51 protein-coding genes and 2 tRNA genes (2 of these 53 cut by a window edge) are annotated in these 57,671 nt (G+C 45.0%); 38 read left to right on the top strand and 15 right to left on the bottom strand.

Features of this window, described 5'->3' with window-relative positions; all coding sequences use genetic code 11:
* From mrcB to EAE30_RS16065, 6 genes are all read left to right on the top strand, one after another.
* Window positions 1-861: the 3' end of a penicillin-binding protein 1B gene (gene mrcB, locus EAE30_RS16090; RefSeq protein ID WP_123016823.1), read on the top strand. Its footprint begins 1,470 nt before the window's first position; the window shows 861 of its 2,331 coding nt (coding positions 1,471-2,331); its start codon lies beyond the left edge, outside the window; its stop codon occupies window positions 859-861.
* A gap of 45 nt (window positions 862-906) precedes the next feature.
* Window positions 907-3,198 (top strand): patatin-like phospholipase family protein, encoded by a 2,292-nt coding sequence (locus EAE30_RS16085; protein WP_123016822.1) that lies wholly within the window; start codon window positions 907-909, stop codon window positions 3,196-3,198.
* A gap of 246 nt (window positions 3,199-3,444) precedes the next feature.
* Window positions 3,445-6,042: a bifunctional aconitate hydratase 2/2-methylisocitrate dehydratase gene (acnB, locus tag EAE30_RS16080; RefSeq protein ID WP_123016821.1), complete on the top strand. Its 2,598-nt coding sequence runs from the start codon at window positions 3,445-3,447 to the stop codon at window positions 6,040-6,042.
* A gap of 130 nt (window positions 6,043-6,172) precedes the next feature.
* The gene (locus tag EAE30_RS16075; RefSeq protein ID WP_123016820.1) at window positions 6,173-6,544 is read left to right on the top strand and encodes a YacL family protein; all 372 of its coding nucleotides are present in this window, start codon (window positions 6,173-6,175) and stop codon (window positions 6,542-6,544) included.
* 203 nt (window positions 6,545-6,747) lie between these two features.
* A complete protein-coding gene (gene glnK, locus EAE30_RS16070) occupies window positions 6,748-7,086 on the top strand; it encodes a P-II family nitrogen regulator (protein ID WP_123016819.1) in 339 nt (112 codons plus the stop codon).
* 31 nt (window positions 7,087-7,117) lie between these two features.
* Complete coding sequence (locus EAE30_RS16065) at window positions 7,118-8,347, top strand: ammonium transporter (protein ID WP_123016818.1); 1,230 nt, start codon at window positions 7,118-7,120, stop codon at window positions 8,345-8,347.
* An 86-nt stretch (window positions 8,348-8,433) separates the two neighbouring features.
* Here the strand turns inward: EAE30_RS16065 and rsmC are convergent, their stop codons facing one another.
* From rsmC to hemL, 3 genes are all read right to left on the bottom strand, one after another.
* A complete protein-coding gene (gene rsmC, locus EAE30_RS16060; RefSeq protein ID WP_123016817.1) occupies window positions 8,434-9,462 on the bottom strand; it encodes a 16S rRNA (guanine(1207)-N(2))-methyltransferase RsmC in 1,029 nt (342 codons plus the stop codon).
* Between the two features lie 99 nt (window positions 9,463-9,561).
* The gene (locus EAE30_RS16055) at window positions 9,562-10,653 is read right to left on the bottom strand and encodes an AI-2E family transporter (protein WP_123016816.1); all 1,092 of its coding nucleotides are present in this window, start codon (window positions 10,651-10,653) and stop codon (window positions 9,562-9,564) included.
* A gap of 263 nt (window positions 10,654-10,916) precedes the next feature.
* Entirely contained in the window at window positions 10,917-12,206 is a 1,290-nt protein-coding gene (hemL, locus tag EAE30_RS16050; RefSeq protein ID WP_123016815.1) for a glutamate-1-semialdehyde 2,1-aminomutase, read from the bottom strand.
* Window positions 12,207-12,523: 317 nt separating this feature from the next.
* Between hemL and erpA the strand changes: the two genes are divergently transcribed.
* The gene (erpA, locus tag EAE30_RS16045) at window positions 12,524-12,865 is read left to right on the top strand and encodes an iron-sulfur cluster insertion protein ErpA (protein ID WP_123017404.1); all 342 of its coding nucleotides are present in this window, start codon (window positions 12,524-12,526) and stop codon (window positions 12,863-12,865) included.
* Between the two features lie 68 nt (window positions 12,866-12,933).
* Here the strand turns inward: erpA and EAE30_RS16040 are convergent, their stop codons facing one another.
* A complete protein-coding gene (locus tag EAE30_RS16040; protein WP_123016814.1) occupies window positions 12,934-14,232 on the bottom strand; it encodes a peptidoglycan DD-endopeptidase ShyC in 1,299 nt (432 codons plus the stop codon).
* Window positions 14,233-14,361: 129 nt separating this feature from the next.
* Here EAE30_RS16040 and tyrS point away from each other — a divergent pair, with 129 nt between their 5' ends.
* Window positions 14,362-15,549: a tyrosine--tRNA ligase gene (gene tyrS, locus EAE30_RS16035; protein WP_123016813.1), complete on the top strand. Its 1,188-nt coding sequence runs from the start codon at window positions 14,362-14,364 to the stop codon at window positions 15,547-15,549.
* Window positions 15,550-15,636: 87 nt separating this feature from the next.
* On the opposite strand, the gene dacB is transcribed toward tyrS, so the two are convergent.
* Entirely contained in the window at window positions 15,637-17,058 is a 1,422-nt protein-coding gene (dacB, locus tag EAE30_RS16030) for a serine-type D-Ala-D-Ala carboxypeptidase (protein ID WP_123016812.1), read from the bottom strand.
* Between the two features lie 103 nt (window positions 17,059-17,161).
* On the bottom strand, window positions 17,162-18,226 hold the full coding sequence (locus EAE30_RS16025) for a porin (RefSeq protein ID WP_164711880.1): 1,065 nt from the start codon (window positions 18,224-18,226) through the stop codon (window positions 17,162-17,164).
* A gap of 539 nt (window positions 18,227-18,765) precedes the next feature.
* Here EAE30_RS16025 and greA point away from each other — a divergent pair.
* On the top strand, window positions 18,766-19,239 hold the full coding sequence (gene greA / locus EAE30_RS16020; RefSeq protein ID WP_123016810.1) for a transcription elongation factor GreA: 474 nt from the start codon (window positions 18,766-18,768) through the stop codon (window positions 19,237-19,239).
* A gap of 56 nt (window positions 19,240-19,295) precedes the next feature.
* On the opposite strand, the gene yhbY is transcribed toward greA, so the two are convergent.
* Window positions 19,296-19,592: a ribosome assembly RNA-binding protein YhbY gene (gene yhbY, locus EAE30_RS16015; protein WP_123017403.1), complete on the bottom strand. Its 297-nt coding sequence runs from the start codon at window positions 19,590-19,592 to the stop codon at window positions 19,296-19,298.
* Window positions 19,593-19,710: 118 nt separating this feature from the next.
* Between yhbY and rlmE the strand changes: the two genes are divergently transcribed.
* The 15 genes from rlmE to nlpI all read left to right on the top strand — a co-directional run bounded on the left by rlmE (window position 19,711) and on the right by nlpI (window position 35,774).
* Complete coding sequence (gene rlmE / locus EAE30_RS16010) at window positions 19,711-20,340, top strand: 23S rRNA (uridine(2552)-2'-O)-methyltransferase RlmE (protein ID WP_123016809.1); 630 nt, start codon at window positions 19,711-19,713, stop codon at window positions 20,338-20,340.
* Between the two features lie 98 nt (window positions 20,341-20,438).
* Window positions 20,439-22,451, top strand: a complete 2,013-nt coding sequence (ftsH, locus tag EAE30_RS16005; RefSeq protein WP_123016808.1) for an ATP-dependent zinc metalloprotease FtsH — start codon at window positions 20,439-20,441, stop codon at window positions 22,449-22,451.
* Window positions 22,452-22,522: 71 nt separating this feature from the next.
* Window positions 22,523-23,356 (top strand): dihydropteroate synthase, encoded by an 834-nt coding sequence (folP, locus tag EAE30_RS16000; RefSeq protein ID WP_123017402.1) that lies wholly within the window; start codon window positions 22,523-22,525, stop codon window positions 23,354-23,356.
* Between the two features lie 24 nt (window positions 23,357-23,380).
* On the top strand, window positions 23,381-24,721 hold the full coding sequence (gene glmM, locus EAE30_RS15995; RefSeq protein ID WP_123016807.1) for a phosphoglucosamine mutase: 1,341 nt from the start codon (window positions 23,381-23,383) through the stop codon (window positions 24,719-24,721).
* Window positions 24,722-24,961: 240 nt separating this feature from the next.
* The gene (gene secG, locus EAE30_RS15990) at window positions 24,962-25,321 is read left to right on the top strand and encodes a preprotein translocase subunit SecG (RefSeq protein ID WP_123016806.1); all 360 of its coding nucleotides are present in this window, start codon (window positions 24,962-24,964) and stop codon (window positions 25,319-25,321) included.
* Window positions 25,322-25,347: 26 nt separating this feature from the next.
* Window positions 25,348-25,430: transfer RNA gene (locus EAE30_RS15985), tRNA-Leu, on the top strand.
* A 54-nt stretch (window positions 25,431-25,484) separates the two neighbouring features.
* Window positions 25,485-25,561: transfer RNA gene (locus EAE30_RS15980), tRNA-Met, on the top strand.
* A gap of 202 nt (window positions 25,562-25,763) precedes the next feature.
* Entirely contained in the window at window positions 25,764-26,219 is a 456-nt protein-coding gene (rimP, locus tag EAE30_RS15975) for a ribosome maturation factor RimP (protein ID WP_123016805.1), read from the top strand.
* An 18-nt stretch (window positions 26,220-26,237) separates the two neighbouring features.
* Window positions 26,238-27,725: a transcription termination factor NusA gene (gene nusA, locus EAE30_RS15970; RefSeq protein WP_123016804.1), complete on the top strand. Its 1,488-nt coding sequence runs from the start codon at window positions 26,238-26,240 to the stop codon at window positions 27,723-27,725.
* 23 nt (window positions 27,726-27,748) lie between these two features.
* Window positions 27,749-30,460 carry a translation initiation factor IF-2 gene (gene infB / locus EAE30_RS15965; RefSeq protein WP_123016803.1) on the top strand — a complete coding sequence of 904 codons (2,712 nt, stop codon included), beginning with the start codon at window positions 27,749-27,751 and terminating at the stop codon, window positions 30,458-30,460.
* A gap of 99 nt (window positions 30,461-30,559) precedes the next feature.
* Entirely contained in the window at window positions 30,560-30,958 is a 399-nt protein-coding gene (gene rbfA, locus EAE30_RS15960) for a 30S ribosome-binding factor RbfA (protein WP_123016802.1), read from the top strand.
* Entirely contained in the window at window positions 30,958-31,905 is a 948-nt protein-coding gene (gene truB, locus EAE30_RS15955; RefSeq protein WP_123016801.1) for a tRNA pseudouridine(55) synthase TruB, read from the top strand. The genes rbfA and truB overlap by 1 nt, the downstream gene beginning before the upstream one ends.
* Window positions 31,906-32,034: 129 nt before the next feature.
* Window positions 32,035-32,304 (top strand): 30S ribosomal protein S15, encoded by a 270-nt coding sequence (gene rpsO / locus EAE30_RS15950; RefSeq protein ID WP_123016800.1) that lies wholly within the window; start codon window positions 32,035-32,037, stop codon window positions 32,302-32,304.
* A gap of 285 nt (window positions 32,305-32,589) precedes the next feature.
* Window positions 32,590-34,725: a polyribonucleotide nucleotidyltransferase gene (gene pnp, locus EAE30_RS15945; protein ID WP_123016799.1), complete on the top strand. Its 2,136-nt coding sequence runs from the start codon at window positions 32,590-32,592 to the stop codon at window positions 34,723-34,725.
* 167 nt (window positions 34,726-34,892) lie between these two features.
* Window positions 34,893-35,774 (top strand): lipoprotein NlpI, encoded by an 882-nt coding sequence (gene nlpI / locus EAE30_RS15940; protein ID WP_123016798.1) that lies wholly within the window; start codon window positions 34,893-34,895, stop codon window positions 35,772-35,774.
* Between the two features lie 248 nt (window positions 35,775-36,022).
* Here nlpI and EAE30_RS15935 read toward each other — a convergent pair whose 3' ends face one another.
* Entirely contained in the window at window positions 36,023-38,092 is a 2,070-nt protein-coding gene (locus EAE30_RS15935) for a sensor domain-containing protein (protein ID WP_123016797.1), read from the bottom strand.
* Window positions 38,093-38,690: 598 nt separating this feature from the next.
* Here EAE30_RS15935 and EAE30_RS15930 point away from each other — a divergent pair.
* From EAE30_RS15930 to rimI, 3 genes are all read left to right on the top strand, one after another.
* On the top strand, window positions 38,691-39,182 hold the full coding sequence (locus EAE30_RS15930) for a GNAT family N-acetyltransferase (protein ID WP_123016796.1): 492 nt from the start codon (window positions 38,691-38,693) through the stop codon (window positions 39,180-39,182).
* 75 nt (window positions 39,183-39,257) lie between these two features.
* A complete protein-coding gene (locus tag EAE30_RS15925) occupies window positions 39,258-39,665 on the top strand; it encodes a DNA polymerase III subunit psi (protein ID WP_123016795.1) in 408 nt (135 codons plus the stop codon).
* A complete protein-coding gene (rimI, locus tag EAE30_RS15920) occupies window positions 39,662-40,129 on the top strand; it encodes a ribosomal protein S18-alanine N-acetyltransferase (RefSeq protein WP_241967687.1) in 468 nt (155 codons plus the stop codon). Before EAE30_RS15925 ends, rimI begins: the two co-directional genes overlap by 4 nt.
* On the opposite strand, the gene EAE30_RS15915 is transcribed toward rimI, so the two are convergent.
* The gene (locus tag EAE30_RS15915; RefSeq protein WP_123016793.1) at window positions 40,117-42,135 is read right to left on the bottom strand and encodes a bifunctional diguanylate cyclase/phosphodiesterase; all 2,019 of its coding nucleotides are present in this window, start codon (window positions 42,133-42,135) and stop codon (window positions 40,117-40,119) included. The two genes, rimI and EAE30_RS15915, sit on opposite strands and share 13 nt — an antisense overlap.
* Before the next feature lie 196 nt (window positions 42,136-42,331).
* On the opposite strand from EAE30_RS15915, the gene EAE30_RS15910 reads away from it, so the two are divergent.
* From EAE30_RS15910 to EAE30_RS15895, 4 genes are all read left to right on the top strand, one after another.
* A complete protein-coding gene (locus EAE30_RS15910; RefSeq protein WP_123016792.1) occupies window positions 42,332-42,424 on the top strand; it encodes a peptide chain release factor 3 in 93 nt (30 codons plus the stop codon).
* Between the two features lie 766 nt (window positions 42,425-43,190).
* Window positions 43,191-43,511, top strand: a complete 321-nt coding sequence (locus EAE30_RS15905; RefSeq protein ID WP_086597896.1) for a helix-turn-helix domain-containing protein — start codon at window positions 43,191-43,193, stop codon at window positions 43,509-43,511.
* On the top strand, window positions 43,504-44,718 hold the full coding sequence (locus EAE30_RS15900) for a type II toxin-antitoxin system HipA family toxin (protein ID WP_123016791.1): 1,215 nt from the start codon (window positions 43,504-43,506) through the stop codon (window positions 44,716-44,718). The genes EAE30_RS15905 and EAE30_RS15900 overlap by 8 nt, the downstream gene beginning before the upstream one ends.
* Before the next feature lie 216 nt (window positions 44,719-44,934).
* Entirely contained in the window at window positions 44,935-45,129 is a 195-nt protein-coding gene (locus EAE30_RS15895; RefSeq protein ID WP_000127614.1) for a helix-turn-helix transcriptional regulator, read from the top strand.
* A gap of 16 nt (window positions 45,130-45,145) precedes the next feature.
* Here the strand turns inward: EAE30_RS15895 and EAE30_RS15890 are convergent, their stop codons facing one another.
* From EAE30_RS15890 to EAE30_RS15880, 3 genes are read right to left on the bottom strand one after another with little or no spacing between them, the layout of a single operon-like run.
* Entirely contained in the window at window positions 45,146-46,387 is a 1,242-nt protein-coding gene (locus EAE30_RS15890) for a tyrosine-type recombinase/integrase (protein WP_123016790.1), read from the bottom strand.
* A 1-nt stretch (window position 46,388) separates the two neighbouring features.
* Entirely contained in the window at window positions 46,389-46,658 is a 270-nt protein-coding gene (locus EAE30_RS15885; protein ID WP_123016789.1) for a hypothetical protein, read from the bottom strand.
* Between the two features lie 2 nt (window positions 46,659-46,660).
* Window positions 46,661-47,635 carry a ParM/StbA family protein gene (locus EAE30_RS15880; protein WP_123016788.1) on the bottom strand — a complete coding sequence of 325 codons (975 nt, stop codon included), beginning with the start codon at window positions 47,633-47,635 and terminating at the stop codon, window positions 46,661-46,663.
* Between the two features lie 465 nt (window positions 47,636-48,100).
* Between EAE30_RS15880 and mobI the strand changes: the two genes are divergently transcribed.
* Window positions 48,101-48,544 carry a conjugative transfer protein MobI(A/C) gene (gene mobI / locus EAE30_RS15875; protein WP_123016787.1) on the top strand — a complete coding sequence of 148 codons (444 nt, stop codon included), beginning with the start codon at window positions 48,101-48,103 and terminating at the stop codon, window positions 48,542-48,544.
* Between the two features lie 42 nt (window positions 48,545-48,586).
* Here the strand turns inward: mobI and EAE30_RS15870 are convergent, their stop codons facing one another.
* The 3 genes from EAE30_RS15870 to umuD all read right to left on the bottom strand — a co-directional run bounded on the left by EAE30_RS15870 (window position 48,587) and on the right by umuD (window position 51,257).
* Window positions 48,587-49,261 (bottom strand): hypothetical protein, encoded by a 675-nt coding sequence (locus EAE30_RS15870; RefSeq protein WP_123016786.1) that lies wholly within the window; start codon window positions 49,259-49,261, stop codon window positions 48,587-48,589.
* A 270-nt stretch (window positions 49,262-49,531) separates the two neighbouring features.
* A complete protein-coding gene (umuC, locus tag EAE30_RS15865) occupies window positions 49,532-50,839 on the bottom strand; it encodes a translesion error-prone DNA polymerase V subunit UmuC (protein ID WP_277871345.1) in 1,308 nt (435 codons plus the stop codon).
* Entirely contained in the window at window positions 50,808-51,257 is a 450-nt protein-coding gene (gene umuD, locus EAE30_RS15860; RefSeq protein WP_123016784.1) for a translesion error-prone DNA polymerase V autoproteolytic subunit, read from the bottom strand. The genes umuC and umuD overlap by 32 nt, the downstream gene beginning before the upstream one ends.
* A 640-nt stretch (window positions 51,258-51,897) precedes the next feature.
* On the opposite strand from umuD, the gene EAE30_RS15855 reads away from it, so the two are divergent.
* From EAE30_RS15855 to EAE30_RS15830, 6 genes are all read left to right on the top strand, one after another.
* Entirely contained in the window at window positions 51,898-52,803 is a 906-nt protein-coding gene (locus EAE30_RS15855; RefSeq protein ID WP_123016783.1) for a 3'-5' exonuclease, read from the top strand.
* A 237-nt stretch (window positions 52,804-53,040) separates the two neighbouring features.
* Window positions 53,041-54,432: an RNA-guided endonuclease InsQ/TnpB family protein gene (locus tag EAE30_RS15850; RefSeq protein WP_241967685.1), complete on the top strand. Its 1,392-nt coding sequence runs from the start codon at window positions 53,041-53,043 to the stop codon at window positions 54,430-54,432.
* Between the two features lie 29 nt (window positions 54,433-54,461).
* Window positions 54,462-54,752, top strand: coding sequence for a hypothetical protein (locus tag EAE30_RS15845; protein WP_123016782.1), 291 nt, complete (start codon window positions 54,462-54,464; stop codon window positions 54,750-54,752).
* Between the two features lie 317 nt (window positions 54,753-55,069).
* Complete coding sequence (locus EAE30_RS15840) at window positions 55,070-56,023, top strand: WYL domain-containing protein (protein WP_123016781.1); 954 nt, start codon at window positions 55,070-55,072, stop codon at window positions 56,021-56,023.
* Window positions 56,024-56,092: 69 nt separating this feature from the next.
* Entirely contained in the window at window positions 56,093-57,667 is a 1,575-nt protein-coding gene (locus tag EAE30_RS15835) for a type I restriction-modification system subunit M (RefSeq protein WP_123016780.1), read from the top strand.
* Window positions 57,664-57,671, top strand: partial view of a restriction endonuclease subunit S gene (locus EAE30_RS15830; protein WP_123016779.1) — the 5' end (the start) only. The gene runs 1,177 nt beyond the window's last position; 8 of the gene's 1,185 nt are visible here — the first part of the coding sequence; its start codon is at window positions 57,664-57,666; its stop codon lies off the right edge, out of view. The genes EAE30_RS15835 and EAE30_RS15830 overlap by 4 nt, the downstream gene beginning before the upstream one ends.

Below are 57,671 nucleotides of genomic sequence, written 5' to 3'. Positions count from 1 at the left end.
AAGTACAATCTTGCGACCACTTTGGAAGACAAACCGATCACCTTAAAAGGTGATGAGGGCAGTGTATGGAGTCCACGTAATTTTGAACGCAGTTATCGTGGCAATGTACCGTTATATCTGGCATTGGCAAAATCGTTGAATGTGCCGACCGTCGCGCTGGGGATGCAGTTAGGCATTGATAATGTGGTGAATACCTTGGTGAAGCTTGGTGTACCTCATAAAGAAATTCGCCCGGTCCCTTCGATGTTTTTAGGATCGTTTACATTGACGCCATTCCAAGTCGCGCAAATGTATCAAACCATCACTAATTCAGGCCGAAAAGCGAAACTGTCGGCGTTACGTTCGGTGTTGGATTTGAAGGGGAATGTACTTTACGAGTCGATACCTAAAGTGTCTCAAGCCGTTCCGCAGCAAGCGGCATGGCTAACGACCTACGCGATGAAGCGTGGTGTTCTAGAAGGCACGGGACGCTATTTGCAACATCAATTTTCATGGGCGGCTTTAGCTGGAAAAACTGGCACCAGCAGTAATACCCGTGATAGCTGGTTTGTTGGTGTGGATGGGCGAGAGGTCACGACAGTCTGGGTAGGACGTGATGATAACCACTCAACCTATTTGACCGGCGCCAGTGGCGCGTTGCGTGTGTATGCCGACTACCTTGGGCGTCGTATTCCACAGAAATTGATTTTACCTTGGCCTGAGGGGATTCGTACCGTAGGCTTTGAACGTTCCAGTGATGGTGAATTGGTCGTCGATTGTGATAGTCAGTTTAAATTGCCGATATGGGATGAGCAGGATCAGTGGCAATCAAAATGTGATCATGACTCAACGGGTTGGCTGAAAAAGCTGTTCAGTTGGTAAGACATTTATCCATGAATAATAAAAATAAGAGACAGTGAGGAACGAGTGACTCAATGGTATAAACTATGGTCAATACTGCTTGTTATTGCGCCAACGTTCGCAGCGAATGCGGTAACAACGGTCACTATCGAGAAAAATCGACCTAAAATTGCATTGGTTCTTGCCGGAGGCGGCGCTAAAGGTGCCGCACACATCGGGGTGTTGAAAGCGCTTGAAGATCTGCATGTGCCCGTGGACATTGTGACCGGAACCAGCATGGGCGCGTATGTCGCAGGCTTGTATGCGACGGGAATGAGCGCGGGTCAAATTGAGGGGCTGGTCAATCGCATTGACTGGTACAAAGGCTATCGCGATCGTGTTAGCCGTGCGGAACGTCGTGTTCGTGACAAAGAGTATGAAGATCGATACCAGTTGACGACCGATTTAGGGGTAAGCTGGAACGACATTCGTGCTCCCAAAGGCGTCGTCCAAGGGCAAAATATGCTGCGTATATTGCGGCAAAGTACCCATAATCTACTGCCATTTAAATCCTTTGATCAGTTGGTCATTCCGTATCGCGCAGTGGCCACCGATATTATTAAGCTCAAACCCTATATTTTAGATCATGGCTATTTAGTGGATGCCATGATGGCAAGTATGTCGGTACCTGGCGCTTTACCTCCGTATGAACTCGATGGACATTGGTTGGTGGATGGTGGCGTCACCAATAATATGCCTGTGGATGTGGCGCGTTCGATGGGCGCCGATCGAATTATTGCTGTGGATATTAGTACTGATTACATGAAGCAAGATTCTTTCACTGGTTTTCTCTCCGTCGCAGATCAATTGTCGAATTATTTAGTGCGCCGCAGTACGCAGCAACAAACGGAAAAGCTGACCGATAAAGATATTCTTTTACAACCCGCGGTTGGCGACATGGAAACGACCGCCTTTAAAAAAATTCCGGAAGCCTTCAAAAAAGGCTATGAAGCGGTCATGGCGCATAAAGAGCAGTTTGCACCGTTTGAGTTAACGACTGAACAATATCGTGAGTATTTACAAAACAAGGCGCGTAAACGCAGTCAGTTGAAATATGGTGATGCGCATCAGGTCGACCGTATTACCTTAAATAACCAATCGCATTACAGTGATAAATTACTACGAAACCGTTTGGACTTGCATGCCGGTCAGGTGATTCCAACACAAACAATAGAAGATAGTGTCGAAAGCCTTTACGCGTTAGACCGGTTCGAGAGAGTGAGCTATCACTTTGATAATTCGAAAGGGGATAACAATCTCGTTATTAAAGTGAAGGAAAAGTCTTGGGGACCTAATTACGCCAACTTCCGCGTATTCATTGAAGACGACTTTGATACCGATAGCCAGTATTCACTCGGTATGTCGATGAACTTTACTGATATGAATGATCAGGGCGCTGAATTAACGTTGAACTTGAATATGGGGACCGACAAGTTACTGGAAGCCCAATATTATTCCCCGTTGTTTGAAGGGCAAAAACTGTTCTATACCGCGTCAGCTCAATACAGTATCGATAAGCGCAGCGCGCCTTTGAGGGGGTTTGATGATACCTCGTTGGAAGCGACTAAGAATTATCGATCATTGAAGTATTCAGAATGGCAAGAAGAGTTAGCTTTGGGGTATCAACATGAACTATGGCGCGAGTTCAAATTAGGTCTGCGCTTTAACCAAGGTAAGACTGAGTATTCCACATTACCGTTATATGGCAGTGCTCAATATCGACGTTCGGGCGCGTTCTTAAACTACCGTTTAGATTCGTTGGATAACTATGCGTTGCCGAGCCAAGGGGCGTATCTGAATTTGGAATACTTGCTATCGAAAGATGACATATACAATGCTGAGCGTGGCTTTATTCAGAACAGCTCAGATACGGTGAGTGAATTGTCGGCTAAACTCATTCTCGCGCAAAGTTTTGATCGCCATACCATAGTGGCGAATGTCGATTATGGGGAAGTAAAGAGTAAGAACACGTCTACTCCTATCGCACCCAAAACGCTGGGGGGATTTTTAAATTTATCTGGCATCCCTAGAAATAGTCTTATCGGCCAGAATAAAGCGTTTACCAGTTTAACCTATCGTTATCGTTGGTTTGATAATGATTTTGGTTTGTTTACATCGCCAGTTTATTTGGGCGCATCGCTTGAATATGGTGGTGTATGGTCTAATCCGGATGAAGATGTGAGTTCGGCTCCGTTATATGCAGCAGGGTCTGTGTTTGCCGGTGTTGATTCCCCCATCGGACCGATAATATTTGGTTATGGACGAACAGAAGATAATCTAGATTCTATATATCTCATCATAGGATCGAGCATTAAGTAAGCGATCCTCGAGATGAGAGGCCATGATGACACGATATTTTGTGAGAACTTGATATGTTGATCAAATTGGTTAGATTTTAATATGTCGTTAAATTTGCTAGTCTGTATCCACAGTTTGGCCTCTCTAAGGCACTGTTTCTCAGTCGATTGAATTGAAAACATGGGCAAATAGAGAGCCAAGTTTCCAAGGATGTCTTCGCTGTGTCTCTCAAATGAGAAGCGTTGACCGTAATGAGAGGAAAATGTCGTGCTTGAAGCCTATCGTAAACACGTCGAAGAGCGTGCTGCTGAAGGAATTGTCCCTAAACCTTTAGATGCTGAACAAGTCGCAGCACTTGTTGATCTACTAAAGACCCCACCCGAAGGTGAAGAAGACTTCATCTTAGATTTGTTTGAAAACCGCATTCCACCGGGTGTTGATGAAGCCGCTTATGTCAAAGCGGGTTTTCTTTCTGCATTAACGACAGGAGAAGTCTCATCACCACTGATTAGCCCAGAAAAAGCAGCGAAGCTATTGGGTACGATGCAAGGTGGCTATAACATTCAACCGCTAATCGCTTTATTGGACGACGATAAGCTGGCTCCAATTGCGGTTGAAGCATTATCACATACGCTACTGATGTTTGATGCGTTCTATGACGTTGAAGAAAAAGCCAAAGCAGGAAATGAGCACGCCAAAGCCATTATTCAATCTTGGGCCGACGCGGAGTGGTTTCTGAAAAAGAAAAAACTCGACGAAAAGATTACGCTCACAGTATTTAAAGTCCCGGGTGAGACGAATACCGATGACTTATCTCCAGCGCCGGATGCTTGGTCTCGTCCTGATATTCCATTGCATGCCCTTGCTATGCTAAAGAATGCTCGCGACGGTATTACCCCAGATGATGAAGGCAATATTGGTCCTATTTCCACAATCAACAAGTTGAAAGAGAAAGGCTATCCGCTCGCGTACGTGGGGGATGTGGTGGGGACCGGGTCTTCACGTAAATCTGCGACCAACTCTGTGTTGTGGCATATGGGCCATGACATTCCTAATGTCCCTAACAAACGTGCTGGTGGTTTTGTTCTTGGCGGAAAAATCGCGCCTATCTATTTCAATACCATGGAAGATGCGGGGGCATTACCTGTTGAGTTGGATGTGTCTAAACTCAACATGGGGGATGTGATCGATATTTATCCTTATGAAGGAAAAGTGTGTGATCACGAAAGTGGCGAGGTGCTGTCGACTTTTACCCTGAAAACCTCTGTCATTCTTGACGAAGTTCGCGCTGGTGGCCGTATTCCACTGATCATTGGTCGCGGTTTAACGGAAAAAGCGCGTGAGTCATTAGGGTTAGAAACCTCCGATGTGTTTGCATTGCCACTCCCTGTCGCTGATAGCGACAAAGGGTTTACTCTGGCGCAAAAAATGGTCGGTAAAGCGTGTGGTGTCGAAGGCGTGCGTCCAGGCACATATTGCGAACCGAAAATGACCACAGTCGGCTCACAAGATACTACTGGCCCAATGACGCGTGATGAGCTTAAAGATTTAGCGTGTTTAGGCTTCTCGGCGGATTTGGTCATGCAGTCCTTCTGTCATACGTCGGCTTATCCAAAACCTGTGGATGTGCAAACTCACCACACATTACCCGATTTTATCATGAACCGTGGTGGCGTCTCTTTGCGTCCTGGGGATGGTATCATTCACTCATGGCTAAACCGTATGTTGCTACCGGATACGGTAGGGACAGGTGGTGACTCTCATACTCGTTTCCCATTAGGCATTTCATTCCCCGCCGGCTCTGGCTTGGTTGCGTTTGCGGCAGCGACAGGTGTGATGCCATTAGATATGCCTGAATCCGTCTTGGTGCGCTTTAAAGGTAAAATGCAACCAGGCATTACGTTACGAGATTTGGTTCATGCCATTCCTTATTTCGGTATTAAAGAAGGTCTACTGACTGTTGAAAAGTCAGGTAAAGTCAATGAGTTCTCTGGACGCGTACTGGAAATTGAAGGTTTAGAGCATTTAACCGTTGAGCAAGCGTTTGAATTATCGGATGCGTCAGCAGAACGTTCGGCGGCGGGATGTACTGTGAAGTTATCGCAAGCGTCGATTGAAGAATATCTGCAATCCAATATTGTGATGCTGAAATGGATGATTTCGGAAGGTTATGGTAACCGTCGTACTATCGAGCGTCGTATTAAATCGATGCAAGAATGGCTCGATAACCCAAGCATGATGGAAGCGGATGAAAACGCGGACTACAAACATGTTTTAGAAATCGATATGGATCAAATCCATGAGCCTATCTTATGTGCACCGAATGATCCTGATGATGCTCGTACGTTGTCTGATGTGGCGAATACCGATATTGATGAAGTCTTTATCGGCTCATGTATGACCAACATTGGTCACTTCCGCGCAACCGGTAAGCTGCTTGAACACTTTAAAGGTCAGTTGAATACGCGTTTATGGGTGGCGCCTCCAACAAAAATGGATAAAGACCAGCTTGTTGAGGAAGGCTACTACGGTATCTTTGGCCGCTCTGGGGTACGTATTGAAACTCCAGGGTGTTCATTGTGTATGGGTAACCAAGCACGTGTCGCTGACAAGGCGACAGTGATGTCTACCTCGACACGTAACTTCCCGAACCGACTGGGAAGTGGCGCCAATGTCTTTTTGGCGTCTGCTGAGCTATCTGCTGTTGGTGCCATTTTGGGGCATATCCCTACCGCGGAAGAATACGCGGAATATGCCAAGAAGATCGATGCGACAGCGGCGGATACTTATCGCTATCTGAACTTCCACAGAATGGGGCAGTATACGGATAAAGCGGATACCGTGATTTTCCAAGAGCCCGCTTAACCATTCCATCCAACGTATGTCAAAACCGATTGTGTTCACACAGTCGGTTTTTTTATGGCTGAAAAAGCCAGAAAACGGTATGCTCCTCTCTTGTTAGAAGAGCCATTAGTTAGCATAGAGAGCGCATGGTATGGAGTTTGAGTTCACTAAAAATACATTGTTGGGTGAATATTTTGTTCGTAGCTCGATGGAGCATCAGATCATTGCGCGTTGGCTGCAAGAAAACATGGCGCAAGATTGCACAAAAATCGATCACATACTTGAGTTAATTGCTCAGGCGCACCAATACCCAGCAAAAGAATGGGTATGGACAGGCGAGGAGCGCATGGTGTCTATGAGCAATTATGAAGTGACCGTACAAGACAATACGAATTTTTCTGGCTGTGATATAGAGTTAGATGCAAACTTGAGTCTGTACGAAAGTGAAAGCATGGCGCAATGTGGTTTAGAAGATTTTGAGTCAGCGATTATTCAGTGGCGTGAATTTATTCAGCGCTATTAGTCGCGTGATTCATTAGGGTGCAAATAGCGCCCTTATCGAGCCCGAGCGCGTTAATTTAGGGAAAGCCTGCACTAAAAAAGTGCAGGCTTTTCTTTTTTTGGAACGTTTTAAATTAAAAGTAAATTAAATTCAATTACTTATAAAGTTGGCACGTACCTTGGATTACTTCTCTTGTCGATGGATCACTGTGTTGGAGAAGAAAGATGAAAATCATTAATGCGATCATCAAACCCTTTAAGCTTGATGATGTGCGCGAAGCACTAGCAGATGTGGGTATTGAAGGTATGACTGTTGCCGAGGTGAAAGGATTTGGCCGTCAAAAAGGACATACTGAGCTTTACCGTGGCGCAGAATATCAAGTGGATTTCTTGCCTAAGGTAAAAATTGAAATCGCGACTCAAGCTGAAAATGTCGACCAAGTGGTTGAGGCAATTATAAAAGCAGCACATACCGGTAAAATTGGAGACGGTAAAATTTTTGTGTATGACTTAAGTCATGCTGTGCGTATTCGAACCGGTGAAACGGATTCCGAAGCACTTTAATTTGTATTTTTCTAGGACGGAGAAGCTTATTATGGAACTATCAGTAACAGTAACGGAGCTACGTTACGCACTGGATACCTTCTTTCTTTTGATTTCTGGCGCCTTGGTTATGTGGATGGCTGCTGGTTTTGCAATGCTTGAAGCAGGTCTAGTTCGCTCTAAAAACACCACCGAAATTTTAGCCAAAAACTTTGTTTTGTACGCGATCGCTTGCACCATGTATCTGATTGTTGGATACAACATTATGTACGTTGATAATAGCAGCGGTGGTTGGCTTCCTTCCTTAGGCACGTTAATTGGGACGCAAGCCGATGGTGCGGGTCACTCGCTTGAGGCTGACTTCTTCTTCCAAGTGGTCTTTGTTGCCACCGCGATGTCGGTAGTCTCTGGTGCGGTCGCTGAACGCATGAAATTATGGGCATTTTTGGTCTTTTCTGTGGTTCTTACCGGATTCATTTACCCATTAGAAGGGTACTGGACTTGGGGCGGTGGTTTCTTATCTGCCGCTGGTTTCAGTGATTTTGCTGGTTCAGGTATTGTGCATTTAGCGGGTGCCGCCGCCGCGCTAGCTGGCGTGTTATTGCTGGGCGCACGTAAAGGCAAATATGGGAAAAATGGTGAAATCTTCCCGATTCCTGGTTCCAACATGCCATTAGCAACATTAGGGACATTTATCCTATGGCTTGGCTGGTTTGGATTTAACGGTGGCTCTCAGTTAGCGTTATCAAGTTTTGATGATGCCACGTCCGTCGGCCAAGTGTTCTTGAATACCAATGCCGCCGCCGCCGCCGGTGCTATTGCTGCGATGATTGTATGTAAAATTACTTGGGGTAAAGCGGATTTAACCATGATCCTCAATGGAGCGCTAGCGGGGCTAGTTGCCATTACTGCTGATCCACTATCTCCCTCACCAATGATGTCGGTATTCATTGGCGCTGCTGCTGGTGTGATTGTTATCTTCAGTATCTTAATGTTTGATAAAGTGAAGATTGATGATCCTGTTGGTGCGCTTTCTGTTCACGGTGTGTGTGGTGTCTTTGGATTGCTTGTTGTACCACTAAGTAATGCGGATGCGACCTTCGGAGCACAAATTCTGGGTGCGGTTGTGATTTTTGCTTGGGTATTTGTGGCAAGCCTGATTGTTTGGGCCATTTTGAAAGCGACCATGGGTATCCGTGTGACAGCTGATGAAGAAATGGAAGGTATGGATGTCCATGACTGTGGCGTCGAAGCGTATCCAGAGTTTGTCAGTGGCAAATAATGAAGAGTAAAACATCGCTGATGAAAAAGCCTGCTTGATGAGCAGGCTTTTTTTATGGCGGTTGTCAGCAAAAGCACAACGTGTATTTAGCGACGTTTCATCGCATGATGAATCACAAATTTCTTGGTTTTTGCTAAGGTATCGCAAGCGCCAAAACTTCGCTCAATGATGGGAGAATATTTCAAGAAGCTGTTGGCAACGACATACAACTCGCCGCGTTTGACTAAGGATTGAGGCGCTCTTGCCAGTAACGTCTCAGTGGTATCATAGCTGGTCTCTAGGCCCGAGTGGAATGGGGGATTGGTGACGATGAATTGATATTCATCGTTGATGTCTGAATAAATATCCGATGCAAAGACGTGTGCCGTGAGCCCATTGGCCGCTAACGTTTCTTGCGATGAACGAATCGCTAACGCACTAATATCACATAAGTTGAGTTCTATGTTGGGATTGAGTGTCAACATGACGGTGCCAATGACACCAGCACCACAGCCGAAATCTAACACTTTCCCTGTTAAGTTAGGCAGTGCATCAATCAGTAGGCGGCTACCGATATCCAATTCGCCATGACTAAATACTCCAGGTAGACTGCGGATGGTGATTTGCTTGCCCTGATACTCAACGGTATACGATTTAAACCAATCGTTAATATCAAACGGTGTTGGTACGTTTTCACATTGGCCCCAATAGAAAGAACATCGACGGGCCGAATCGTATTTCTGTACGCTCCCGTATTCTTTAAAGAGCTTTTCGATGCTTTTTACGCCAGAGCGATTTTCACCCACGACGACAATTTCTGTTCCGACTCCCAATTTACTCATCAGCATGGCCAATAAGTAAGTGGCTTCTTTTTTTGATTTAGGCCAGTAAAGTAACACGAGGTCAGCAGTGACATCGTCACTGAGCTCTTCACTAAAATGGCATTGAATATTGTCAGAATTATCCCACTGACGAGAATAGCGATAGTCCGTAGTAAAAATAGTAACAGAAGCGCTGTGCTGGAGCAGTTGTTGTGGGAAGTGATCTTCAGCTTCACCCGCCACTAAAACGTGTTTATCAGCAAAGTAGTCGATTTGACGTTCTGCGATTTGGCTAGGAGCAGTGTAGTTCGCCATAGTATGTCTCATTCAGTTGATAGGCGGCTGATTCTCGCACAAACCCGCGTCCGCTTGAAGACACGAATGCGGGTTTATGACGAAATGACGGCAACAAGATCAGTTTTTATCTTGCCAGCTGAGAAAGTCTCGAAATTCTTCATCATAGAGGTGGAATAACACAACGGTAACGGCAAAAATCAGAGGCCCATAGATTAAACCAATCAGACCAAAGAATTGGATACCGCCCAACAGAGCAAAGAAGATCATGAGAGTGCTCATCCCACCACTGCCTTGCATCAGTAAAGGACGCAGTAGGTTATCGATAGAGCCGACAATTACAATGCACCAAATGGCGAGAAAAATAGCCCATGAGGTATCGCCAGTGGCAAACAAATATAACGTGGCGGGTACCCAGATTAAGGCGGTACCGATGACAGGGATAAAGGAGGTAAAGCCAATCATTGTGCCCCAAAATAGCCCAGGAAAACCCGCTAACCACATCCCTAATCCGCCGGCAACACCTTGCGCGATTGCCGTCAGAAATGATCCCATCACTGCAGATTTAGATACACTCTCGACCTCGTTGAGAAGGCGGTCTTCTTGGCTGCGCGACAGGGGAATGATGTGTCTGAGACCACCGATGATCTTTTGATGATCACGTAGTAGGAAGAACAGCACAAAAATCATCAAGAAAAAATTCAGAATAAATCCGGTTGCATCCCCGAGCACTTTGGCACTCGCTCCGACAAGTTCTGAACCAAAACTGGTCGAAAATTTGGCCACTCGCTCGCCCAGTTTTTCGGGGGTTAGGGTATCAAAGGGAAGGTAGTGATTGGAGAAATTCAGTGCTCGTTCGACGAATGGATGATTTAAAAAGGCTTCAAACCCGCCATGGGTAACCCATTGATAGACATTTTGCGAAAATTTTGCCCCTTGTTGAGCGATGGCGGCGAAAAATGCCAATAAAGGAATGACGACGATAATGGTGAGCACAAAACAGGAAATCATTGCGCTAATATTTGGGTAGCTTGGCATTTTACCGTGAATTCGACTATGAATCGGAAACATCAGCAATGAAATGATGAAAGCGATGATGATCGAGTTGATATAAGGAGCAATAAGTAAATAGCAAGCTGTCGCCGCCGCGAGTAAAGCGAAGATCAATACCCAATGGCTCGAATTGATTCTTACTTTTTGGTGTTCAGTCATATCGGTCTCAATAGAAAAGTGGTATGTCTGTATAATGACGAATAATTAAAAATGACGCAATCAGCGAGGGGAAATATGGGGTGTTGTGATAAAAAATGCGACTGTTCTGCAAAGAAAAGTGGACATCTACGCCGCGTACCTTGGACGGCTTGGGTGTTAGGCGTGTTATTCATCCTCGTTGTGTGGAATTGGCATTAAAGGCGATTGAGAGAATAAAAAAGGCTACGCATCTGCGCAGCCTTGTTACTCAATACTCGTAAATATTATGCTTGGTTCATGGCTTCAAAGCTGCGTTCTGCCGCTTCAATGGTCGCATCGATATCAGCGGTGCTATGGGCGAGCGAGATAAAGCCAGCTTCAAAAGCCGAAGGGGCCAAATACACGCCGTAGTTAAGCATGTGATTAAAGAATTGTTTAAATTTCTCACTATCACATTTGGCCACGTCTTCATAACAGGTCACGCGTTCTTGATCCGTAAAGAAGAAACCGAACATGCCGCCTACTTGATGTACGAGTAACGGAATGTTGTGTTTATCCGCGACGGCTTTGATGCCTTTTGCAAGAGCGGATGCTTTTTGGTCTAATCGGCGCTCACTGTCTTCTTGTTGCAAGAGAGATAAACATGCATAGCCTGCGGCCATTGCAATAGGGTTACCTGATAGGGTGCCAGCTTGATAAACTGGCCCTGTCGGTGCGATGTATTGCATGATTTCTTTTTTCCCACCAAAGGCACCTACAGGCATACCGCCACCGATGACTTTACCTAACGTGGTTAAATCAGGAGTGACGTTGTAGTACGCTTGAGCGCCACCCAGTGCCACACGAAAGCCGGTCATGACTTCATCGAAAATCAGTAAAGCCCCTTCTTGATCACACAGCGCTCGTAAGCCACTTAAAAAACCATCGACAGGCGGTACACAGTTCATATTGCCCGCTACAGGTTCAACGATAATGCAGGCAATGTCACCGGGATTGGCTTTGAAGACTTCTTTGACCGACTCTAAGTCGTTATAGCGGGCGGTCAACGTATGTTTGGCAAAATCAGCAGGCACACCAGGGGAGCTTGGTTGGCCAAGGGTTAATGCGCCTGAACCGGCTTTCACCAACAGTCCATCTGAGTGGCCATGGTAGCAGCCTTCAAATTTGATGATTTTATCGCGGCCTGTATAGCCACGAGCGAGACGAATGGCGCTCATGGTCGCTTCTGTACCAGAGTTGACCATGCGGATTTGTTCCATGGAAGGGACTAATTCTGAGACCAAGCTCGCCATATCCGTTTCTTTGGCAGTGGGTGCTCCAAAGCTCAGCCCTTTTTGTGCAGCATCAATCACGGCTTCGCGAATGGCCACATGGTTATGACCTAAAATCATCGGTCCCCACGAGCCGACATAATCGATATAGGCTTTACCGTCAGCGTCAAACAGAAACGCACCATCGGCTCGGTCGATAAAAATAGGTGTGCCGCCTACACCATTGAATGCGCGGACAGGAGAGTTAACGCCGCCAGGAATTTTTTCTTGGGCAAGCTGATAGAGATCGGCTGATTTGGTCATGGAAATTTCCTCTTCTTTATTTCGGGACCGATATGGCGAGCATTGTACGCTTCTATTGATGCAGACGAAATATTTTCCCTGCTTTTCTCTTTACACTTCCCTATGGGGAGCACTCTGTATAAAGTGGTCGTAACGATAAGCTGGCATAAGAGGCAAGACTCAGCCATAGTGCAGAGCTATTGGTCCGATATGAGCTAATACTTGATTGAAGCAGTCAGGTATTAGATAATGAGCCGTTATATAAGAATGCTCATCACTGGTCACTCATTCCCTAAGGTGAATCGACTCATGTGGTGACACAAATGGGAGAGAGCGTTGTGAGTGAAAATAATATCCCTTTGTCATTTTCAGAAGCTGCGGCAAAACGAGTCAAAGTTCTGATTGAGGAAGAAGAAAATCCAGCACTGAAGTTACGAGTGTACATTACCGGTGGTGGCTGTAGTGGCTTTCAATATGGTTTCACTTTTGATGAAAGTGTCAACGATGGTGATACGACCATCGATAAGGAAGGCGTTACATTGGTCATTGACCCAATGAGCTTACAGTATTTGATCGGTGGAGAGGTCGATTATACGGAAGGTCTAGAAGGCGCTCGCTTTTTCGTCAATAACCCCAATGCCACGACTACGTGTGGCTGTGGTGCTTCTTTCAGCGTGTAACCTTTTTTGGATAAGCCGAATCGTAAAAAGCAGAATGCCCAGGCATTCTGCTTTTTTATTGGCTGGTGTTATTGGGAAGGAACAAAGAGAAAATGGCTATAGCGCTCAAGCTGATGTAAGCGTTCTTTAGCTACGCTTAAAAATTGCTGTTTGGCTTGGCCTTTGAGAGAGCGTGACAACGGTAAATCTACGGTTCTCGGGTTTTTATGTACCCCATGCACGAGAAATTCATAGTGCAAATGTGCGCCTGTCACCCTACCAGTACTGCCGAGCGTACCAATGGTTTGCCCTTGTTTAATACGTTGACCAGTTTTTACAAAACGTCGCTTGAGATGCAAGTATTTGGTGGTGTAGGTATTGCTGTGACGTATAAAAACATAGTTACCGTTGTATTGATTATAGCCTGCTTTTTTTACCACTCCATCCCCAGCCGCCCAAATCGGGGTGCCAACGGGGGCGACATAATCGGTCCCTCGATGCGGACGGACACGTCCAGTTACCGGGTGTAAGCGGCGCGGGTTAAAATTAGACGATACTCGGCGAAAGTCCAGCGGTGAGCGTAAAAACGCTTTTTTCATTGCGCGGCCGTTTTCGTCATAGTAGTTACCTGTCGCATCGTCACGAATGGCGGTAAAGGTTTTCCCTCGGTTAGTAAACCTTGCGGCAATAATATCGCCTCGTTCCGTGACTTGACCTTCGACGACTTTCTCTTGATACAGTAGCTCAAAGTGGTCACCGGCACGAATATCCAGTGCAAAATCGACATCCCAGCCAAAAATACTCGCGATTTGCATTATTTGGTTTGGCGTGATTCCCGCGTTGCTCGCCGCTTTCCAAAAATTGGAATGGATGGTTGCATTCGCATAGTTGTATTGGAAATAGACATCTTTGGTGTCGACGGTTGAGGTGTAATGATCGCCACTTTTCTTGACAACAAACGTTTCATAGGAATTGATCCTACGACGTAACTGAAGTAGCTCATGTTGATCATTTAAGCCGAAATACAGTTCATCACCAGGACGTAGGTGAGTTAAATGATGATGAATATCAGCGTTGCTTGACGTTAAGGCATAGAGCACACGAGAAGACAATCCTACTCGTTGGAAAAGCACAGCGCTGCTTTCTCCCGATTTTACGGTGTGTTTCTCCCAGATTAATGGCGTATGCTGGGAAAGGCGATCTTCTTGTTCGCTGAGTCGTTCATGATTTAATGGAAGGGGGTATGGCTGACCTATCTTTAGCCCTTCTTGCTGATTAATGAGTTTGTCTGGATCGGGGAGAAAAAATGCTGCACCGACAATCAAGGCAGAACACATGACAATGGAAAGTTTGTGTAGCCAGGTTAAACGGGAAATAATGGTCATGATAATGGGCTTGGTTTGAGAAATATTAAATTAATTCGCTGCTTGTTAGTCTAACTGGTTTCAAAAGTAGTCGCTATTCAAGTAATATGTCGAATTATTACATTTTGCCAAATCTGTGGGAGTGAACAAAGAATGGCGAGTATTGAAGCCGCTTTAGCTGAACTTAAGCGTGGTGTAGCAGAGCTTATCCCGGAAGATGAGCTGATTGCTAAATTAAAAGAAAACCGACCGTTGCGAATCAAGCTAGGTGCGGATCCAACGGCACCAGATATTCATTTAGGTCATACTGTAATTCTTAATAAGTTGCGTGCCTTTCAAGAGCTTGGTCATGAAGTGACATTCCTGATTGGTGATTTTACCGGCATGGTGGGTGACCCAACGGGGAAAAATACAACGAGACCGCCGCTGACCCGTGAAGATGTTATGCGCAATGCGGAAACCTATAAAACCCAAGTATTTAAGATTTTAGATCCAGAAAAGACAACCATTCAATTTAACTCTGAATGGTTATCGAAGTTGGGTGCCGAAGGCATGATCCGTCTTGGCTCTCACCAAACGGTTGCCCGTATGTTAGAGCGTGATGATTTCAAAAAGCGCTATGCTAGCGGCCAAGCCATTGCAATTCATGAATTTATGTACCCGTTGCTTCAAGGCTACGACTCGGTGGCAATGGAGACCGATGTGGAATTGGGCGGAACGGATCAGCGCTTTAACTTGCTGATGGGACGAGAGCTGCAAAAAGCCAACGGCCAAACTCCGCAAGTTGTCATGATGTTGCCATTACTGGTCGGGCTAGACGGTGAGAAAAAAATGTCTAAGTCCGCCAATAACTATATTGGTATTGATGACGCTCCGAGTGATATGTTCGGTAAAATCATGTCGATTTCCGATGTTTTGATGTGGGATTACTACGAACTGTTGTCTTTCCGTCCATTGGAGGAAGTGGAGCAGTTTAAGGCCGATATTGAAGCGGGTAAAAACCCTCGTGATATTAAGATTCTATTAGCGAAGGAAATCATTGCGCGTTTCCACTCTGAAGCGGATGCCGATGCAGCTGAACAAGAGTTCATCAATCGATTCCAGAAAGGCGCTATGCCCGATGAAATGCCTGAGTTTGAGTTGGCCGAAGGCATGGCAATTGCCAACGTTTTAAAAGAAGCGGGCTTAGTGAACTCAACTTCTGATGCGATGCGTATGGTTCGCCAAGGTGCAGTAAAGTGCGACGGCGAAAAAGTGGCCGACACCAAGTGGGTACCGGAAACTGGCACCGCAGTCTATCAAGTTGGTAAGCGTAAATTCGCTCGTATTACGATTAAGTAATCCGCCAATTGAACAGAGAAAAAGCGCCTTAAGGCGCTTTTTTTATACCTGAATGTGAGTCGTAAAGAACGCCGCTATCTGTGGGGGCTAGCGTGTCTGCTTAATGATTTGGCGATAGAAATCTTGCTCAATACGGGTGAGAGGCGTGGGGCGGACATTGTGCTCGGATTGACTTGGGAAGTAGTCCGTAATGTATTGCACAAAAACGCTACTGGGGCGTCCTGACGCATCATACACAAAGCCCACCAAGTTATGCGTACCATATAAGGTCCCACTTTTGGCTGATAACGCGCCTTTGACTGGGGCTGCCATCAAACTCCGACGATATTTTAATGTGCCCGATAATCCAGAACGAGGTAGCAAAGCCAAGAGACCGAGTTGTTCATCATGCTTGCCAATATATTGCAAGATAGAGAGCATGGTTGAGGCCGCGATACGATTATCTCGAGATAGACCTGACCCATCGACAAGTTGAGCCTCGTCCAATGCAATACCAGTATGATTTTCAATAATGTTCTTTATGGCAGCGGTGCCATTTCGATAGCTTCCCGGTTGATGGAATACGACGCTTCCCAAGGTTTTCGTTATGCTATCGGCGTAAAGGTTGTCCGATTTTCTCAGCATAGTGGACAGTAACTGCGAAAGAGCGGCGGAATAATGCGTCGCTATTGTTTTTGTGTGTTGTGATGATTTGGGAGAGCCAATGCGCACGCGCCCCTCAATGGATATATGTAATTGATTCAGTAGCCGATAGACAATACGCTGTGTGTATTGTCCCGTATTTTGCACCGCAAACTTGAGAGGCAAAGGTTGTTTCTGCTTAACGAGGCAGCCACTGATGATATAGCGGTTATCGTGTCTAGCTTGCAAGTCTAAATCACAGTGGCGATTTTGCTTACCGCTTGGGCTCACACTGATCACTTGGTTCTCGATATGTATGGGATATTGCTCTGGGACATACACCCGAGTTTTGCCATTTTTGAGGCTATATATTGAGGCCGGTATGCAATTATGATCCACATTGATCGCACTGGCTGGCGCGCTATAGCAGACGCCCAGTGCATCCCATGGCCAGCCAGTTGCTTTTTCAAAGCCAGTGAACGCCGAGTTATCCAACCATAAATCGCCTTGTATGTGTGTCACCCCATGCTGTTTCAAGGTTTCGAGCAATGTTCGAATATCTTGAGTCGTTAAGGAAGGATCACCGGAAAAGGCGATACTGTAATCGTGAGTAGACTGACGAAGCTGAGTAGAAAAACGGAATTCTTTGCCAAGTTCTATTGTCGCGGCAAGCGCGGTTAACACTTTTAGGGTGCTGGCAGGAGGAAAGTAATCACTATTTTCATAGTGAGTTAAGATTTGGTTGGTATCCAGTGACTTCGCAACGAGATGGTAACGCGCATTGGGAGAAAGAGTGGTCAGTTGTGTGTTGATATTGTTTTGTGCAACCGCCCATGGCGAAAGCAACCCACAAGACACGGCCAATAAATAAATAAAAATCGAACGCATAATGTCACTTTAGTTGAAAGCATTGAGGGGCTTAGTATAGCGACATAAAAAAACACCCGCTATAAGGCGGGTGTTGTTACTGGATAAAACTTACGTCAAATGTTTAGAAACGGTATTGCAAGCCCGCCATTGCTTGGTCTTGTTTGTTAACATTGTGTAACATTCCATCATCACTGGTGAGTGATTTTTTATCACTGTCATCAAGTAGGTTCCATTTATAACCCACATAGCCGAAGAACGTTGGCGTAAAGAAGTAATTCACTTCTGCTGCTAGAGCATCAACAGTGTCGTCTTTACGCTCACCTTTGTTATACGTTGCGACAAGTTTTGTCTTATCAATGGTGTACGCCGCAGCGAACTCATAACCTTTGTAGTTATGTACTTGATTATCATCGTAGTCAATGTGAGTGTATAACGCAGCTAGGTACAATGCATCATAAGTGAATGCTGTTGTTACCATGGCTTGCTCGTTATCATTTTGCTCAGAATAACCACCACCGACAACGACACCTGTATCGGCAATACCATAGGTAAGCGCTAGTGCATAGCCATCTTGACCGTTATCGACACGGCTGTTGTTATCGGCACTGTCTTGGCCATCAGCAAAGCGATAGCCAGCGCTGACGCCTAATGAATCAAATTGTGCATTGTAAGCTAGGTAGTTATCGGTACGGCCTGCTAGAGAGTTATATTCATCAGGTGTCGACTGATCAGCATTAGGGCCACCATCAACAATGTTACCAGAATAATCAACAGAAGCGGCTTTACCCCATGTTGACATGATATCGGTGAAGTTGGTCAAATGAACCAAAGCGCCATCTTGTTGACCGTAAGTAATTTCACCTGCATCCATACCAAGACCTGCGTATAGGTAACGCGTTTTAATCTCTGTACTGTTAGAATCAAGTTGACCGTTATGTTCTTCTTTGGCCCATTCTGTTTCAAATTTGGCTAGACCGTAAAGTTTGTCATTAACTTGGTGTGTGCCTTCAAAGTTAAGACGAGCTCGTGTGCGATCGTTGGCGTCACTATCTTGTAATTGAAGACGCGCTTCTACGCGACCACCAATAGAAAGAGAGGTTCCGTCTGCGTTATAAACTTCAGCTGCGTTAGCACCTGTTGTAAGGGCAGCTGCTGCCACAGCTACTGCGATGATAGTCTTTTTCATCTCATTAAGTCCTAAAAAGTAGTGTCCACAAAAACGTTGGTTGAGACGTTTTATCGATCCTGATAAATCTCGTCTTAACATCAGTTAGGTGCGTTCCTGCACCTGACGTAAACTGACGTTACAACATCAAGCATTTACGTATTCAATTTTGGTCATATAGTTCCCGATGGGTTAGTAAAATGATATAAAATCGATAAAAGAACAGTGTTTTATTATAATGTAAAAAATATCAAAGAATTGTTTTTAAAGGATTTTTTATTAATATCAAGAGCTTATTAATGGCTAGTGAAATATTATTTTTTTATATTTTTTGATTATTTTTTCATCTTTTATAAGATTTTTCTTGTGCACCAGATCACAATGAATTTTTACATGCAACCCTTTGACGCAAATTTAAAAAGTTAAATATGGATTTTGGATGATTTCGTTTTAAACTTTGTTTAAACTGGTGAACATTATTTCAATCGGCGCTACCTAACCTTTATATGGGTTGGGTGGTATTGTTTTGTCCAAAGATCGCTTTGGCATAGAGGTATAATATGGAAAAAGTTCCTATGACTGTACGCGGCGAAGAAATGCTGCGTAAAGAACTTGATAAACTTCTCAAGCTACGTCCACAAATCTCTGCCGCTATCGCAGAAGCTCGCGAACTAGGTGATTTGAAAGAGAATGCCGAATACCACGCTGCGCGCGAAGAGCAAGGCATTTGCGAGGCACAAATTCGTGATATTGAATATAAACTGTCTGTTGCGCAGGTTATTGATGTCACAAAAATTGATAATTCTGGTAAGGTCATTTTCGGCTCTACGGTTACCGTGGTTGACGTGGATAGTGACGAGGAAAAAACCTATCAAATCGTCGGGAATGACGAGGCTGACATTAAACTTGGCCGTATTTCGATCAGTTCTCCAATTGCGCGAGGTTTGATTGGTAAAGAAGAAGGTGATGAAGTCGTTATCACTACCCCAGGAGGGGATAAAGTATTTGAAATTGATCGTGTCGAATACATCTAACGCTCAATAAAAAGGTCGCCAATGGCGACCTTTTCTTATTGGAGTCGCAATCTTGTCTACTTACGAGGTAGTTCAATTTTGCGTTGTTCTGAAGGGCGATACAATACCAGTACTTTCCCGATAACTTGAACTTTTTCAGCACCAGTTTCGCGTACGATAGCATCAACGATGAGTTGTTTTGTTTCACGATCTTCAGAAACAACCTTCACTTTAATCAGTTCATGGAAGTCTAGAGCGATCTCAATTTCCGCTAAAACAGCTTCAGTTAATCCGTTGGCACCCATAAGCACAACAGGCTTTAGGTTGTGTGCGAGTGCTTTGAGGTGCTGTTTTTGTTTATTGCTTAGGTTCATTACGCGACCAAATTTATTTAATATTAGGGTTGAAAACCCACATTTTAGCGCCATCTATCATTGAAGACTATATTTTCTACCATACTTTCTCTGATAGACGCATTTATTTAGGAATGGAATGAGTAAACAAAAGCATTCAGCGAGCTCGGGCCGCTGGTTGAAAGAACACTTTGACGATAAATACGTAAACGAAGCAAAAAAGAAAGGCTATCGTTCTCGTGCTATCTTCAAAATTGAAGAAATACAGAAAAAAGATGCGCTTATTAAATCCGGGATGACGGTAGTCGATTTAGGCGCAGCTCCGGGAGGCTGGTCACAATATGCTGCAGGCATCGTTGGTGATAGTGGTCAAGTGATTGCTTGTGACATATTGTCGATGGATTCGATCGCGGGCGTGTCATTCTTACAAGGGGATTTTCGGGAAGAAGCCGTACTCAACGCATTGTTAGAACGTATTCAACCCGCGATGGTCGATGTGGTTATGTCGGACATGGCTCCGAATATGGCTGGTAATCAGTCGGTCGATCAGCCTAGAGCTATGTATCTTGTTGAACTGGCGTTAGATATGTGCCGAGAAGTTTTAGCAAAAAATGGCAGTTTTGTGGTCAAAGTCTTTCAAGGAGAAGGATTCGATGAGTATATTAAAAATATCAGAGCGATGTTTAAGACGGTGAAAATCCGTAAACCTGATTCTTCACGAGCTCGTTCTCGAGAAGTTTATGTTGTAGCTACTGGTTACAAAGGGTAACCTTTTATCAGTAATCATGACATTGAACCCTATAGCTACGGCCTGAAAACTGTAGTACCCTACCTTTAATTACAACTAGTTATCGCGAGGCTGACACCTTGAGTGACATGGCAAAAAATTTAATTCTTTGGTTGGTAATTGCGGTTGTTCTTATGTCTGTTTTTCAGAGCTTTGGCCCTGGTGACAGTAATGGGAAAACAGTAGATTATACAACATTTGTACAGGAAGTTGGCCAAGGCCAAATACAGGAAGCAAAGTTCAACAATAGTGAAATTACCTTCACTCGAAATGGTGGTAGTTCACACTATGTCACTTATATGCCTGTGTACGATCAAAAGCTTCTTGATGATTTGATTAACCAGAACGTTAAAGTTCAGGGTACACCACCAGAGAAACAAAGTTTGTTAGGAACAATCTTTATTTCGTGGTTCCCTATGATTCTGTTGATCGGAGTCTGGATTTTCTTCATGCGTCAAATGCAAGGCGGCGGTGGCAAAGGTGCTATGTCGTTTGGTAAGAGTAAAGCGCGCATGATGAGCGAAGAGCAGATCAAAACGACATTCGTGGATGTTGCTGGCTGTGATGAAGCAAAAGAAGACGTAAAGGAGTTGGTGGATTATCTACGTGATCCAAGTCGATTCCAAAAGTTGGGTGGTAAAATTCCAACTGGTGTTCTGATGGTCGGTCCTCCTGGTACAGGTAAGACCCTCCTTGCTAAAGCAATCGCAGGCGAAGCGAAGGTGCCGTTCTTTACCATTTCAGGCTCGGATTTTGTTGAAATGTTTGTTGGTGTTGGTGCTTCTCGTGTGCGTGACATGTTTGAGCAAGCGAAAAAATCATCACCTTGCATTATCTTTATTGATGAAATCGATGCGGTTGGCCGTCAACGTGGCGCAGGTGTTGGTGGTGGTCACGATGAACGTGAGCAAACCTTGAACCAGATGCTGGTAGAGATGGATGGTTTTGAAGGTAACGAAGGTATTATTGTTATCGCTGCCACTAACCGACCTGATGTATTGGATCCTGCTTTATTACGTCCTGGTCGTTTCGACCGCCAAGTGGTTGTTGGTCTCCCGGATGTGCGCGGCCGTGAACAGATCCTTAAAGTTCACATGCGTAAGGTGCCGCTAGGGAATGATGTTGAACCATCGTTGATCGCGCGTGGTACCCCTGGCTTTTCCGGTGCGGATTTAGCGAACTTAGTCAATGAGGCGGCGCTATTTGCAGCGCGTGGTAATAAACGTAATGTCTCGATGGTTGAGTTTGAGCTGGCGAAAGACAAGATCATGATGGGGGCTGAACGCCGCTCTATGGTCATGTCGGAAGAAACCAAAGCCTCCACCGCTTACCATGAAGCCGGTCATGCGATTGTCGGTCGTCTGGTTCCAGAACACGATCCTGTTTATAAAGTATCGATCATTCCTCGCGGTCGCGCGCTGGGTGTCACGATGTACTTGCCTGAACAAGATCGCGTGAGTATGTCAAAACAGCATCTCGAGTCGATGGTGTCCAGTCTGTATGGTGGTCGTTTAGCTGAAGAGTTGATCTACGGTGTTGAAAAAGTATCAACCGGAGCATCGAATGATATCGAGCGTGCGACAGATATTGCACGTAAGATGGTCACTCAATGGGGCTTTTCCGAAAAATTAGGCCCAATGCTTTACTCTGAAGAAGAAGGCGAAGTGTTCCTTGGACGCAGCGCGAATCAGAGTAAGCATATGTCGGATGATACGGCGAAACTCATCGATGATGAAACTCGTAAAATCATTGATCGCAACTATGAGCGAGCTCGTCAGCTACTCATCGACAATATGGATATCTTGCATTCAATGAAAGATGCATTGATGAAGTATGAAACTATCGATGCTGGGCAGATTGATGACCTCATGGCTCGTAAAGACGTCATTCGTGACCCTGCGGGATGGTCTGATCGTCTGGAAAAAGCCAGTGAAGCGGAAGCTTCTGACTCGGCTGACCAGTCTGATGATTCAGTCGACAAGACCGAGAACGCTGAAGAGCACAAGTCTCAAGCAACAGATTCCAATGCTGTAGACAGCTCTTCGGATGATAGCGAAGCGCAAAAAGAAGAAAAGAAAAAAGACACTGAGTAGTTATCACTAAGTGTATAAAAACCCCGATTCGTCGGGGTTTTTTTTATGATACAAGGAACGAATAAATCATGATGAAGCTGCAAACCCCCAAAAAACAATTGTTATTAGAAAGTCCACTAGTGATGGGAATTCTTAACACAACACCGGATTCTTTTTCCGACGGCGGGCGTTATAATCAAGTGGAAAACGCATTACGACGAGCGTTACAAATGCGTGACGCAGGTGTCGCCATCATTGATATTGGCGGAGAGTCAACACGCCCTGGGGCTCCTGAAGTGTCATTAGAAGAGGAGCTTGAGCGTGTTATCCCAGTTGTTAAGGCGATCCGCGAGCATGATCAAGAGATCTGGATTTCTATTGACACCAGTAAAGCGGAAGTTATGCGGCAAGCGATAGCGGCAGGGGCGGATTTGATTAATGATGTGCGCTCGCTGAGCGAAGACGGAGCGTTGCAGGTGGTTGCTCAGGCTCAGGTTCCTGTGTGCATTATGCATATGCAAGGGCAACCGAAAACGATGCAGGATGCCCCTACTTATCAAGATGTGGTTACGGATGTTGACGACTTCTTACAGCAGCGAATTCGCGCATGTGAGCAAGCCGGGATTTTACGCAGTAACATTATTATTGACCCTGGCTTTGGCTTCGGTAAAACGGTTGCACACAACTATCAGTTATTAGGGCATCTTGAACAATTTCATCAATATCAATTGCCTGTTTTAGCAGGCATGTCACGCAAATCGATGATTTTTAAACCATTGAATAAAAAGCCGGCGGAGTGCATGGTCGGTAGTGTGGCCTGTGCTACACTGGCCGCAGCAAAAGGGGCGCACATTATTCGTGTGCACGACTTTGAAGAAACAATAGAAGCGATGAAAATCGTCGAATTAATGAAAAAAAGTATTTGAGATTAAATAAGTTAAGGGCTAGATATGTCACAAGAAAGACGTTATTTCGGTACAGATGGGGTACGAGGTAAAGTAGGTCAGTATCCAATTACTCCAGACTTTGTTTTAAAGCTCGGTTGGGCGGCAGGGCGTGTCCTAGCACAGCAAGGCACGAAAAAAGTGATCATTGGTAAAGATACTCGGATCTCTGGTTATATGCTTGAATCGGCACTTGAAGCTGGTCTTGCCGCGGCGGGTCTTAATGCCGTTTTAACTGGCCCAATGCCGACGCCCGCCGTGGCTTACTTAACACAAACATTCCGCGCAGAAGCCGGTATTGTTATCTCTGCATCACATAATCCTTATTATGATAATGGCATTAAGTTTTTTTCCGCTCATGGCACCAAATTACCGGACGATGTCGAATTAGCGATTGAAGCGCAATTAGATCAAGAGATTGATTGTGTCGAATCTGGCTTGCTAGGCAAGGCATCGCGTTTAATCGATGCGGCTGGGCGATATATCGAATTTTGTAAAAGCACCTTCCCTCACAGTCTCAGTTTAGAAGGACTCAAGCTAGTTATCGATTGTGCGCATGGAGCAACGTACCATATTGCGCCTAGTGTGTTCCGTGAATTGGGAGCCGATGTTATTGCGATTGGGGTTGAGCCTAATGGTACTAACATCAATGATGAAGTCGGAGCGACAGATGTTCGCGCACTGCAAGCACGAGTCGTGGTGGAACAGGCAGATCTGGGCTTGGCTTTCGATGGGGATGGCGATCGTTTGATCATGGTCGATGCTCAAGGCAATAAAGTCGATGGCGATCAGATTGCCTACGTGATTGCACGTAATGAGCAACGTCGTGGTACCTTGCAAGGTGGTGTTGTGGGAACTTTGATGACCAACCTAGGTATGGAAAATGGGCTTAAAGAACTTGGTATTCCATTTCAACGGGCTGCGGTTGGCGATCGTTATGTGATGGAAGCGCTCGTCGAAAATAACTGGTCAATCGGTGCTGAAAACTCTGGCCATATTATTCTTTTAGATAGTGTCACCACTGGGGATGCGATTGTTGCCGCTTTACGTATGCTAACGGCGATTGCAGAGAATCATCAACCCCTGCATGAACTCACTGCGGGAATGACACTTTACCCTCAGGTCCTTGAAAATGTCCGTTTCAGTGGTGAAACTAACCCGCTAGAACATGAAAAAGTGCTAGCAGCCGTTGCAACGGTTGAAGGCAAGTTAGCGGATAAAGGACGTGTGCTGTTACGTAAGTCAGGTACCGAACCATTAATCCGTGTCATGGTGGAAGGGGAAGATGCAGAGCTGGTACAGCAATCGGCTCTTGATATCGCACAAGTGGTCAAAGACAACTGTTAACGTGCTTTGCGCTGTATGGAAATTAGGCTAATAACTTGAATTTTATTAAAGAGTTTGTGTTTTTGGCCTTTTTTTGAGCGTTTAAATTCATTATTCACTTTTTTTTATAAAATCCTCTTGTCAGTTGAGTGAGCATTGGTTAGTATTGCCTCCGCCTTCTGAGAGGAAGGTCGCTAGCCTTGTTCAAGTCCTATGATAAGAACGGCGCTGGCTCAACAAATTGGAACATAGGTGGACGACATGTATACAGCTCTACTTGTGATTTACCTGTTGGCTGCGGTTGGTATCATTGGCTTAGTGCTGATACAGCAAGGTAAAGGCGCAGATATGGGAGCCTCATTCGGTGCTGGTGCCTCAAATACAGTTTTTGGTTCGAGTGGCTCAGGAAATTTCCTAACCCGAATGACTGCAATTTTTGCACTGATTTTTTTAGTTACTAGCTTAGTTTTGGGTAATTATTCTACTCATAAAACAGATTCTAAATGGGTTGACCCAACACAAGGTCAAACGCAATTAGACAATAAAGCGAGTGATAATGCAGCTCCGGCTGCGAGTGACGAATCAACAGATACAAAATCTGATAGTAACGTCCCTCAATAACTTATCTTAGGATAAGTCAGGTTTATGCCGAGATGGTGAAATTGGTAGACACACTAGCATGAGGTGCTAGCGCTTCGGTGTGAGGGTTCGAGTCCCTCTCTCGGCACCATATTTACAAACTTGTAAATCTTTGTTTAATGCGTATAATGCATTACAAGTCGGACGCGGGGTGGAGCAGTTTGGTAGCTCGTCGGGCTCATAACCCGAAGGTCGTTGGTTCAAATCCGGCCCCCGCAACCAACCTTTTAGGTTTGGATGCAAGTTTGGCAGTGTTAACCTCACTGCAATTGAGAAGTAATTCTCAATTTATCAGGGTCCAGCATCAAAAAACCCCGGCTATCGGGGTTTTTTGTTATCTGAATTTCATGAAATCATGATTCGGGTTTTTGTTTGGAATTTAAATTGGGCTCTAGGCCCTTTTTTTGTTTCTGGAGTGGTTGAAATGACTGGTTTAGAGAGACAACTAACTGAACTACTTGAAGCACCAGTTGTTGCTTCAGGTTATGAGCTGGTTGGATTAGAATTTATACGTGCAGGGCAGCACTCAACATTACGTGTTTTTGTCGACCATGAAAATGGTATTAATGTTGATGATTGCGCTGAAGTAAGTCGACAAATCAGTGCGGTTTTAGATGTAGAAGATCCTATATCAGTGGCTTATAACCTTGAAGTGTCTTCTCCTGGTTTAGAGCGACCACTGTTTAAAATCGCACATTATGAGCAATTTATTGGTCACGAGGTCAGCCTCGTTCTGAAAATGGCTGTTGGCAACCGTCGTAAATGGAGTGGTGTCATTGACGCCGTTGACGGAGAAACCGTTGCGATCAGTGTTGATGGGCAACAAGAACATTTTGCGTTAAGTAATATCGCAAAAGCTAACCTGATCCCTAAATTTTAAGTCTTAGAGGCTAGAAAGATGAGTAAAGAAATTTTAGCGGTTGTTGAGGCGGTTTCTAACGAGAAAGCGGTACCTCGTGAGCGTATTTTTGAAGCGCTTGAAATCGCATTAGCGACTTCAACGAAAAAGAAGCATGAATTTGAAATTGAAGTTCGTGTCGAAATTGACCGTAAAACCGGTGAGTTCGACACTTACCGTCGCTGGTTAGTGGTTGAAGAAGTTGAAAATCCAACCAAAGAAATCTCGATTGAAGCGGCTCAGTATGAAGATGAGACGCTAGGTCTGGGCGACTTCGTTGAAGATGAAATTGAATCAGTGACGTTTGACCGTATTACCACACAAACGGCGAAACAAGTTATCGTACAGAAAGTACGTGAAGCGGAACGCGCACAAGTTGTTGAACAATTTATTGATAACGAAGGCGAGTTAGTGACGGGCGTTGTTAAGAAAGTCAACCGTGAAACGGTGATTCTTGACTTAGGTAATAACGCTGAAGCCGTCATTTTACGTGAAGACCAATTGCCACGTGAAAACTTCCGTCCAGGTGACCGCGTACGTGGTTTGCTGTATGCTGTTCGCCCAGATGCGCGTGGTTTCCAATTATTTATCACTCGCTCTAAGCCTGAAATGCTTGCTGAATTATTTCGTGTTGAAGTACCGGAAATTGGCGAAGAAATGATTGAGCTTAAAGGGGCGGCGCGTGATCCAGGTTCTCGTGCAAAAATTGCCGTTAAAACCAACGACAAACGCATTGACCCAGTCGGTGCTTGTGTTGGCATGCGCGGTGCGCGTGTTCAAGCGGTATCCAGTGAACTTGGTGGTGAGCGTATTGATATTGTTCTTTGGGATGATAACCCAGCACAATTCGTGATTAACGCCATGGCACCTGCAGATGTGGCATCCATCATTGTTGATGAAGATGCGAACTCTATGGACATTGCGGTTGAAGCCGATAATTTAGCGCAAGCAATCGGTCGTAGCGGTCAAAACGTTCGTCTAGCATCTCAACTGACTGGTTGGGAACTGAATGTGATGACGGTTGATGACCTACAGAAGAAACACCAAGAAGAATCGACAGCTGCTATTGAGAACTTTATGAAGTATCTTGATGTTGAGCAGGACTTCGCAGAACTTTTGGTGGAAGAAGGATTTTCTACTTTGGAAGAAGTGGCGTATGTGCCAGTCAATGAACTTCTTGAAGTAGAAGGTTTAGATGAAGATCTTGTCGAAGAGCTACGCGGTCGTGCAAAACAAGCACTAACGACAATTGCTCTAGCACAAGAAGAATCATACAACGGCGCAGAACCAGCTGAAGATTTATTGAGCCTATCAGGCCTTGAACGTGAACTGGCTTTCAAATTGGCTGCTAAAGGTGTAGTAACACTGGAAGATCTTGCAGACCAAGGTGTGGATGAGCTAGAAGACGTTGAAGGTTTGTCTGAGGAGCGTGCCGGTGAGCTTATCATGGCGGCCCGAAATATCTGCTGGTTTGGTGAAGAAGCGTAACATCGGCAAGGGGAGGAAGCGGCATGACACAACTTACAGTTAAAGCACTGAGTGAAGAAATTGGTACTCCAGTTGACCGCTTATTAGAACAACTTGCTGAGGCTGGTATGCCTAAGTCTAGTTCAGACAACGTAACTGATGGTGAGAAGCAACGTCTTCTTTCCTTTTTACGTAAAGATCCTAGTGATAATGTAGGCACAGAGCCAACCCGCTTGACATTGCAGCGTAAAAAACGCAGTACACTGAGTGTCAATGCAGGCGGTGGTAAAAGTAAGAATATCCAGGTTGAAGTACGTAAAAAGCGTACTTACGTAAAGCGTGCAACAATCGAAGACGAAGCGAAACGTGAAGCTGAAGAAGCAGCGAAACGTGAAGCAGAAGAACAAGCGAAACGTGACGCAGAAGCTGCAGCACAACGTGAAGCCGAGGAAAAGGCAAAACGTGAAGCTGAAGAAAAAGCGAAACGTGAAGCAGAGCAAATGGCAAAACGTGAAGCGGAAGCAAAAGCAAAAACGGAACGTGAGCCCCAAGACCAAGCGAAACGTACGCAGACTGATGAGCAAAAAGCTCAGCAAGAAGCTGTCCGTCTAGAGACCGAAGAGCTGAAACGTCGTCAGGAAGAAGAAGCACAGCGCAAGGCAGAAGCGGAAGCCCAGCGTCAGCTTGAAGAAGCACGCAAACTAGCTGCACAAAACGCCGAGCGTTGGTCTGCCGATGAAGAGAAAAAAGGTGCTATGGAAGAGAAAACAGATTACCACTTAACAACTTCAACCTACGCTCGTGAAGCGGAAGATGAGGCTGATCGCCGTGAAGAAGGCACAGTAACTCGCCGCGCGGCTAAGAAAAAAATGTCCTCACGTGACGACCGTCAAGAACGTAACGCACGCTCTCGTAGTAAAGGTAAGGGCCGTAAAGGTCGTATGAACAAGCCTTCATCTATGCAGCATGGTTTTGATAAAACCGCGACTGTGGCCAAATCTGAAGTTGTTATCGGTGAAACTATCGTCGTATCTGAGTTAGCTCAGAAAATGTCGGTAAAAGGCACAGAAGTCATTAAAACAATGATGAAAATGGGCGCGATGGCGACCATTAACCAAGTGATTGACCAAGAAACAGCGCAATTAGTTGCTGAAGAAATGGGTCACAAAGTTATTCTAAGAAAAGAAAACGAATTAGAAGAAGCGATTCTTTCTGACCGTGATCAATCGGATGTTCAGTCAACTGAACCACGAGCGCCAGTTGTGACGATCATGGGCCACGTTGACCATGGTAAAACGTCAACACTTGACTACATTCGTCGTACTCACGTAGCAACGGGCGAAGCCGGTGGTATTACTCAGCACATTGGTGCTTACCATGTGAAAACTGAGACAGGTATGATTACCTTCTTAGATACTCCTGGACACGCGGCCTTTACCTCAATGCGTGCACGTGGTGCACAAGCGACGGATATCGTTGTCTTGGTTGTTGCGGCTGATGATGGTGTTATGCCTCAGACTATCGAAGCAGTTCAGCACGCGAAAGCGGCTGGCGTACCTTTGATTGTTGCGGTTAACAAAATCGATAAAGATGGCGCAAACCCAGATAACGTGAAGAACGAACTGGCTGCTTATGATGTTATTCCTGAAGAATGGGGCGGTGAGAACATGTTTGTTCACATCTCTGCTAAACAGGGAACCAACATCGAACAACTACTTGAAGCGATCTTGCTACAGGCGGAAGTATTAGAGCTGAAATCTGTCTCTGAAGGTATGGCTTCTGGTGTTGTGATTGAATCTCGTCTTGATAAAGGTCGTGGCCCAGTAGCAACGGTTCTTGTTCAGTCTGGTACTCTAAATAAAGGCGATATCGTTCTTTGTGGTCAAGAGTATGGTCGTGTTCGTGCGATGCGTGATGAACTGGGTGAAGAAATCACAGAAGCGGGTCCATCAATCCCAGTAGAAATACTCGGTTTGTCCGGTGTTCCTGCTGCAGGTGACGAAGCGACGGTTGTTCGTGACGAACGTAAAGCGCGCGAAGTGGCTAACTACCGTCAAGGTAAATTCCGTGAAGTGAAACTGGCTCGTCAGCAAAAAGCGAAACTAGAAAACATGTTCTCTAACATGACTTCTGGTGACGTAGCGGAATTGAACATCGTATTGAAAGCGGATGTTCAGGGTTCTGTTGAAGCGATTGCTGACTCACTACGTAAGCTATCTACTGATGAAGTGAAAGTGAATATCGTAGGTTCAGGTGTCGGTGGTATTACTGAAACGGATGCCGTGCTGGCAGCTGCATCTAATGCTATCGTTGTTGGTTTCAACGTGCGTGCTGATGCCTCTGCACGTCGTACTGTTGAAACAGAGAACTTGGATCTTCGTTACTACTCAATCATTTATCAATTGATCGACGAAGTGAAACAAGCAATGAGCGGCATGCTTGCTCCTGAGTTCCAACAGCAAATCATTGGTCTTGCGCAAGTTCGTGACGTATTTAAATCACCAAAAATTGGCTCGATTGCCGGTTGTATGGTGACTGAAGGTGTGATCAAGCGTAACAGCCCAATTCGTGTGCTACGTGAAAACGTGGTTATTTACGAAGGCGAGCTAGAATCACTACGTCGCTTTAAAGATGACGTTCAAGAAGTGAAGAATGGCTACGAATGTGGTATTGGCGTTAAGAACTACAATGATGTTCGCGTTGGTGACCAAATCGAAGTATTTGAAACTATTGAGATTAAACGTACGATTGATTAATCAACTTTGCTTGCTTAATCAGGCAACATTCGGTTGTTAAATACACCATGGGGGGCTGGCTTGACCATCCCCCCATTCTTTCTGTTAGGGAGAAAAGATATGCCAAAAGAATTTAGCCGTACTCAACGAGTGAGTCAGCAACTACAAAAAGAACTCGCGATGATTCTACAACGTGAAGTTCGCGATTCACGTATCGGAATGGTGACGATTTCTGATGTGGAAGTTTCACGAGATCTCTCCTACGCCAAAGTCTTCGTGACCTTTTTGTGTGTCGGAGAGCAAACCCCTGAATCGTGTTTGAAAGCGCTACGTGAACACGAAGTTCATGTTCGTATGATGCTTGGTCGTCGTATTCGTTTACGTTTGACCCCTGAAATTCGTTTTCAATACGACAATACCCTGGTTGAAGGGATGCGTATGTCTAACCTTGTCTCTGAAGTGGTCAGTAATGACCAACGCAAACAGCAAGAGTCAGGTAGCAAAGAGGACGAAGAGTAATGGCAAGACGACGCAAAGGCCGTGCTGTTAATGGCGTGGTGCTGTTAGATAAACCGACAGGTATCTCGTCCAATGATGCGTTACAGAAAGTAAAGCGCCTGTTTTTTGCCGAAAAAGCGGGCCATACGGGGGCGTTAGATCCGCTCGCAACCGGTATGTTGCCTGTGTGCTTAGGTGAAGCGACTAAGTTTTCGCAGTTTTTGCTTGATTCCGATAAGCGTTATCGTGTGATCGCTAAATTAGGTGAACGCACGAATACGTCTGATTCGGATGGCGAGGTGGTTGAAACTCGCCCTGTTGATGTTGAGAAAGACACGCTGTTGCGTCAAATCGAAACCTTTAAAGGGGAAAGTCAGCAGGTGCCTTCGATGTTTTCTGCGTTAAAATATCAAGGTCGCCCGTTATACGAGTACGCTCGTGAAGGGATCGACGTACCACGCGAATCCAGAACGATTCATGTCTATGATATCGATCTGATTCGTTTTGAAGGCGATGAAGTTGAAATGGAAGTGCATTGTTCTAAAGGCACTTACATTCGTACTATCGTTGATGATCTTGGTGAGCTTTTAGGGTGCGGTGCCCACGTAATCTATTTACGTCGTACTGGTGTCGCGAATTACCCTTATGAGCGCATGGTGACGTTAGAGCAACTGAACGAATTAGTTGAGCAAGCTCAGTCGCAAGAGATCGCCCCGAAAGACTTGTTGGATCCGTTGTTATTACCGATGGATACTGCCGTTGAAAGTTTGCCTGCTGTTTATATGACAGGAGAACAGATAGACAAGGTCCAACATGGTCAATCAGTCATCGTCGCTAATACGCCTAACGATGGTATGGTTCGTATGTTGGGAGGGGATGACCAGCTCTTCCTCGGAGTCGGGCAAGTGACGGAACCTGGCAACATCGCGCCTAAACGGTTAGTGGTTTACACACAAAGCGAAGAATAAACTCGTGAGTTAGCGAGGGATAGTGCTTGTATGCTAGGCGGTTATTCCCTATAATTCGCGGTTCATCGTATCGGCTGAATCAGAGATTGGCTGATACATTTTGATTATATTAACTCTTAGGAGAGAATTATGTCTCTGAATGCAGAAACTAAAGCAGCAATCGTTGCAGAATATGCACGTGAAGAAGGTGACACTGGTTCACCAGAAGTTCAAGTAGCACTACTTACTGCTTCAATCAACCACCTTCAAGGTCACTTTAAAGAGCACAAAGGCGATCACCACAGCCGTCGTGGTCTTCTACGCATGGTTTCTCGTCGTCGTAAACTTCTAGATTACCTTAAAGGTAAGAACCTAGCTCGTTACCACGACCTAATCAAACGTCTTGGCCTACGTCGCTAAGATCGGTTTGAGCAAAAAAGGGGCATTGAGCCCCTTTTTTGTTATCTATATTTGGCATATCCTCCCCTAAGTAGTTTATACTACTCTCCATTGGTTAATTACGATTAACTAATTCACAATGACTCAATGCATTGCTGTCACCTTAGTCGGCCAGTAGGTCGCGGCTATTCAAAGTAGACTTATTGAAGTCTGTTTTTACTAGTCGCGATTGGCGATGCTTTGAGTGTTATACGATTCATCTAATTAGTCTATTACTAGAAGCTAATTAGAAATAAGGAACACTTAATGTTTGAAAAACCAGTAGTTAAAACGTTTGAATACGGTAATCATACCGTTACTTTAGAAACCGGTGTGATTGCACGTCAAGCAACCGCCGCAGTTATGGCAACAATGGATGATACCTCAGTCTTTGTTTCTGTTGTTGGTAAAAAAGAAGCCGTAGAAGGTCAGGGCTTTTTCCCTCTAACGGTTAACTACCAAGAGCGTACTTACGCTGCGGGTAAAATTCCAGGTGGCTTCTTCAAGCGTGAAGGTCGTCCATCGGAAAGTGAAACACTGACCGCTCGCCTGATTGACCGTCCTATCCGTCCTCTATTCCCTGAAGGTTTCAAAAACGAAGTGCAAGTAATTGCGACTGTTGTTTCTGTTAACCCGAACGTACAGCCGGATATCGTCACTATGCTTGCGACGTCTGCAGCGTTATCGATTTCAGGTATGCCTTTCCATGGCCCAATTGGTGCGGCACGTGTTGGTCACATCGATGGTCAATTGGTTCTGAACCCAAGCCCAAGTGAATTGGAATCTTCTCGTCTTGATCTTGTGGTATCAGGGACAGAAGGTGCGGTTCTGATGGTAGAATCGGAAGCGGATGTTCTATCAGAAGCCGAGATGTTATCTGCTGTCGTTTATGGTCACGAACAACAGCAAACGGCCATTAAGGCTATCAATGAATTTGCTGCTGAAGTGGGGACGCCTGCTTGGGAATGGACGGCGCCAGAAGAAAACGCCACATTGAAAGCACAGATTGCTGAACTTGCTGAATCTCGTTTGATTGAAGCGTATCAAATCACTGAGAAAATGGCTCGTTATGAACAAGTTAATGCCATTAAAGCTGACGTTACTGCCGCGATCTTGGCACAAGATGATTCTCAAGATAGCGAAGAGATCAAGAAACAGCTTGGTTCTTTAGAGAAGAACGTTGTACGTAGCCGTATTATCGCGGGTGAAAAACGTATCGATGGTCGTGAGAAAGACATGGTTCGTGCATTGGACGTTCGTACAGGCGTTCTACCTCGTACTCATGGTAGCGCACTATTTACTCGTGGCGAAACGCAGGCAATGGTAACCGCAACGTTGGGCACACAGCGTGACGCACAAATCATTGATAGCTTGTTAGGTGAGCGTAAAGATAACTTCTTACTTCACTATAACTTCCCTCCATACTGTGTGGGTGAAACCGGCTTTGTTGGTTCACCAAAACGTCGTGAAATCGGTCACGGTCGTCTTGCTAAGCGTGGTATTGCCGCGGTTATGCCATCCGTTGATGAATTCCCATACACAGTACGTGTTGTTTCTGAAATTACAGAATCTAATGGTTCATCCTCTATGGCGTCGGTATGTGGTACCTCATTGGCGTTGATGGATGCTGGTGTTCCAATTAAGTCTTCGGTTGCGGGTATCGCAATGGGTCTTGTTAAAGAAGGCGATGACTTTGTTGTTCTGTCTGACATTCTTGGTGATGAAGACCACCTAGGTGATATGGACTTTAAAGTGGCAGGAACGTCAGAAGGCGTGACTGCACTGCAGATGGATATCAAAATTGAAGGTATCACTCAAGAAATCATGCAAATTGCATTGAATCAAGCACAAGGTGCGCGTATGCATATCCTAACGGTTATGGATCAAGCCATCTCAGGTGCTCGTGATGATATCTCTGAATTTGCTCCACGCATTCATACCATGAAGATCAGCTCTGAGAAAATCAAAGACGTGATTGGTAAAGGTGGTGCAGTTATCCGCCAATTGACGGAAGAAACCGGTACAACCATCGAAATTGAAGATGACGGTACAATTAAAATTGCAGCGACTGACGGCGAACAAGCGAAAGACGCGATCGAACGTATTAAAGCGCTAACCGCGGAAGTGGAAGTCGGTAAAATCTATACTGGTAAAGTGGCTCGTCTAGCGGATTTCGGTGCGTTTGTTACGATTCTTCCAGGTAAAGATGGTCTGGTTCATATTTCTCAAATTGCTGACAAGCGAGTTGAAAAAGTGTCTGACTACCTGACTGAAGGTCAAGAAGTTCAAGTGAAAGTACTTGAAATTGACCGTCAGAACCGTGTTCGTCTAAGCATGAAAGAAGCGGTAGAGAAGCCAGCGGAAGAAGCATCAGCCGCAGCTGATAACGCTCAAGCTGAGTAATCGACGGTTTTTTCAATGATAATGGTTTAGCATTATCATTTGAAAGCATGATATAAAGGGGACGTGTAATCACGTTCCTTTTTTTATGGACATGGTTAGTCATTTAGTGATGTCACGAGTGTTTCCGTGGCGTTGCATGTCATTCAGGATAACAGGAGTAAGTATCTGTGAAGTGGTTTCGTACCCTTGCTGTGAGCGTGGCAATGACATTGGTCGCTGGGTGTGCACATCAATCGCCCCCAAAGACTCAGTGGGTTTATGCACCGATGGCAATTCCATTACAGAATTCTGTCAAGGACGAAGTCCAGATCGCACGCTTAAGTGAATTGCTACAACGACAGGATATCAGTGATAACGTCAGATCGCGGATGTTGAACCAGCGTGGCAACGCTTATGACAATGTTGGACTACAAGATTTAGCAAGGTTGGATTTTTCCCAGTCCATAGCCATTAATCCTAAGCAGCCCGCGGTGTTTAATATGCTAGGTGTATTCTACACAGGGGTAAATAAGCACGATGCCGCTTATGATGCGTTTGATTCGGCGCTTGATCTCGATCCGAAGAATGCGTTCGCGTTACGTAATCGAGCGGTAGCCTTGTACTACGGTGAGCGTCCAGAGCTCGGATTAGAAGATATGGCGAAACTCGCCAAGTTACAGCCTCATGATCCCTTTAACGCGCTGTGGGTTTATTTCATGCAATATGAGCAAGATCCGCAACATGCGAAAAAAGTATTGCTCAACGAATACAGTGTCCACAATGATCAGTGGGGATGGAATCTTGTGGCATTGACCTTAGGTGAAGTGTCTGAAGAGCAGGTATTGAAGTCCATTCTCGATTCTACACATGATAATGAGTTATTGGCTCATCGCTTAACGGAAACGTATTTCTATCTAGGCAAACGTTATCAGCTGCAAGGACGTTATGCGCATGCCTTGTCATTATTTAAGTTAGCCATTTCATTGAATGTACAGGAATATGTTGAATATCGTTACTCCTTCTTGGAGCTAGAAAATATTTACAAATCGCTGCGACAAACTAAGCAATAACGTCTGTGTACGAAGTGGATTACTTTTAGAAAGCGACTCATCCGAGTCGTTTTTTTATGCTTAATCGGTATCTATTGAGCATTCACACCACTCATTAGGCCAACACATGCTTGCTAATAAGAGCCGCACATACGTTTTGATGACATCAGAAATGAGTGGTAAAAAAGCGGTATTGCTTGATGTGTACGCTATTGCATTACTCGTAAACTTAACCGTTACCCAGTCAATCGTGGTGCTGTTGTATTTTGTTAATATTGACGGGGCGGGTGCTTTCTTTTGTGGTGTTGGATAAATAACTCTTCAATTTCTTCTTTGGGTTGAGGCCGGTGATAAAAGAAGCCTTGTATGGTGTTGCAGTTTAACTCAGCCAACAGAGTGGCTTGTTCCTGAGTTTCAATACCTTCTGCCACGAGTTCTAAATTCAATGACTTACCTAAATTAATAATATTTTCGATGACCGTGATTTGTTTGGGGTATTGATTGATATCATTAATAAAACCACGATCTATTTTCAGTTCATCAATGGGGAAGCGTGCAAGATAAGCGAGTGAAGAGTAACCGGTCCCAAAATCATCAATAGATAAGGCAAACCCCATATTTTTAATCGCCCTTAACATTTCTTGTGTGTGCTGACTATTACTCATTACCGCGCTTTCAGTCAGTTCAAATGTAATGCAACTGGGAGAAATTCCCGTAGAATTAAGTTGGCGCTCAAGAAACTCTAACAGTTCGTGGTTACCAAATTGTTCTGGTGATAAATTGATGGCGACCCGTCCTGGTAAAATGTTTTTCGTCTTCCAACGTTTGACCGTATTGAACACCTCACGAATGATGACTCTACCCAGATGATCAATGAGCCCTGACTTTTCCGCGACCGGAATAAACGATCCCGGACTGATATAACCTTCTACTGGGTGCTTCCAGCGAACCAGAGCTTCTGCTCCATTGATCTCCAGTGTTTTGGCATCGACTTTAGGTTGATACCACACATCGAGGCCGTTTTTTTGCAGCGCTTTCTGAAGTTCAATTTCTAACCATAAGCGAGCTCTCGCGGCTTTATTCATATCTGAGTCGTAGGTGACCAGTCGATTCCGTCCGCGCTCTTTCGCTTCAAACATGGCGGTGTCTGCATTTTGTAAGAGCGTGCGAGAGTTCAGTCCATTGTCTGGATACACCACACTCCCTATGGAGCAAGACATACGTTTACTAAAATATTGCAGATCGAATGGCTGGTTAATCAGTGTGATGACACGATCAGAGAGCATTTCTGCCGCGTGTGCATATTCTGGATTGGGGCAAATAATCGCAAACTCATCGGCACCTAAGTGACCAAGTACGCCATGCTTAGGAAGGATCCGTTTAAGTCGGTTGGATATCTCGCGAATGACTTTATCACCGATATGGTGACCTAATGAATCATTGACACTCTTGAAGTTGTCCAAATCGATGTACAGCATCAATAACGGTGTTTCGTTATGAATGAACTGCTCAAGACGTCGTGTAAAGCCAAAGCGATTAACTAGCCCGCTTAACGGGTCGACATGGATGTGAGTAGCTGGCTGATGTGTCTCCGTTTTTTCTCCCTTGGCGATGGTCGTCTCTTTAAGCAGAACAAGATACGATTGTTCCCCCCAAAGTTGCGTTGAGGTGGATGACATCGAGAGGGGACGTTGTGTTGCACAGCGAAAGTTGGTTTGGCACAGTCTAGGAGAAACGGCATTAGCTAAAAAAGAAGGCGGTAAGGGAGTATTTGAGTTTGGCAGACTAAACAGAGCTGAGAGCCGTTCACCTAATAGGTAGTGAGTGTCATTGAAGCCAAGAAGCTGCACCGCTTTGGCATTGGCGGATAATATCGTATTATTTTCGACGAGGAGCAGTCCATCACTGATCAATGTCGAAAGAGCTAAGAACTTATTCTCGGATTCATGCAATGAGTTAAGAAGTTGTTTTTGTTCGGAAGTATCACTGGCTTGAAAAAGAATATGCTGAACTTCACCCTCTTGCGTTAAAGGGGTAATGGAGAAATGCAGAGCGGTGGAGTATCCATGACGAGAGAGTTCCACTTCTCCTTCACTTGATTCACCGTTAAACGCGAGGCGATAATAAGGAAGCAATGCGTTATAGTACGACATACCGAAAGTGTCGCTATCGTTTGATTGATTCAAATCTGCTGCACATAACCCTGATAGCTCAGCATAACGTTCATTCACCATATGATATTGGTGGTTTTTGTCTAAAATGGCAAAAAAGAACGTGCTGCTTGCTGCGAGTTTTGTAAATCCGTATTGCAAATTGTCCGATAATGTTTGCTCAGGCATGAAATCCTTACCAACTTTTCCTATTGCTATTTATTCGTATTTCAATAAATAGTGTTGCATATTGATGTGCTTGCGTTGTTTTTGACACTGGGCGTTTCAGTACAAAGTGGTGTCAAACTATGGATAAATAAGAGGTTTATCATCCGCTGTTTTATATGGGATTAAAATAGGAGCCCACTTTGCAATCTCAATTTATCATTGGTGAGTTATTTTTACATAGAAAACTCAGGAATGACAGGGACTAATCGAGGTTCCATTGATAATAAATGAGAACAATTTAGCTTTTTAATATAAAAATCACGAAAATAAAAAATTTTTATTATCAAAATAGATGAATAGTAGAGAGACCTTGTCGAGTGCGGAATTGTCTTGTGGTGAAATAGATGAACGTACTCATGATCCTATCATTAGTGATGTTATCCAAAAAATATTAAGATAATCGCACTGTCCTATTTTGTCGGTTGTTGCCATGGGCGTCTTCGACCAATACACTACGCCCATGTCGAATATTTCGATGGATACTTAAAGATGGCTTTCCCTACCACATGATTTAGGGCATAAAGCGGAGTCTAAACTCATTCTATCTTAGAGGTTATGAATGCTAATACGTACTGAAGCTCCAGCTGATATTCTCTTTATCGATCAGTTATTGACATCAGTCTTTGCATCCAGTGATGAACGTTCTTTCGTGACGGCATTACGTGAAAATGGACGTCGCACGCTGTCGCTGGTGGCGTGCACTGATGATGGCGAAAAAATTGGTTATATTATCTTCAGTCCGTTAGTGATTGATGGTGAAGATAGCCATTGGCAAGTGATGTCGTTGGTGTGTACTCATGAAGATTTCCGCCAGCAGGGTGTGGCGACTCAACTAGTACAAGAAGGGTTAAATACATTAGCTGAACTCGGCTATCCAGGATGTGTTGTGGCCGGTTCATCCTCATTTTGGCAGACACTTGGGTTTCGAGTGATAGAGCGAGAGTCTATCCACAACATACAAATCGTTAGCTTTGATGAGTATCAATTACCCGCAGGCGACCTGTCTTTTGGCACGGAGTTGTGTGGTTTGACCTTAACGCAGATGAGATAATCCCTCGCTGCTTTCCTTGAGTGAGTGGGAGCGTGTTTGTTAGCATAGACCTCCACTCTAAATAGAACATATATTATGTCACAAGCGTTTGGTTCCTATTTACATGAAATGGGTGTTCAGTCGTGGGATCTTATCCATCCTGAACGGCTTCTAGGAGTGCAGACTGTAAAGCAAAAACTGCCTCAACAATATTGTCTACTTTTAGTGACAGATAAAGCATTAAGTGACGAGGATTTACCTTTTTTTGAACGTATCCTCGCCACATTTGATGTGTCACTGAAGGATGTGGTTCGAGTCACGCCCGATAATTTTTCTTTGATTGAGTTAGCCGAGCATATCCAATGGGTTTGGTTTGCTGGATGTGCCGCTCAAGAGCATACCGTGACGAAGCAGTTGATTTCGCCCTATATTCAAGAGATCGATGGCAATACGCAACATCGTCGTGCTTTATGGCAGCAAATTTGTACACAGCGAGGTCAATGATGACAGTTCGCATCGTAGATTTTAGTGATGAATATCTTGATGATGTGTGGGCGATAGAACAAAAGGCGCATGCACATCCGTGGCAAATGATGTCAGTCTTTGGATGGCAAAGTCCGATGCAGTGTCATCGCGTGTTACTGCTTGACGGTAACGTCGCTGGTTATTATTACGCACAGAATGCGGTCGGAGATATTTCACTCCTCAATATCGCGATTGATCCCGTCTTCCAAGGGCAAGGGTTAGGCGCTCAGCTATTACAGTCATTAATCGATTATGCTCATCAAGTGAGGGCCGAAAATATTTTTCTCGAGGTTAGGCAAAGCAATAGCGCCGCCATCCACCTATATCGTAAACTGGGTTTTGTAGAACAAGGAACGCGTATGGATTACTACCCAACACATAAGGGTAGGGAAGCAGCAGTACTCATGGCGTATGTGTTGTTGCCTGAGGATTATGATGGGTAGACCATTTGACGAAACCGTTCCCTCAACGTGTGCTCTGGGAGCGGTTTGTCAAAAAAGTAACCTTGGAAATGTTCACACTGCATGCGAAGTAGTGCGTCCAATTCGTCTCTATTTTCGACCCCTTCTGCAATGACATCAATCTCCAATCGCTGGGCAATAACGACCATCGTATCGACAATCGCTTGGGCGCTACTGCTTTCATGAAGGTTACTAATGAATGAACGATCGATTTTCAGTCCGTTGATATCAAGGTATTTTAAATAGCGTAGCGAAGAATAACCGGTGCCAAAGTCATCAATGGAAAAATAAATACCGAGTTGTTTTAATTGACGCATTTTATCTCGGGCTCCGTCAATATTCTCAAGTAACAGGTTTTCGGTGATTTCCAATTCAATATTTTGACTGGAAACCGAGGCGGTCTCTAACGCTGATTGCACTAATTCGACAAAGGATTCTTGCGCAAATTGCAGTGGACTGATATTGATAGCCAAACGCCGGAAATATTGAGGCAACACATCATCGTTATGCCACTGAGCATATTGTTGGCAGGCGGTATTTAGAATCCAGTGGCCGATGTCAATGATTTGACCGGTTTCTTCCGCAACCGGCATGAAGGTGGCGGGTGACAATAAACCACGAGTTGGATGATTCCAACGCACCAGTGCTTCCACTCCAATAATGTGATGATATTTATCGACTTGAGGTTGGTAATAGAGCTCAAGTTCCCCCTGTTCAATCGCATGGTGTAAGCCTTTCTCTATGTCCATGAACTCCGCAATTTGTGACTGCATTTCAGGTAAATAGAATTGATAAGGCTGGCGACTACGTTTCGCTCGAAATAACGCCGTATCCGCCTGACGTAAGACGTCAATGTCGCTCTGTACTGTCTCATCAGGAAAGAGGGTAATACCAATGCTGGCAGTACAATACAACTGATGAGAACCAATGGTATAGAGGCGAGATAAATGGGCTAAGAGATCATGAACAATATGCTCGACTTTGCTTGTATCGTAGGCGGGCAGCAGAATGGCAAATTCATCCCCACCAATCCGTGCGACGGTATAATTATAATGAGCCCAGTCTTCTAGACGTCGGCCTACCGCGATCAACAGTTTATCTCCGACGGTGTGTCCAAGCGAATCATTGATGGTCTTGAAACGGTTTAAATTTAAATAGAACAACGCGCCTGTCGTATCATTTTTTATGCTTGAGTCTAACCATTGGCTCAGTATCTTCATGAGCATACTGCGGTTTTTGAGTTGAGTTAATGAATCATAGTAGGCTAAATGATTGAGCTGTTCGACCGCGTGCTCTCGTTCTTCCCATAGGACATAAAAGGTTTGAGCAAGCTCTTTGAGCTCGTTATGACCTTGTTGTAGTGAATTAGGTAGAGCTTTTTTCGTATGTTGTAACTCACGCACCCAATCGATTAATTGGGTGATAGGCCGTGAAAGCTTGAAGTAAAAAAATGCCAATAATATTGCCGTCATTAGGCAGGTTCGCAGGAAATCAAATAACAGCCATTGGTAATTTTTCTTTATGAAAGTGTGAGTGATTTGCCCCGTATGAATGGTAAAACGAAGTTCTCCCACAACGGCATGGCCTTGCGGTTGGTGTAACTGCGTTGAAAAGACCGTGGAATCCGGCACGAGATATTGCGTCAGCCATGTATTAAAGTGCGAGTAACTGGGGGCGAGACGTTCTTTGGCAAATAAAGTATCGCCAAAATCGTCGATTAAGCGAGCACTTTTGATGGCCGAATCGGCCATCAAATTGGCAATGACTTGCTCGGCGAGTATCGGGTTGAGGCGATAAGCGGCTTGGCTTGCGGCATTGTAGTTTTGCATCAATGTCATACGGTAGTGCTTGGCGATGCGTTGTTTTTCGTTTTTGACATCAACCAAGGTGTACCTGAGGCTGAAGATCACCCCAAGTAACATGGAAACGACGAATACCGTTAATGCTTGTTTTGCCGCCAGTGACTGAGTGGTTTTGATGTTTGCCATAGGCCTCTTATTCGATGTCATAGACTTAAAAATTATAGGTGATAAAACGCCCCCCGCAGTGCGGTTTCCGTTTTATTTGATCGACAAATGGCTTTCAGTTGCTCAAAAGACGATTATGGGGGAAAATACTCGGTAAATTTGAACCGAAGGCTTAGGTCTCTTAGACACTCTAGGTCATAAAAAAGATTGGTTTCACATGTCGAACAGTGTATTAGTTAGCGAAGTCGCCAAGCGTCGTACTTTCGCGATCATTTCTCACCCTGATGCCGCCCAGCCTTTCAACGCTTAAAACCACCTTTCATTGCACACCACAATCACATCTCTACGTACTGAATTTAAAGGCTTTTTGTCTTTTTCTCGTTTCTTTGCTTTTCAATGATGTTCAAGCGTAACCTCGGAAAGTGTGTACAAACTTGAGTACAAATTCCGTTTTAAAGGCCTTTGGCGATAATTCCATGACACAAACTTGGCTGTAGGCCTTGTGGTTACAGGGTTTGACGTGAAAAGTACTACATCTAAAAAGAGTCCCCATTTTTTGATAAATGTTTTCTTCTGCACCAAAATACAAAATTTAATTAAGGGGTTTATTGTTGGTGTGATTCTTGCTTTGGTGTTTGTTTTTGAAGATGCTTGAAGCGAACCAATACGACTATTTCTAACTGAGATATCGGACTTACCCTCAAATTTAACTACAGTTCATACCCTCGTTTTGCACTTTATTATCGGCCTGTGTGTACAAAATTTCCTGTAACTGTGTACAAACTTCCTCTTTGTTGCACTTATCTTCTGGAGATTTGACGCGAGTTCTTCTGTAGCCCCTGCTGTATAAGGTCTGAGCGACAAAAGTACTTAGGGAGTTTGATGTGTCAGTTCGCGATTATCAGCGAGAGTATCGCTCTTTTGTCGATGACAAAAATCTCCTTCTACTTATATGTAATTATGTATCAGTTCATGGCTTTTGATATGTAATGGCTAATCGAATTTGTGTTATTTGAGTTACCGTGATATATTTTTGTATATAATTATTCTTAAGTGATGTATTAAGGTGTATCGAAATGAGCTATGTAACAGAGCAGATACTAGAAAGCCTTCGAGAAGCTCGGGTACGTAAAGGTTTTAGTCAAAGAGAGCTGAGCGCGCGTTCGGGTGTGCCGCAAAGCCATATATCCAGAATCGAGTCTGGCGGTGTTGATTTAAGAGTATCCAGTTTGATTGCTCTTGCCCGTGTACTAGACCTAGAGCTATTGGTTGCGCCTAAAAAATCTGTACCTGCCATCAAGTCGATCATTCGAAGTGGACAAGGTATTAACGGCATCAGCGACGAGGGTGAGCCAATGTCGCCCGCATATCAGTTAGAGGAAGACGACGATGACTAACCATGTCTCTACGCTCAACGTTTTGCTTTACGGTGAACCCATTGCAACGATCACCAACGTGGGCAATGACAGAACACTTTTTGCCTTTATGGATTCGTACATTAATGACGAATCACGGCCTGTGTTAGGGCTTGGCTTTAAAGATTCGCTAGGTGGCTTGCTGACTAGCTTCAAACCGACCCAAACCAAGTTAACCCCGTTTTTCTCTAACCTTTTGCCAGAAGAAACCATGCGAAATTACCTGGCAGAGCGTGCCGGTGTTAATCCAGCGCGGGAGTTTTTTCTATTGTGGGTGCTGGGACAGGATTTGGCAGGCGCGATCACGGTTGAGCCTGCGGATGGTGAAGCCTTACCACCTAATGTGCATCAAGACATAGAAGATGAAACGAAAACAGATGGGCCAATGCGTTTTTCATTAGCGGGAGTTCAATTGAAGTTTTCAGCTGTGCAGCAGGCAAATGGCGGTTTGACGATCCCAGCAACCGGTCAAGGTGGCTCTTGGATTGTAAAATTACCGTCGTCTCGGTTTGAAGCTGTGCCAGAAAATGAATATTCAATGATGGAACTGGCTCGAATGTTGGGAATGGACGTGCCAGAAACGCAGCTACTCCCTATTAATCGGATTACTAATATCCCAAATGGCATTGGCAAATTTGGTGATAGCGCTTTTGTGATCAAGCGTTTTGACCGTGCAGATGGTCAAGCTGTGCACATTGAGGACTTTGCGCAAGTGTTTGGCGTTTATCCTCAAGATAAGTACAAAAAAGCCAGTATGCGAAATATTGCTCAGGTTATCGGTATTGAAGGGCAAGACGAAGACATTGCTGAATTTACTCGCCGACTGGTGTTCAATACCCTAATTGGCAATGCGGATATGCATTTGAAGAATTGGTCTGTGATCTACAAAGATAAGCGCACCGCATCGATTGCGCCTGCTTATGACTTTGTTTCAACCATTCCTTATATCCCCGATGATAGTGCATCGCTGAAGGTGAGCCGTAGCAAGAGATTCAGCGATTTCACGCTGGATGAGCTATCACACTTAGCGGCTAAAGCCATGTTGCCAGAAAAATTGGTGTTAGATACTGCAAAGCAAACTGTAGCAGGCTTCCATGAGGTATGGGCGAAAGAAAAAGCGCATTTACCCCTCACTAAGTCAGTGATTGAAGCCATCGAAATGCACTTACGAAGTATACCGCTACGCTGAATTCCTAGTAGCTAGAGCGTGCATATCGATAAAGATGGTTTAACTTAATGCGATTTTACGGCGCTTTTCGCCGTAAACTGGAAATTTGGTAAACTGCACAATGATACCGGTGTCATGATAAGGCTGATCTTCTGAACAAATCATGCATCTTTCTGACCATCAACAAGTGATGAACCAGGCGATGATAGCTTTACATTGATTTTCAGGAGAATGCAGATGACAGCAGTAGCGCACCAGGTAACCCCTTTTCTAACATCTTACGAAGTGATGGCTCGTTACCACATTAGCTATACGACGCTCTGGCGAAGAATAAAAGATGGCAGCTTGCCGCAACCTCGTATCAACCGAAATACACGAAATAAGCTGTGGCACATTGAAGATTTGGAGGAGTATGAGAAGAAAGAGGACTGAGCCTCTTTCTTTTATTTTATTGTCCGAAACGCCAGTTGAATGAAAAGCCTGTCGGCTCGATGATGGTCTCTAGCTGTTGATACCAAACGTCGTAAGCATGACGCATTTCATCCAGGTACTGATATTGGTTGTAGATAGCATCCAACCCTTTTTTGCTGTGGCCAATCATCAACTCGGCAACTTCTTGCGTCGTGATGGCCGACATTCGCGTTCGCATCGTTCTGCGAAGATCATGCATAGACCAGTGTTCCATCTCAATACCAAGCGATCTGCGAGCCCAGATTTTCACATTGTTAGGAATAGTGGTATCAAAGCCATTTGTGGCAAGCTCTTCTTGTCCGTTCGCGGGAAACAAGTAGGTTGATTTGCTCATCTGCATCGCCAGTTCAATCAGCTCGATAGCAGGCCTAATCAATGGCCGCATGATCGGCGCTCCAATTTTCTCACCTTGTTTGCGGATCTCTATGGGCACTGTCCACATTGCAGATTGCAAGTCAAAGTGATGCTTTTCAGCTTGAATGAGTTCGCCCTTGCGACCGCCCAATAGCAGAAGCAGTTTTATGTAGATGCGATTCTTCTCAGTGATTTTTGACTCATGCAAATAGCGCCAAAGTATCCTGATTTCGTTGTCGTTTAGCACCCGAGTTCGTTTGCCTTTCTTACCGCCGACCTTTTTTGCAGTGATCCCAGCGGCAGCGTTAATTTCCAAAATCTGTTCATCTATCCGCCAGTCATAAAACTTATGCAGCACAGAAACTAGGCGTTCTGTGTTTGAAGGGGACGTCTCCGAAACCTCACGAAGACAGTTTCGTAAGGACAATTCATTGATGTCAGTTAATGGGTACTTGCCAAGTCGGGGCAGCAAATATATTTCACTGCTGCGTTTTTGGTAGTGCCACGTTTTCTCCTTTAGCCCTTGTTTACCGGCAGAGTCTATCCAGTCTCGAAAAATCGATTCGAAGCTTTGATTGGCAGAATACTTGGCCCGTTCCTGCTGTAGGTAGAGCTTGGGGTTTCTGCCTTGGTCGAGTACCGCCCTTAACCTATCCAGCTCATTCCTGGCTTCAGCAAGCTTCATAAGTGGGTAAGTACCTATGTCTACCCGCTGTTGCTTGCCATCGAAACGATAGCGAAACTGAAAAACAATTTTGCCCTTGGGCGATACCCGAGCACTTAGCCCATCTCGGTCGGCTTTTACTACGGTTTCTTTTGCTTCTTTATTTAACCTGGCATCGAGCCAGCTAACTGATAACGCCATGTTATAAGCCCAGCCCTAGTTTTGATTTTAATGATTGTTTACGTGATTCTGCTTTGGGTTCTGGCGCTGTACTCATGGAAGTAACGTCACCATCCGGTGCAAGGCCATCCACCGGTACAGATGTCGTGGATAGATTGGCTTGGCTCATTTGAATTAAGCCAAAGGTGGCCAGCATCCGCAGACGCTCAGCGCGTTCCCGTGGCGGCGTCTTTTCCAATTCTTTGAGCAGTTCAGGGTGGCTCCCTGGGGGAATGTTGACCACAACTCTCATAATCATGCCCCATAAAACCAGAAGCCTCGGACGTTCGCCAAAACAGATTGTTCCGGCACGATGATCTTGCTTCGTGAAAAAATCTCCTTGGCCGCTTCCTTATAAGCCATGGCTCCACCTCCGGCGATCAATACCAAGTCCGCATTGATGCTTTCGTTACGCATGGATTGGCGCATGGCTGTAAGAGCAACAGGCGCTACCTTTTTCATGGCAGCATTTAGATAAGGTGAAATATCGACCTTTTCTCCAAACAGCAGCACCTGCAAGTCGCCGGTTCTCATGGCTTTTTCAAGTCGATCCATACCTACTTTGGCACCGTGATCTTCCGAAATCAGCTTATCAATGGTTTCCAGTAGCACGGACATTGCCTGAAGACTGGTTCCTGATGAGCTGTAGCGAATTTCTCCGGCCTCAAGGGCAACCCAGTCAACAGAAAAAAAGCCGGGATCTATGACGACGACGCGACCTTCTTCAATCAAGCCCAAATCTCCACCTGTTTGAACCAGATCCATATAGGCACCGGCAGGCTGAGGCAGCACTTTGACGTCATGAACTGTGATGCTGCGCTTAGGCGTCACTTGATGGACACCTTTTAAACGCTTCACAAGGTCAGACTTACGTTGTGGTTCATGAAACTGGGAAACCGGTAATCCAGTGACAACCAAATCGATGGATTCTGTTTCAGCCATTAACAAGGCGGCATGAAAAAGTGCCTTATAGGTTTTTGTGGTGGGATATTCCGGGTGAAGCTCTCGTTCCCAGCCTTGAAGGCGTCCAGCAGGAACACCAGCGGCCCAACGCTCATTATCGACTGACACATACAAACAAGTTTCATCATCGCCTCCACCGATACGCTCTGGCATACGATCCGCAGGACCGGCACCCGCAGGCAGAATAATGGTTTTCGGTTCACTGCCTGATTGGCCAATTGCCAGCTTCAGGTTTGAGTAACCGATATCTACGCCTAGTACAAACATACTTATCTCCTGTGCACTCAAAGTGCTCTAACGGTTTTCAATCAACCGCACTGGCCACGCTTGGGCATTTCCAAGTGCTCTGTCGGTTCACTCAAATGTCATTATCAGGATTCGGTGCACTGGCGGTGGGCAGAAAGGTGACAAATCCTTTCATCTATCTGCCTATTGCATTTTCGCAAAAGTATGAGAATAGGCTCTGTTTGGCGGCGGATGACCTAGTCAAAAAAATCGAGACGCCAAACGTCGTTTGCATTCTGGCCTGAACTCGCCAAACGGTTTGTATCTTCATGACGATACGTCTTTTTTAGGCGTTTTTAAGTGAAATCGGGCTGTATCCCTTGTCAGGTATGGGATTGCGCGAGTTGATTTATATCGAGACGCCAAACAGTGATTGTTACGGCAGTTTTACGTTTGGCGTTTCGATCCAAAAGCCAAACGGATAGTGGTTTTGGCTTTTGGGGTTAATTGGATGGGGAAATTGGTTTGGTAGAAATCGTCAATGAACAATGGAAAGCAGAGGTATCAGATTTACTTCAGCAAGAAACAGACAGGCTAAAAGCGCTGGCACGAGCTGAAGTTGATGACTTTTGGGTTACCCATTACAAGGTTCGCGAAAATGCGCCCTTTAAAGATTGGGGGCTGCTTGGTGTCCGTATCAGAGACTTTAAGTATGGCTTTGGCATCGAGTGGTACATCAACAGTTTTCACGGTCAACGAGGCAAACGCGTGGTATTTAGCAAGGGGCTGCGTATCTCAAAGACGAAGCTGAGATACTCATTTTTGGACTGCCAAGGTTTGGCCAAAGAATGGGAGTTAGCGCTGGCCATGGAGAAAGAAGAATTCTTCAGTGATGTTCGATGCCAGGTTGATAAGCTCAACATGCTGCGTCGCAGAGTGAATGCCTATTGAGTTTGTCGGGTTAGAATATCTAACCCGACAAATTACAGGGAGTTAAATTCTTCCTTGCTCCTGTAGCCACCAAGTTGGTGCCCAAGATGTGGCCCCAATTGAGAGCCCTTGGTCACCGTTTTCTGGGTAGAGTTGCTTAAGTGTTTCTAAAACTTTTGAACTGGTTTTAGCGCCAGGGTACATAGCGCGTAGCCAATAGCCGAAATAACTTTTAAAATTAATATGCTCACCAATTTGGTAGCTACAATTATCCATTAAAGATCTATAGTAATGGCCAATAGCGACTAAAATATAGCCTAAATCCTCATGCTGTTTGTTCTCGCCTTCATGACAAGAATATCCATATTGTTTCAGTTTTTCTTTATCAATAGTCCATCTTGTCAATTGCTCAACATGTTTTAAATTTGAATTAGTATCGATGGCTGTGGATAGCAACCCCAAAAACTCATTAACTAACTCATCTTTTTGTTCTTTGTCTATGCAGTCAGCGAGCACTTTCTTGATGATTTCAGAGTATTTATCAATCAGACAAATATTAGCTTCGAGTTCGGAGCCTTGAATTTTATTTTGTTGAAGTAAATCGTGATAATCGCGAAATCCCAAATCTTGTGCGGTTTGATTCAAGCACTGGCTGTGAGATTTTTCTGGAGAGGTTTTGTGGAGTTTTTTTGCTGTTTTTTTTGCGTGTGCAATTAAATTTTGTTTCTTAGCTAACATGTCGTTTTCCTCAATAGCCATTGATTAAAGTGCACCCCTCACCATATACGATGGCTGAAAAAAACTTTTAAATAAGGATAGTTGGTTCTCTAAAGAGATTTGCCTTTGGGGTGGGCTGGCATCCATAAAATACCTATGTAAATGATGCCTTGACGCAATGAGTTCTGTCAAGTAATTAATCTTGCCCCCTTAGGAAATCGAAAAGCTAACCCCCTATATTTGTACACACTAGGTATTTCGCTGCATGGCGGACTGGAGCGCAAATCGAAACTACTTCACTCGCGGTAATTGGTCCCAGCGTGTTGTATAAGCGGGAGACAAATGCTCTCGCTTCATCGACCAATCTTTCTTCGTACCTTGTCCAGCAAAGAAAACCTTTCCGGCACCGCTTTGGTTAATGGTGTCCAATACAGACATTAACTGTTGGCTATTAGAACGGGTCGATATGTCATCGAATAGTCCTGGTTGAAACATGCCGGGATCGTAAAAGTCAGACAGCATGACGCCCGCTTTGGCATAACGAAAACCATCTTTCCAAATCCGCTTGAGTAAGTGATTGGCCAGCTCGATAAAGTCCCGCGTATCGCAACTGGGGATCAGCAACTCACCCGATGCAGAGTTGCTGTACTGCGGCTCGTTGTCCTTAAAGGGGCTGGTACGTATAAACACGGTCATCACTTTGGCTTGCTGCTGTTCTTTGCGAAGCTTCTCCGTGGCGCGGGTTGCGTATTCGCATATGGCCTCACGTAACAATTCAAATTGCGTTACTTTTACGCCAAATGAACGGCTACAGACGATTTGCTTCTTAGTTGGCGGGATCTCTTCAAGTTCAATGCACGACTCACCGTTGAGCTCTCTGACGGTTCTCTCTAAAACCACCGAGAACTGGTCTCTGATGGCTCTAGGAGAGGCATTGGCGAGATCTAAGGCTGTGGTGATACCCAAAGCATTTAAACGCTTAGAAAGCCGTCTACCAACGCCCCAAACATCATCAACCGGGACTAATGCGAGCAATCGACGTTGCCGATCTGGATTGGTCAGGTCTACAACCCCCTGAGTGGCTGGATACTTTTTGGCGGCATGGTTTGCCAGTTTGGCGAGTGTTTTTGTCGGTGCAATACCTACACAGACGGTGATCCCAATCCAGTGGCCTATGCGCTCTCGCACTTGTTGCCCGAACTCGACAAGAGATATGGCAGACTCTATACCGGTTAAATCTAAAAACGCTTCGTCAATGGAGTAAACCTCTACTCGTGGTGCCATTTCCTCCAAAGTGCGCATCACTCGACTGCTCAAATCTGCGTACAGCGCGTAATTGGACGAGAATGCCAAAATGCCATGGCGCTGCATTTCAGCTTTGATTTGAAAGACGGGTACGCCCATTTTAATACCGAGTAACTTAGCTTCACGCGACCGTGCAACCACGCAGCCGTCATTGTTGGACAGCACCACAATCGGCGTATCTTTTAAATCAGGACGAAACAGCTTCTCACAACTGGCGTAAAAGTTGTTGCAGTCCACCAAGGCAAATACTGGCATGGGATCGTCACGACTTACGGCGCATGTTTCGCACCACATTGGTGACCACACCAAATATCTCTAACTCTGTCCCTTCAGGAATATGAATGGGCTCATACGCCAGGTTTCTTGGGATCAGCATGACGCACGGCCTCAGCTGAAGCTCCTTTACCGTGAGTTCTCCATGAATACCCGCGATGACAATGTCACCGTGTTCGGCTTGGACAGAGCGATCAACCACCAGAATATCATCTGGGTGAATCCCGGCATCAATCATAGAATCACCTTCAACACGCACAAAGAACGTTGCAGCTGGTCGCTTGATGCACAGCTCGTTGAGGTCGAGCGTTTGCTCAACATAATCCTGCGCTGGGGAGGGAAAACCAGCAGAAACACGTTCCATGAACAATGGAATACGAAGGCGCTTGGCTTTGATGAAGGCAAGTGCGCCGCTACGGCCTATCAGCGAGACACTCATGACGAACCTCGAAAAATCATAATTAATACTGTTTGTTTATACAGTATCTAATGCTATGCTGATTTCTACAAGTAAAATTGTAGGTAAAACTGTAGTTGTTCGAGTAAGACGCTGTGTTGTCGGTGATTTATTTTTTGTGATGAAAAACTAGATGTGGGGGATCGCTCGCCCTCGTCAAAGCCTGCAAGGCTTGGACAATACTGCTTCTGCCTACTGCTCTTGTTTCTGTTACTGATCCTGTTACTGCTACTGGTTAACACATGGGTCAAGTAACCGTCAAACAAGGCTTGTTGAACCCTTCGCAAAGGGTTTCAAAACAGTTAGTAAAATTCTGCTTCGTATTGAATTTACTGGCTTAAAGCGAAGTTAGGAGCACCATTAAAATGCTCAGTCGAACTCAGTTCAAGCCTTTTGCAACCGTTTGAAAAGGGGTTGGCTAAGCCATACGTAAAGGGTATCGGTAAGGGTTACCTAAAGGGTTTAGCTAAGGCTTTCTGAAAGGCTTAGCCAAAGCCTTCATACATGGGTTCACCCAGTAGAAAGATTAAAAAAACGCTGAGGTATCCAAGGTGCATTTAGAAAAAACTGTGGCACAGTGAAATCACCTAAAGCGAACAATAGAATTGAAGAGGAACCATCAATGACAAGAGCCCCTGCGCCATTTCCGCTAGAGCGCCTCGCGGATATCCCAGAAAGACCAGAAGATTTTAGATTGCTGGAGCGCATTCCATTAACGCGTGAGCCGCAGACTTGGCCACTTGAACTTTCTCCTATGGTCGGTGATGAACAGCCAATGGTGCTGCTCGATACAGAGACAACCGGACTGTCTGCCGATGACGAGTCCATTATTGAGCTTGGTATGGTTAAGGTGCTTTACAGTCCCTCTGCTCAGCGGATTGTGTCGATTGTTGATGTGATCAGTTTGTATGAAGATCCCGGCAAGCCAATCCCCGAGCTGATTACAGAGTTAACCGGTATTACCGATGACATGGTGCGAGGCCAGCGCATTGATGATTCACTGGTAGCGAGTTGGTTATCCGATGATCCGTTGGTGGTTGCACACAATGCACAGTTTGATCGTCCTTTCTTTGAAAAGCGGTTTGCTGCATTAGGCCATCTATCTTGGGCCTGTTCAGCCAGTGGCATAGATTGGAAGGCGCTGGGTTTTGAAAGTCGAAAACTTGAGTACCTGCTGCTTCGATTAGGTTGGTTCTATGAAGGACACCGAGCTGCAACCGATTGTTTGGCGATGGCCTGGTTGTTCTATTTGTTGCCCGAGTCCGTTGCAAACTTGTTGTCTGAAGCAGACAGGCGAACTGTGTTAGTTCGTGCGTTTGGTGCGCCGTTTGACGTAAAGGACTATTTAAAAGAGCGTGGTTACCGCTGGCATGACGGCGTTAAAGGTGCCAACAAACATTGGTGGCGCGAAATCAGCGAAGACGAGTTGCCGCAGGAACAAACTTACCTGGATGATTTGTATCATCGTGGCTCAGAACATGCCCACTATGACTACAAAGATGCCCGTAATCGATTTAAAGCTTTGTAGCTCTCTACAAGGTAAGCCTTGCATATTTGAAAACATCTGGAAAATGGAAAGTGAACTTACGTTATACCCAAACTACTTGGTGTTGCAGCTAGGCGGCAAGTGAGCGAATGCCCATGAGCATAGATCTTCTATGTGATTGGGGTGAGCGAATGCAGGTAACACCGCTGCGGCTGCAAGGCAGCAACTTGCAAACGTCAAGAAGTATGATAAAATACTGTATATCCATACAGGTCATTGATGGGGTACTCTTTGCTCACTGGTATCAAGCTCCGCGCTAACCCTACATCCAATCAAAAACTGGTATTAAGCCAGTGGATGGGCTGTGCGCGTAGCATTTGGAATGCCAAAGTGGATGAGGAAAGGTATTACCGCACTTTTGCAAGGAAGTATTACCCGATTGGTACTTACGCGCCGCTTGATCAAAAGACATCGCAGTTTAAATCGAAAGAACTATCTCCTTGGCTATACCAGTGTCCTAGCCAAATACTCCGCAATAGTGCTGTTAACTGGTATCAAACCTATCAAAAGTTCATGAAAGGCGCATGTGGACGGCCAAAGCGCAAGCCAAAAACCGACAAGGGAAGCATTTATCTTACCCGTGAAGTATTCCATTTCGACCGTTGTGAAGATGGTAATTTACGCCTGTTTATTGGCACTAAGACTAATAATATTGGTTATTTATCGTTTAAAGCGCATCGTAAGTTTGAGATCCCTAATTCGCTGTATGTGCGTAAAGAGCGCGGTCAATACACGGTGTCTTTCTGTTATGAGAATGGAAAGAATGAAGTTGAGCTATCGAGCAATGCTGAACACTTGACGTTTCTGCAAGGCTCAACAAAAGAGTATCTGGAAGAAAGCGTTATCGGTGTAGACCGTGGTGTTGCCATCCCTGCTCATGCTGGCTCAATGACGTTCGACTTCTGTGACAATCAGAAAAAGAAGATGACCAAAGTTGATCGCTACATTAAGCGACTACAACGCAAGTTGGCGCGTCAAACTAAAGGCTCAAACCGCAGGAACAAAACTAAGCACCGTATTGCTACGCATCACGCTAAAAAGGCGAACATACGTAATGACTTTGCGCATAAAACAAGTCGTTCATTAGTCGATAGTCAAGCTAAGGTTATTGTGTTCGAGGCGCTAAGTACCTCACGCATGACGCGCAAGCCAAAGGCAAAACAAAACGAGCAAGGCCGATATGTGTCAAATAAAGCCAAACAAAAGGCAGGGCTAAACAAGTCTATTCTGAACGTTGGTTGGCACATCATAGAAACCTACACCAAATACAAGGCTTACCAAGCGGGTAAAGCCGTATTCAAAATCCCTGCTCCGTATACCAGTCAGGAGTGCGCTCAGTGCGATCACACTCACCCCGACAACCGAAAATCACAAGAACTCTTTGTGTGCGGCAATTGTGGCAATACTGACAATGCAGACAACAACGCATCATTGGTCATTAAGAAACGGGCAATTAATCTAATATTAGACACTGGAACGGTGTTGTCTGACGATGGAGTTCTAAGAACTCAGTCAGATAGTGGACGTGGAGGCAATCGTAAGACTAGCCGAGCCAAAAGCTCGACTAGCGGTGTCCAACGAAGCGTCAAAAAAGAAAAGCTAGCGGCTTAGGCGGTTATCTTGGAAGCTCGCTGCTTTAGCTGCGAGTAGTTCACTACTGGGGCGAAATCTTCGTCTCTGCCCGCATCATTGAATTTGGCATCACGTTCGAGCGCTTTCTTAAAGATCCATGGAAGCACTTGATGTCCTGTGGCCAAGAGTCTGCCCCAGACGCGATTGCTGAAGGGGTGCTGCCATTGCTACCAGCCCAGGCAGAAATTGCCAGGCGCATTCGGGAGAGTGAGCAACGCGTTCTGATGTCTACAGAGTCGGACAAAGGGGTATCTCATCGCGGTAACATCGTGGTGCCATTGGTTCGGGTAGCACATTGATAGCAGCTATCAGCATTGGCACAAAACAAGGTCTTCACGCTCATGACTCAGCGGCAATTGTAATCCAGATCAAAAAGTTGCCGCTTAGTCTTCCCTACAAAATAATTTGTGATAGGATGACACCTAATAAAATTAATTAGGTTGAAGCCTATTCAGTGTTTTATGGCCATCAGTTCAGCTTCAACCGGTAGAGATTGATTAGTCATTGCGGATGAAGAGCAGCATTGAGTGACACTTTTCCATGTGATTACGCGATGTCGGTCCGTATTTTATAAACAGAGTTTTAAGAAACTGGTTGAATTGGATAAACAAGACGCATGACAAATGATGGTCTGAAACAAACGGTAGCAGCGAGTTCACTCGCTAAAGAAAGTGCGAAAGGAAAGCCAGATAGGCTTTCGCAGATAGCGCAGTTGCCACAAGCAACCAGGGATCGCATTGCCCACATCGATTTCACCTTATTGTTTAAGGGAGAGGCGGTACGGGCAGATTTAGTTGATCGCTTCAGCATAGCGGCCGCACAAGCAACGAAAGACTTCACAATGTACCGAGAGCTTGCACCAGGCAACATTGAGTATGACCAAAAGCTCAAGTTGCATAAGCGTGGTGAAGCTTTTGAGCCCTTGTTCGACTACGACGTTATTAGAACACTGGCAACCATTAGCCAAGGGTACGGAGATGGCTTCACTGGAAAGGTAAAACCACCTCTGGCTTGTGAAGCGCCTTATCACCTTAACAAGCCGAGTTTATCGATAGTGGCGAAAGTCACCGAGGCAATTCACAAAGGCAAAGCCTTGAGTATCACCTATGTGTCGTTATCGAGTGGTGAAACCACGCGTGAAATTGTGCCGCATACGCTGGTGGACAATGGGCTGCGTTGGCATGTTCGTGGTTTTGACCGCAAGCATAATGAGTTCCGTGACTTTGTACTGACCCGCATTAAAGCAGCGGTTGTGATTGAGGATTCGACGTTGTCTGAAACGGAGCTCGAAACCCAAGACCGGCAATGGAATCGCTTTGTAGAGCTAGAGTTAGTGCCGCATCCTCGTATTGAGCACAGCGAAGCGATTGAACTGGATTATGGTATGACGGGCGGCGTTCTAAAGCTTGAGATTAGAGCTGCAACTGCTGGGTATTTGCTTCGCCAATGGCATGTGGATTGTTCCAAAGCACACAGCCTTCAAGGCACTGAATACCAACTTTGGTTAAAGAATACTCCGACACTCTACGGGGTCGGAAATTTGAATTTAGCTCCAGGGTTTAACGAATGATGTTCGACGACAGTGAATATTGCATAACCCATAAACGAATTATGACGAATTAAAAGCAGGAATTAACATATGACAAGTTTACAACAACGTGCCGAACTTCAACGCCAAATATGGGCGATTGCCAACGATGTGCGCGGCTCAGTGGATGGTTGGGATTTCAAGCAATATGTACTGGGTACGCTGTTCTACCGCTTTATCAGTGAAAACTTTGTCAACTACATCACAGGTGGTGATGAGAGCGTTAATTATGCTGCCATGTCTGACGATGACGAAAACATCAAGTTTGCTAAAGAAGATGCCATTAAAACCAAGGGCTATTTTCTTTACCCTAGCCAGTTGTTTAGCAATGTGGCGGCTAATGCGCACAAGAATGAAAATTTAAATACGGATTTGGCGGCGATTTTTGCTGCAATCGAAAACTCAGCCAATGGCTATGATTCAGAAAAAGACATCAAAGGCTTGTTTGCGGATTTTGATACGACCAGTAATCGTCTGGGTAATACGGTAGAGGCAAAAAACAAACGCCTGGCAGCTGTTTTAAAGGGCGTGGCAGGTTTAACCTTCGGTAATTTTGAAGAAAACCAAATTGATTTATTCGGTGACGCTTACGAGTTCCTGATTTCAAACTATGCCGCCAATGCGGGTAAATCCGGTGGCGAATTTTTTACCCCTCAGCACGTTTCAAAATTGATCGCGCAGCTCGCCATGCACGGCCAAACCAGTGTGAATAAAATTTATGACCCTGCGGCGGGTTCGGGCTCGTTGCTGTTACAAGCTAAAAAGCACTTTGATGCGCATATCATTGAAGATGGTTTTTTTGGCCAAGAGCTTAATCACACCACCTACAACTTAGCTCGTATGAATATGTTTTTGCACAACATTAACTACGACAAGTTTAATATTCAGTTGGGTGATACCTTAACTGAACCACATTTTTTGGAGGAGAGAAACAATAGAGGTTTCGACGCGATTGTCTCTAACCCGCCTTATTCGGTTAAATGGATGGGTAGCGACGACCCAACCCTAATCAACGATGACCGCTTTGCGCCCGCTGGCGTACTTGCACCTAAATCAAAAGCCGATTTTGCCTTTGTATTACATGCGCTCAGTTACCTATCAAGCAAAGGCCGTGCAGCGATTGTTTGCTTCCCCGGTATTTTTTACCGTGGTGGTGCTGAGCAAAAAATTCGTAAGTTTTTGGTTGATAATAACTATGTTGAAACCGTGATTTCATTGGCACCTAACCTGTTCTTTGGCACCACCATTGCCGTGAATATTCTTGTGCTGTCTAAACACAAAACCGACACTACCACCCAGTTTATTGATGCCAGTGGCGAAGCTTATTTCAAAAAAGAAACCAATAACAACGTTCTGACTGATCAACACATTGAAGACATCATGAAAGTGTTTGCCAGTAAAGAGAATGTAGAGCACTTTGCTCAATCGGTAGAATTGGATGACATTGCTAAAAATGACTATAACCTATCGGTGAGCAGTTATGTCGAAGCCAAAGATACCCGCGAGGTCATCGACATTACCGAACTCAACGCTGAACTTAAAACCACGGTTGCTAAAATTGATAAGCTTCGCAGTGATATTGACGCCATTGTGGCGGAAATTGAAGGTGTGGAGCTTGAAGCATGACTCA

The organism is Vibrio zhugei, assembly GCF_003716875.1.
Classification (GTDB): domain Bacteria; phylum Pseudomonadota; class Gammaproteobacteria; order Enterobacterales; family Vibrionaceae; genus Vibrio; species Vibrio zhugei.
This window is presented reverse-complemented; position numbering and strand designations above follow the sequence as displayed.

Excerpts from the sequence above, each read along its gene's own strand:
- EAE30_RS16075 (WP_123016820.1), top strand. The coding sequence starts at position 6,173 with ATGGAGTTTGAGTTCACTAAAAATACATTGTTGGGTGAATATTTTGTT.
- glnK (WP_123016819.1), top strand. The coding sequence starts at position 6,748 with ATGAAAATCATTAATGCGATCATCAAACCCTTTAAGCTTGATGATGTG.
- EAE30_RS16065 (WP_123016818.1), top strand. The coding sequence starts at position 7,118 with ATGGAACTATCAGTAACAGTAACGGAGCTACGTTACGCACTGGATACC.
- rsmC (WP_123016817.1), bottom strand. The coding sequence starts at position 9,462 with ATGGCGAACTACACTGCTCCTAGCCAAATCGCAGAACGTCAAATCGAC.
- EAE30_RS16055 (WP_123016816.1), bottom strand. The coding sequence starts at position 10,653 with ATGACTGAACACCAAAAAGTAAGAATCAATTCGAGCCATTGGGTATTG.
- hemL (WP_123016815.1), bottom strand. The coding sequence starts at position 12,206 with ATGACCAAATCAGCCGATCTCTATCAGCTTGCCCAAGAAAAAATTCCT.
- tyrS (WP_123016813.1), top strand. The coding sequence starts at position 14,362 with ATGGCGAGTATTGAAGCCGCTTTAGCTGAACTTAAGCGTGGTGTAGCA.
- dacB (WP_123016812.1), bottom strand. The coding sequence starts at position 17,058 with ATGCGTTCGATTTTTATTTATTTATTGGCCGTGTCTTGTGGGTTGCTT.
- EAE30_RS16025 (WP_164711880.1), bottom strand. The coding sequence starts at position 18,226 with ATGAAAAAGACTATCATCGCAGTAGCTGTGGCAGCAGCTGCCCTTACA.
- greA (WP_123016810.1), top strand. The coding sequence starts at position 18,766 with ATGGAAAAAGTTCCTATGACTGTACGCGGCGAAGAAATGCTGCGTAAA.
- yhbY (WP_123017403.1), bottom strand. The coding sequence starts at position 19,592 with ATGAACCTAAGCAATAAACAAAAACAGCACCTCAAAGCACTCGCACAC.
- rlmE (WP_123016809.1), top strand. The coding sequence starts at position 19,711 with ATGAGTAAACAAAAGCATTCAGCGAGCTCGGGCCGCTGGTTGAAAGAA.
- folP (WP_123017402.1), top strand. The coding sequence starts at position 22,523 with ATGAAGCTGCAAACCCCCAAAAAACAATTGTTATTAGAAAGTCCACTA.
- glmM (WP_123016807.1), top strand. The coding sequence starts at position 23,381 with ATGTCACAAGAAAGACGTTATTTCGGTACAGATGGGGTACGAGGTAAA.
- secG (WP_123016806.1), top strand. The coding sequence starts at position 24,962 with ATGTATACAGCTCTACTTGTGATTTACCTGTTGGCTGCGGTTGGTATC.
- rimP (WP_123016805.1), top strand. The coding sequence starts at position 25,764 with ATGACTGGTTTAGAGAGACAACTAACTGAACTACTTGAAGCACCAGTT.
- nusA (WP_123016804.1), top strand. The coding sequence starts at position 26,238 with ATGAGTAAAGAAATTTTAGCGGTTGTTGAGGCGGTTTCTAACGAGAAA.
- infB (WP_123016803.1), top strand. The coding sequence starts at position 27,749 with ATGACACAACTTACAGTTAAAGCACTGAGTGAAGAAATTGGTACTCCA.
- rbfA (WP_123016802.1), top strand. The coding sequence starts at position 30,560 with ATGCCAAAAGAATTTAGCCGTACTCAACGAGTGAGTCAGCAACTACAA.
- truB (WP_123016801.1), top strand. The coding sequence starts at position 30,958 with ATGGCAAGACGACGCAAAGGCCGTGCTGTTAATGGCGTGGTGCTGTTA.
- rpsO (WP_123016800.1), top strand. The coding sequence starts at position 32,035 with ATGTCTCTGAATGCAGAAACTAAAGCAGCAATCGTTGCAGAATATGCA.
- pnp (WP_123016799.1), top strand. The coding sequence starts at position 32,590 with ATGTTTGAAAAACCAGTAGTTAAAACGTTTGAATACGGTAATCATACC.
- EAE30_RS15935 (WP_123016797.1), bottom strand. The coding sequence starts at position 38,092 with ATGCCTGAGCAAACATTATCGGACAATTTGCAATACGGATTTACAAAA.
- EAE30_RS15930 (WP_123016796.1), top strand. The coding sequence starts at position 38,691 with ATGCTAATACGTACTGAAGCTCCAGCTGATATTCTCTTTATCGATCAG.
- EAE30_RS15925 (WP_123016795.1), top strand. The coding sequence starts at position 39,258 with ATGTCACAAGCGTTTGGTTCCTATTTACATGAAATGGGTGTTCAGTCG.
- rimI (WP_241967687.1), top strand. The coding sequence starts at position 39,662 with ATGATGACAGTTCGCATCGTAGATTTTAGTGATGAATATCTTGATGAT.
- EAE30_RS15915 (WP_123016793.1), bottom strand. The coding sequence starts at position 42,135 with ATGGCAAACATCAAAACCACTCAGTCACTGGCGGCAAAACAAGCATTA.
- EAE30_RS15910 (WP_123016792.1), top strand. The coding sequence starts at position 42,332 with ATGTCGAACAGTGTATTAGTTAGCGAAGTCGCCAAGCGTCGTACTTTC.
- EAE30_RS15905 (WP_086597896.1), top strand. The coding sequence starts at position 43,191 with ATGAGCTATGTAACAGAGCAGATACTAGAAAGCCTTCGAGAAGCTCGG.
- EAE30_RS15900 (WP_123016791.1), top strand. The coding sequence starts at position 43,504 with ATGACTAACCATGTCTCTACGCTCAACGTTTTGCTTTACGGTGAACCC.
- EAE30_RS15895 (WP_000127614.1), top strand. The coding sequence starts at position 44,935 with ATGACAGCAGTAGCGCACCAGGTAACCCCTTTTCTAACATCTTACGAA.
- EAE30_RS15890 (WP_123016790.1), bottom strand. The coding sequence starts at position 46,387 with ATGGCGTTATCAGTTAGCTGGCTCGATGCCAGGTTAAATAAAGAAGCA.
- EAE30_RS15885 (WP_123016789.1), bottom strand. The coding sequence starts at position 46,658 with ATGAGAGTTGTGGTCAACATTCCCCCAGGGAGCCACCCTGAACTGCTC.
- EAE30_RS15880 (WP_123016788.1), bottom strand. The coding sequence starts at position 47,635 with ATGTTTGTACTAGGCGTAGATATCGGTTACTCAAACCTGAAGCTGGCA.
- EAE30_RS15870 (WP_123016786.1), bottom strand. The coding sequence starts at position 49,261 with ATGTTAGCTAAGAAACAAAATTTAATTGCACACGCAAAAAAAACAGCA.
- umuC (WP_277871345.1), bottom strand. The coding sequence starts at position 50,839 with ATGTGGTGCGAAACATGCGCCGTAAGTCGTGACGATCCCATGCCAGTA.
- umuD (WP_123016784.1), bottom strand. The coding sequence starts at position 51,257 with ATGAGTGTCTCGCTGATAGGCCGTAGCGGCGCACTTGCCTTCATCAAA.
- EAE30_RS15855 (WP_123016783.1), top strand. The coding sequence starts at position 51,898 with ATGACAAGAGCCCCTGCGCCATTTCCGCTAGAGCGCCTCGCGGATATC.
- EAE30_RS15850 (WP_241967685.1), top strand. The coding sequence starts at position 53,041 with ATGGGGTACTCTTTGCTCACTGGTATCAAGCTCCGCGCTAACCCTACA.
- EAE30_RS15840 (WP_123016781.1), top strand. The coding sequence starts at position 55,070 with ATGACAAATGATGGTCTGAAACAAACGGTAGCAGCGAGTTCACTCGCT.
- EAE30_RS15835 (WP_123016780.1), top strand. The coding sequence starts at position 56,093 with ATGACAAGTTTACAACAACGTGCCGAACTTCAACGCCAAATATGGGCG.